This is a genomic window from Achromobacter sp. HNDS-1 (assembly GCF_040084795.1).
In the GTDB taxonomy this organism is placed as follows: domain Bacteria; phylum Pseudomonadota; class Gammaproteobacteria; order Burkholderiales; family Burkholderiaceae_B; genus Achromobacter; species Achromobacter ruhlandii.
In genome coordinates, this window is sequence record NZ_CP157584.1 from 2485033 (window position 1) to 2540680 (window position 55648).

Consider the following 55648-nt stretch of genomic DNA (forward strand, 5'->3'; position numbering starts at 1 on the left):
GCATTCTTGATCTGCACCTGGGCGCCGTGCGGCACGTCCTGCGCCAGCCACTTCATGTAGGCCAGCATCGCCAGCATTTCCGGCGACTCCTTGTCCAGCGGCTTGCCGTTCATCGAGCGTTGGAAACAGCCGTTGATGCGGTCCGCCAGCGTCACTTCGCGGCCCGCGCGCGGATTGAACTGCGGGAACGAATTGACCGAATTGATGTAGGGCGCGCCCAGCGGCTTCTTGCCCTGCTGAACATGGCAGCTGCTGCAATTGAGGCTGGCGCCGGTGTTATCCGGCAGCAGCCGGCGGGTCTCGTTGAGCAGGCGCTGGCCATACCGGATCTGCTCGGCGTTGGGCGCCTGGTCGATCAGGGTGTCGGACGGAATGGTGTAGTCGGCCAGCCGCTTGCCGTCCTTGTCGAGCACGGCGAAAGTCCTGGTCTCGCCGGCCGGCGCCGGCGGCGCCGCCAGCGCGGCCAGGCCGCCCCCGGCCACCAGCGCCACCGCGGCGGCGATCTTGTACAGCTTATTCATGCTTGCCTCCCGACACGATGTTCGGCTTCTTGCTGGCCAGGAAACCACGGATGTGCGCGACCTCGTCGCTGGCGATCGGCGGCGCCTGGTTGGTCCAGGCCGTGCGGATGAAATTGATGACGTCGGTGATGTCCTGGTCGCTCAGGTGGTTGAAGCGCGGCATCGCGAAGGCCATGGCGTCATGGTCGTTGGCGGGCATCTTGCCGCCTTCCAGCGTGATCTGGATGATGGACTGCGGGTTCTGCGCGAAGATCGCGGAGTTGCCCGCCAGCGCCGGGAAGATGCGCGGCATGCCCTGGCCATCGGCGCGGTGGCAGATGACGCAATGCTCCATGTAGATCACCGCGCCGCGCGAATCGTAGCGGCCGGCCAGCAGCGACGCCGTGGTGACATCCGCCTTGGCCGGGAAGGCCGGCGCCTTGCCGGGCACCGGCGGCAGCTGCTTCAGGTAAGCGGCGATGCTGGCCAGGTCGTCATCGGTGAAATAGCGCGTGCTGTGCTCGACCACGTCGGCCATGGCGCCGAACACCGCGACCCGGTCGGTGCGGCCGGTCTTCAAGAACAGGGCGATGTCGTCCGCGCTCCAGGACGCCAGGCCGCGGGCTTCGCCGCGCAGGCTCTTGGCGCGCCAGCCGTCGATCACGGCGCCCGACAGGAAGGCGTCGCCGTCCGCCATGGACAGCGCCTTTTCCTGGTAGGCCAGGCCGCGCGGCGTGTGGCAGGCGCCGCAATGGCCCGGACCTTCCACCAGGTACGCGCCGCGCCGGACCTGCTCGTCCGCGCCTGCCGGCGCGGCGAAGTCGCGCTTGCCGGCGAACACCAGCTGCCACCAGGCCATGGGCCAGCGCATGTTCAAGGGCCACGGAATGGTGGAGTCGGCGCTGGGCTTGTCCACGGGCTCGACCTGCGACATGAAATACGCGTAGAGCGCCTGGATGTCCGCGTCGGGCATGATGGCGTACGACGGATACGGCATGGCCGGGTAGAGCGTGGCGCCATCCTTGCGGATGCCGTATTGCACCGCGTTCTTGAAGTCGGCGTAGCTGTAGGCGCCGATGCCGGTGCGCTTGTCGGGCGTGATGTTGGAGGAGTAGATGGTGCCCACCGGCGTCTGCATCGCCAGGCCGCCCGAGAACGGCTTGTCGCCCGGCGCGCTATGACAGGCGATACAGTCGGCGGTGCGCGCGATGTAGGCGCCGGCTTCGGCCAGCCGGCGGTCCTGCGGATCGACGACCGCCGTGCTGTCCGTCTTGCGGACGGCGGTCAAGAGGTGGGCGCCGCCGATACCGCCGCCCAGGCCCGCCAGCGCCAATAGCGCCACCGCCTTGATCCCGAAGTGCTTCATTCCATCCCTCCGTTGCTGCCGGCCAGCGCGCACGTCGGGGTGTTCGTACTGCGTGGTCCAGCTTATGGAGGCAGCTTACGCTTTTTGGTAATAAGCATATGACCGAAAAGAATGAAAGTATCGGCGTTGTTTGATGCGGCGCAAACCGGCCCGATCCCTCAGACTAATTAACAGGGGAACGATCTCCTGAATGCGCGGATCGGGCCGCTCCGGCGGGCCGCGATGAGCCGCCGGACTGGCACCAATTGAGGGCCGTCAGGCCGGGATCGCCAGGCCCTTCACCACGGCCGGACGCGCCACGAAGGTTTCCAGCACGCGGGCCACGTTCCTGAACTGCGGAAAGTCGACCAGGTCGCCCGCGCCGTAGAAGCCGATAAGGTTGCGCACCCACGGCAGGATGGCGATATCGGCAATGGTGTATTGCTCGCCCATGACCCAGTCGCGCCCTTCCAGGCGCTTGTCCAGCACGCCCAACAGGCGCTTGGATTCGGCCACGTAGCGGTCGCGGGGACGCTTGTCCTCGTAGTCCTTGCCGGCGAACTTGTGGAAGAAGCCCAACTGGCCGAACATCGGGCCGATGCCGCCCATCTGGAACATCACCCATTGCAGGGTCTCGTAGCGGCCGGCGGTGTCGGCCGGGATGAACTGGCCGGTCTTGCTGGCCAGGTACACCAGGATGGCGCCGGACTCGAACAGCGCCAGCGGCTTGCCGTCCGGGCCGTTGGGGTCGAGGATGGCCGGGATCTTGTTGTTCGGGCTGAGCGACAGGAATTCCGGCGAGAACTGGTCCTGCGAGTCGAAACTGACCCGATGCGGCTCATAGGGCAGGCCCAGCTCTTCCAGCAGGATCGACACCTTGACGCCGTTGGGCGTGGGCAGCGAATACAACTGGATGCGGTCGGGATGCTGGGCCGGCCATTTCCGGGTGATGGCGAACGCGTCGAGGGAGGACATGCGGGGGAGCTCCTGGAGATCCGGGTGTCGATGAAGGGCCGATGAGACGCCGCGATCGCGGCGCCGTCTTGCGGCGCTTGCGGGGCGTCGGGCAAATGTAGCGCAAATCGCCCGCAAGCAAACGCCCGCCGGCCGCGCCGCGGCCCCCCTCGGCGCAACACAGTGTTCCAGCGGAAAGCGCACTGTCAGCGGCCCACGCGGCGAAGGCGGCAGCCTGCTCCCCCACGCCCCGGGCAGCACGCGGCCGCGCCCGGCGCGTCGGCCTCAGACGTGGCGCTTCTGCGGCAGCACGGTCAAGGCCACCAGCGCCACCACGCAGGCGCCCATCACGTACAGCGCCGGCGCGAAGGCCACGCCGGTGGTGTAGGTGATCCAGGTCAGGATGGCCGGCGCGAAGCCGCCCAGCACCGTCACGGCGGTGTTGTAGGCCAGGGACATGCCGGACGAGCGCACCGCCGTCGGGAACACCTCCGACAGCGCCGACGGCGCGGTGCCGACGTACAACGCCACCAGCAGGCAGAACGACGACTGCACCACGATCAGCGCGAACTGAGTGTGGTTGGCCTGCAACCACATCATCAGCGGATACACCGCGATCAGCAGCAACAGCGCCGAGGCCCGCAGCACGGCGCGGCGGCCGTAGCGGTCGGACAGGGTGCCCGAGAAGAAGCAGCCGCCGATCAGGAACAGGTTGCCGATCAGCGCGCCCAGGAAAGCCTGCGAACTGGTGAAGCCCATGCTCTTTTGCACGTAGATCGGCATGAAGATGATCAGCGCATATGGCCCGATGGCCCACAGCACCGACATGCACAGGCCGGTGAACAGCTCGCGCGGATAATCGCGCAGCACGCTCAACAGCGGCGCCTTGACGGGCTTGCCGCTGGCGGCCTGGCGCTGCTGTTCCTCGCGGAAATGCGGCGTCTCGTCCAGCGTGCGGCGCATCCACAGCCCCACCGGCGCGATCGACAGGCCGACGATGAACGGCATGCGCCAGCCCCATTCGCCCACCTGGTCTTCGGTCAGCAGCGTGGTCACCAGCGTGGCGACCAGCGCGCCCAGCAGGTTGGAGATGCCCATGCTGGCCTGCAGCCACGAGGCATATTGGCCACGCTTGCCGGCCGGCGCGTGCTCGACCAGGAAGGCGGTGGCGCCGCCCACTTCGCCGCCGGCCGAGAAGCCCTGCAGCATGCGGCCGCAGACGATCAGCAACGGCGCGCCCACGCCGATGGCGGCATACGGCGGCGCGATGGCGATCAGCAGCGTGCCCGCCGCCATCAACATGATGGTCATGGTCAGCGCCGCCTTGCGGCCGGCGCGGTCGCCATAGGCCCCCAGCACCAGCGCGCCCAGCGGCCGCACCACGAAGCCCAGCCCGAAGGCCAGGAACGAGGCCATCAGCTGCACCGTCGGATCGGCATTGTGGAAGAAGTTCTGCCCGATATACACCGCGAATAGCGCGTAGACCGAAAAGTCGTACCACTCCAGCGCGTTGCCGATGGAGGCGGCGATGACCGCCTTCTTGGCGCCCTTGTGCTCGTCGGCGCCGGCGTGGGCGGCATTGCCCCCCGCCATCCCCGCGCCCGGGTTGATTGCGATGTTTTTCATTGACGTTCCCGTTGATTCGCCCCGTGTCCGGGGCTGTTATGTATTGCCTTTCAAACCCGCGTCGCCATCGTGTCGATGCGGTCGATGTCCCTTCTGCCGACTCCACCCAGCGCGTAGCCGGTGAAGTCCATGCCCAGCGCCTTCTCGACGATGGGGTAGACCGACGCGTCGGTGACACTCGATGACAGCGGGATGTGCTGCTTGGACACGTGCAGGATGGACACCGGCAGGCCCTCGCGCAGCTTGCCGGCGCTGACCGGATTGCCGTCGGCGTCCAGCGTGGTGATCACGTCCGGATAGCAGGCGATGCGCTCGCCCTGCGGGTCGGTCACGGCCATGTGTTCGTTCATGACGTGGATGACGCGCTTGCCCGCGCCCTCGCCGATCTCGACCGTGCCGATGTCGAAGGCTTCCTCGGTGTACTTGAGCGTGTTGCGCGCCACCTTGCCCGAACCGATGATCTCGCCCTGCGTGGCCTTGCAGATGGCCTCGATGATGGCGCTGCCGCCCTTGGGCTGCGCCGCCAGGATCGCCTCGCCCAGCGCCAGCGCGCGGCTGATGCCGCCCAGCGCGGCGTGGCGCCGCACGTAGGACGCGCGGATCGGGTTGCGGCAACTGGCGATGAAGCCGCCGGCCATGTCGGCGGCGCGGCGCAGCACCGGCGAGACCTTGCCGGTGGCGCCGTGCACCGTCAATTCCATATAGGCGTTGTTGGCGCGGTTGCCGCCCACGGCGCACTGGATCATCGGCTCGGGGCTGCCGGCCAGGCCCAGCGAGCCCATGTCGCCGGTGGGATGGGCGCGGATATCGCCCACCGCGTCCACCACCTTGGTGCCCAGCATCGCCGACGGCAGCCAGCCGTTGAGCGTGCTGGACATGCCGTTCTGGCCGATGATGAGGCCATACAGGCGATCGCCCAGCGCGTCCTGCAGGCGCTCGGCCGCCTTGACGTAGTCGATGCCCAGCATCTGCCAGTCGGTCAGGCCGCCCGGCGCGCCGATGGCGGCGGCGGTGGCGATCCAGGCGTCATCGGGCACTTCGTCCATCGACACCAGTTCGGGCCGGCCGATGGTCACGGCCAACGATCCCAGTTCGCGGCCATGCTCGGCCCAGCCGCCCCCGCCACAGGCGAACACCGAACCGCCCCTGACCGCGGCCTCGACGTCCTGCATCGTCAAGATTCTTCCCATTGCTGCGCCCTTCCTTTCCCGATTGCGTTAGCCGCGCCAGCGGCGTGCGCGCTGGACAGACGAGCGCATCATAGGAACCAATCCCTTTAATGTCGTATTACCTTTTATGCCTTGTTCATAACATTGGGTTAATGGCGGGGCCCGCCCCGGGCGAGGGGCAATCCCGGGACGGAACAGACCTAGGGATATCCCCAGGCGGCGGCAGGGGGACGATCAGGCGCCGGCAGGCAGATCCAGCGTCACCAGCACGTCGATGAAGGCCTGCGCCAGCCGCGACAGCGGCTGCAATTGCAGGTGGAACACGTTGACCGGCGCGTTGACCGTGTCGGCGATCGGCACCGTCACCACATCCGACCAGATCGGCCCGGCCACGGTGATCTCGTCCGCCAGCGCCACGCCGGCGCCGGCCTGCACCAGGGCACAGGCCACGTGCGCCTGCTGCACCTCGATGCGCGGCTCGGGCTGCGCGTCCTCGGCGCCGAACAGCTTGTGCACCAGCATGCCGAAGGGAATGTCTGCGCTGTAGCCGATCAGCGGCTCGCGCGCCAGTTCGGCGGCGGTGACCTGGCGGCGTCCTGCCAGCGGATGGCCGGCGGGCAGCACCGCGACGATGCGGTTCTCGTACAGCGGCCGGGTCGCCAGGCTGGGATGGTTCACGGGCATGTAGGCCACGCCCAGCTCGACCTGCTGGGTCAGCAGCGACTGTTCCATCGCCGCCGGAATCTGCGTCTGCAGCACGATGCGGATTTCCGGATGCAGCTGGCGAAAACGGGCGATGGCGCGCGGCAGCAGCGACTGGCCCAGGCTCGGGCTACAGGCCAGGCGCAATTGGCCCTCGCGGTTCTCGGCCAGGTTGTCGGCCACCTCGTTGACGCGCTGCACGTTCTGGTAAAGCGCGGTCACTTCGACGAACAGCCGACGCGCCTCCGGCGTGGGGTAGAGCCGCCCCTTGATGCGCTCGAACAGCATCAGGCCCAGGCGCTGCTCGGTGTAGGCGATCAGCCGGCTGACGGCCGGCTGCGACACGAACAGCAGCTTGGAAGCGCCGCTGATCGAGCCGCTCAACATGATGGCGCGGAAGACCTCGATCTGGCGCAGATTCAATTTCATATGCTTAACCTGATGTTAATTCCCATGCACATATAAGCATAAGACGTTTTGAATCGCGCTTACTACACTGCCCTACAGTTCTTCATTGGATGGAAGGGGTCATGAGCGATTTCGATTGGGTGGTGCGCGGCAATATCGTCGATCCGCACGGCATCGTGGAAAACGGCTGGCTGGCCGTGCGGGACGGCAGGATCGCCGCGCGCGGCATCGGCGTGCCCCCCGCGGCGCGTGACAGCGTCGACGCCAGCGGGCAGTGGATCATCCCCGGCGTGGTCGACGGCCAGGTGCATTCCGGCAGCCAGGCCAACCAGGAAGGCCTGGGCTGGGCCTCGCGCGCGGCCGCCGCCGGCGGCGTCACGGTCATGGTCGACATGCCCTACGACGATCCCGAGCCGGTCGCCTCGCGCCCGCACCTGGACGCCAAGATCGCCGAGGTCGAGCGCGACTGCCACGTCGACGTGGGGCTGTTCGGCACCCTGAACAAGGAACACGGCCTGGCGGCCGCCGCCGGCCTGATCGAAGGCGGCGTCTGTGCCTTCAAGTTCTCCACCTTCGAAGCCACCCCGGGCCGCTTCCCGCGTATCGAGGAAGACGACCTGTACGAGGCCTTCCGCCTGATCGCGCCGTCCGGCCTGGTGTGCGGCGTGCACAACCAGATGCAGGAGATGACGCGCAAGAACATCGCCCGCCTGATCGAGGCCGACGACACCGGCTGGGACGCCTTCATGCGCGCCCACACGCCGCTGATCGAGAACCTGGCCACCGCGCTGATCTACGAGATCGGCGCCGAGACCGGCGCCCGCGCCCACGCGGTGCACGTCTCGACCTCACGCGGTTTCGAGATCTGCAACATGTACCGCCGCAACGGCCACCGCGCCAGCATCGAGACCTGCGTGCAGTACCTGATGCTGAACCACGAGGAGCACACGCGCCGCTTCGGCGCCAAGACCAAGCACTACCCGCCGATCCGTCCCAAGGCCGAGGTCGACCTGCTGTGGACCCACATCGCCAACGACGAATGCACCTTCGTGTCGTCGGATCACGTCAGCTGGGGCCTGGAGCGCAAGCAGAACCCCAACGTCTTCAAGAACTCGTCCGGCGGCCCGGGCCTGGAAACGCTGCTGCCGGCCTTCTGGACCGGTTGCGAGGAACACGGCATCTCGCCGTCGATGGTGGTGCGCCAGCTGTGCGACAACCCCGCGCGCCACTTCCTGCTGGACGACCGCAAGGGCACGCTGGAGGTCGGCAAGGACGCCGACATCGTCATCCTGACGCCGGAACGCCATGCCTACGATCCGTCCACCAGCCTGTCGGCGGTGCAATGGAGTTCGTTCGAGGGCCGCGAGTTCACCGTGCGCGTGGCCGGCACCTGGTGCCGCGGCCAGCAGGTCTATGATGGCCGCCGCATCGTCAACAACCCGGGCGACGGCCGCTTCCTGCGCCCGCGCAAGGCATGAACGGCATGGCCATGTCCTTGCCCCCATTGAACGCCGAGCGCCTGTGGTCGCGCGTCGAGACCCTGTCGCGCTACACCCTGCCCGACCAACCCTGGACCCGCCGCGCCTTTTCGCCGCTGTTCCTGCAAGCGCGCGAGTGGCTGCGCGGTGAATTCGAGGCCGCTGGCCTGGCCACCCGCCTGGACGCCGGCGGCAACCTGATCGGCACCCGCGCCGGCCGCAACGCGCACCGCAAGCCCATTGCCACCGGCTCGCACTGCGACACCGTGATGAGCGGCGGCCGCTTTGACGGCATCATCGGGGTCCTGGCCGGCATCGAGGTCGCCCACACGATGCGGGAACACGGCATCGAACTGGAGCACCCGTTCGAGGTCATCGACTTCCTGTCGGAAGAACCCAGCGACTACGGCATCTCCTGCGTCGGCAGCCGCGCCCTGAGCGGCCAGTTGAGCGCCGACATGCTGGCCGCGCGCAACGCCGACGGCGAGACGCTGGCGCAGGGCATCGCCCGCATCGGCGGCGATCCCAGCGCGCTGACCGCGCCCCTGCGCGGCCCGGACGGCACCGCCGCCTTCGTCGAACTGCACATCGAGCAAGGCCCCGTGCTGGAAAGCCGCCAGCTGCCCATCGGCGTGGTCACCAACATCGTCGGCATCCGCCGCGTGCTGATCACGGTGAAAGGCCAGCCCGATCACGCCGGCACCACGCCCATGGACATCCGCCGCGACGCGCTGGTCGGCGCGGCCCGCATCATCGATGCCGCCAGCCGCCAGGCCAGCGCCGCCAGCGGCAACCCGCACTACGTGGTCGCCACCGTCGGCAAGCTCGCCATGACGCCCAACGCCGCCAACGCCGTGCCCGGCCGCGTCGAGCTGACGCTGGAAATGCGCAGCGACAGCAACGCCGTGCTGGACGCCTTCCCCGAAACGCTGATGGCCGGTGTGGCCGCCGACCTGAAGGCGCTGCGCCTGACCGCCGGCTTCGTCCAGTTGAGCCGGGCCCAACCCACCGACTGCACGCCCCTGGTGATGGACGCGGTGCAGGCCGCCGCCGACCAGCTCGGCTACGCCAGCATGCGCCTGCCCAGCGGCGCCGGCCACGACGCCGTCTACATGGCGCCCACCGGCCCCATCGGCATGATCTTCATCCCCTGCCTGAACGGACGCAGCCACTGCCCCGAGGAGTGGATCGAGCCGGCGCAGTTGCTGGACGGCACCCGCGTGCTGTACCAGACCGTGCTGGAACTGGATCGCAGGTTGCGCGGCTAGCGCGGCGATCCAGCCGCCCCGCGCAGCACGCCGCGCACGGCCGCGGCGGCCAGCGCCAACGGCAGCGCGATATCCCACTGGCCCAGGAACAACTCGAAGGTCGCCTCCCAGCGCGCCCAGGTGGCGCCGAATACCTGTGGGTCCGGCGGCCCGAGATAGATGGCGAGCAATGCGGCCACCGCGACGAGCACGGCGCGTCCAAGCGCCGGGAGACGGCTGCGCGCCAATCGCTCCGCCAGCGCCAGGGCCGCCGTCGCGGCCAGCCCAGCGAATGCCGCGTGCAGGAAGAAATCGACGCGCTCGTACATATAGGGCGCCTCGGGAATTTCCAACCCATAGCTGCCCGTGCGCAATTTGGCGGTCAGGCAGGCGCCGAACAAAGACGCGGTGGCGAAGAACAACAGGAAATCGCACAGGCGCGACAGGAATCTGGACATGCGTGATGGTCGGGAGACAGCGGGCAGCCCACAGCATGCCACAGAGCCGCCCCGCGTCGCCCACGCATGCGCCGGCCGGGCTACATTACCCGGCATCCCGACCACCCGCGCCACCGCCATGTCCGCCCTCCGCCTGTTCTGCCTGCTTGCGCTGCTCTGCCTGCCGCCCGGTTTGGCGTCGGCCGTCACGCTCACGGACCAGCGTTACGGTCCGGACGCCGCGCAAATGGCCGACGTCTATCTGCCCGCCGCGCCCGCCGCGCCCGCCGCGCCCGGCGCGCCGCTTGCCCCGATCCTGGTGCTGGTGCATGGCGGCTCCTGGCTGCAGGGCGACAAGTCAGAACCCGATTTCATCCGGGACAAGCTGGCGCGCTGGCTGCCGCTGGGCTTCGTGGTCGTCTCCGTCAATACCCGCCTGCTGCCCGACGCGGGACCGCGGGAACAGGCCGGGGACCTGGGCCTGGCCCTCGCCTGGATCCAGCGCCAGGCCGCCGCCTGGCGGGCCGATCCGGCGCGCATCCTGCTCATGGGCCACTCCTCGGGCGGCCATCTGCTGGCACTGCTGGCAGCCGACGCCCCGCTGCGCGAACGCACCGGCGCCCGGCCCTGGCTGGCCAACATCATCCTGGACGGCACGCCCTTCGACCTACCGCGCATCATGGCCGCCGAGCACGCGCCGTTCTATGACAAGGCATTCGGCAGCGATCCGGCCTATTGGCGCGCCGCCTCGCCCGCCGCGCAACTGAGCGGCCCCAATCCGCCGACGCTGCTGGTCTGCTCGTCCTTGCGGCCGCAGTCGTGCCAGCGTTCGCGCGACTATGCGCAGCGGTTGATCGAGCACGGCGGCCAGGCGCAGGTGCTGCCGGTGGCGCGCAATCACGGGCAAATCAATACCGATGTCGGCGGCGACAACGAACAGACCCGGGCGATCATCGCATTCATCGATGCGCAATTGCGGCGCCAGCCCGCCCGCGCGGACACCCATGGACACTAGACGGGCAAACCCGCAACGCTGGCGCATCGGCGCCTGGCTGGCCTTGGGCGACGGCGTGCTGCTGGCCGGCGGCGCGGCGCTGTGCGCGCTGCCGCTGCTGGCCTGGGCGCTGCTGCCGGGCGCGGCCGCCCTGGCGGGCGTGGCGCTCACGCTGCCCGCGCTCGTGTCCGGCGTCATCATGCTCAGGACGCCGTTCAGCGCCGCCCCCGACACCCGCGAGGAAGGCCTGCCGCTGCGGCCTGACGACGCGCCCGGCCTGTTCGAAGCGCTCGACGGCATCCGCGACGCGATGGCCGCGCCGCCGCTGGATGCGATCTACCTCGACGGCGAATTCAACGCCGCCATCCGCCAGCACCGCAGGCTGGGCGGCAAGACCCGCAACGTCCTGTGGCTGGGGCTGCCGCTGCTCGACATGCTGTCGCCATCGGCCTGCCGCGCCATCCTGGCGCATGAATACGCCCACATCGCGCAACGTCATGGCCGCTACGCCAGCCGCGTGTATTTCGCGCGTCTGCAATGGCAGGAAGTCGCCCGCCGGCTGGACCGGCGCCGGCGCCTGTCCAGCGCGCCGCTGCGGCTGTTCGTGGCCTGGTACGTGCCGCGCTTCCTGGCGGTCAGCCTGGACTTCGCCCGGCAGTGCGAAGTCCAGGCCGATGCCGAAGCCGCGCGCGTCTGCGGCCAGCCCGCCATGGCCGAGGCGCTGTCGGCCATGGCGCTGCAATGGCGGGCGTTGCGCGACGCCTGGCCGGCGCTGCTCGCCGCCAGCGATCCGCCGCGGCCCTACGCGGCGTTGGCGGCGCGGGACGCGCTGGCCGCGCCTGCCGACGAAGCCGAAGCCCGCGTCTGGCTGCACGCCGCCCTCTGCGCCACGACCGGCGACGGCGATACACACCCGTCACTGGCGCATCGCCTGGCCGCGCTGGCGGCCGATCCGGCCCAGCCGTTGCCGTGGCGCCGCGCCGCCCCCACCGCCGCGCAGGCCTGGTTGTCCGGCCAGCGCGCGTCCCTGGCGGCCCGGCTCGACGCGTGCTGCGCGGCGCAATCGGCTGACGAGGCCGCGCAGGTCCGCCAGGAGCGGGAAGCGCTCACCACCCAGTACCACGACCTGCTGCGCAAACGCCGCATCCGCGCCTTGTCGGCCGACGAGACCGCGCGCTGCGCCTGGTTGCGGGGCACCCTGGACGACGACGTCACGGGCGCCGCCCTGCTGGCCGAAGACGGCCTGCGGCTGGCGCCCGGCCATCCCGCCCTGCTGGCCCAATTGGCGCGCTGCCGCCAGCGCGAGGGGCATCCACGGGAAGCCGCGGACCTCTGGCTTCGCGTCGCGGACCACGCCGGCCCGGAACAATTGCCCAGCCTGCGCCAGCTCAGCCTGGCGGCCCTGCGCGCGGGCGACCACGCACTGGCCGAGGACTACCGCCGCCGGGCCGACGCCCTGCAGCAATCCCCCCCGCGCGCGGACGCGGCGGACGGCTACCATCCGCACGACCTGTCGCCCGCCGAGCTCGGCAAGCTGGCCGACACGCTCGACCCGTTGCTGCGCATCGCCACCGGCGCCTGGCTGCTGCGCCCGGCCGCCGGCGGCCGCTATCGGCTGCTGGTGCTGGCGCGCGAGGCCGCCCTGCTGCGCCTCATCGGCCGCCTCACCGGCGAACCCAGCTACCTGCGGCGCGACTGCGAACAACTGCTGGGCCGGCTGCTGCCGCGCCTGCGCCTGGACGTGGAGGCCGACATCATGGCCGCCGGCGATCCCCGGCTGGCGTGGTGCGTCGAGCAGGCGCGCGTGCGCCGTCCCGCCTGACGTCCACCTGAAGCCCGACTGACACGCGGGGCGCTTTGCAACTTTCCGCCCGGCGCGCGGTCGATTCACCACACCACGCCCTCCGGCAGGCCGGCGGTCGCCACCTCCCCCCGGCAGGCGCGTGAACGGCAATCGGCCCGACCAGGCAAAGGCACCCGCGATGCGTTCTCTTTCCTCCCCCTTCCGTGGCGGCGCCCTGCCCGCCGCCGCGCGCTGGCGCTACGCCGCCTGCCTGCCGCTGATGCTGCTGTGCGTCCAGGCGCTAGCGGCACCGCGACAGTGCGACGCGCCGCCGCCCGGCCCCCGCGATCTGGAAGGCACCGGCTACTACACCGACGCCGCCCACTCGAAGATCGACCCCGCGCTGCAGGCCCGCAACCAGGCCCAGACCCGGCCCCTGAACGACTACGCCCGGCGCATCGCCGACCTGTCGGACGCCTACCTGGCCGACGGCGATACCGCCGCCGGCCGCTGCGCGCTGACCTGGCTGGCGGCGTGGGCCGGCGCCGGCGCCATGCTCGGCCGCATGATCCACGGCAACAACGACCAGGCCGACTACCTGCGCCAATGGACCCACGGCGCCGCCGCGCTGGCCTATCTGAAGACGCTGCCGCTGGCCACGCCAGCGCAACGCGGCATCATCGGGCCCTGGCTCGAACAGCTGTCGCGCGCCAACCTCGCTTACTGGGACGACCCCCGGCACAAACGTAACAACCACTACTACTGGACCGGCGTCGGCATCCTGGCCACCGCCATCGCCAACAACGACGCCGGCCTGCGCCACAGCGCGCAGGCGATCTACCGTAAAGGCGTCGATGACATCCAGGCCGACGGCAGCCTGCCCATGGAAATGGCGCGCGGCGCCCGCGCGCTGCACTATCACGACTACGCCGCCGCGCCGCTGGTGATGATGGCGCAGCTCGCCAATGAAAGCGGCCAGGACTGGTATGCGTACCGCGAAGGCGCGCTGGGCCGGCTGGCGCGGCGCGTGGCCGACGGCTACCGCGACAGCGCCTGGTTCGCCCAACAGGCCGGCGTGGCGCAGCAGGACCGCCAACCGCATGGCTTCAGCGGCTGGATCGAGTTCTACCGCCTGCACGCGCCCGACACGCCGGCCTTCGCCGCCCTGCATGCCGCCGGCCCCTTCGACGATCCCCGCCTGGGCGGCAACCTGACCCTGATGGCCGCCCAGGGCATCGTGCCGCGGCACTGATATCGACCCGCCCGGTGGAGGATGCCGCCGGGCCGCGTCAGGCGTAAACTCAATTCATACCCATATGCTGCATGCGGCAGCCGAGGGGCAGCCGCCGGAGATCACCATGCGTACCACCGCCACTCGCGCACTCGCCTTGCTGGCCGCCTTGCTGATACTGGGCGGCTGTTCCTCCCTGGGCCCCGGCGGCCCGCCGCACCCGGGCGCGGCCAACCCCTACAGCAGCGGCGGCTTCCGCGACGCCGGCCCGAACTATCCCGATACCGGTCCCTGAGCGCCCTGGCCGGCGGCCACGCCCAACGCGGCCGCCGGATCGTTCGCCAGCCTGAACCAGCGTTGCACGCGCTGCCAATGCGCGTCGCCGTAAAGCCGGCGAAAGCGCAGATTCTCTTCGGTCTTCGGGTCCGCCATCGCCGCCAGGCGCTGCGCGATGAACGTCGGGGTCAGCGCAATGCCGCAGTCGACCGTGATGCAGCGATGCCATTGCGCGTAGGTGTCAGGGATCACGCTCATTGCTCCGGGTCATCGGATGAAGGCGCGCGCCTATTTGTGCTTGGCCCCGCCCTGGCGCGCCTTGAAGCGCGGATTGGATTTGCAGATCACATAGATGCGTCCGCGGCGCTTGACCACCTGGCAGTCGCGGTGGCGGGTCTTGGCGTCTTTGAGGGAGGAAAGGACTTTCATGCGGACTCCGGCAATGGGCAAAGGGAAAACCGACCGCGCGCAGCGCGGCTCAACGCAAATGATATGTAATAACATTGCCTTTGTCACGCAAAGCCGGGCAGTGACGCTTGCGCCAGGATCAGACGGAAGGTAAATTGTTGACAATCAATCGCCAAAGCGCGATTTGAATCGGTCTTTCACCGGAAAAATCATCAGATTGTTGACACAATGAGCAAAGTGCTGACGCTTCCCGGCGCCGCCTCCGGCGATAGCGAGACCCTGGCGGAACACATCTTCCGCAAGATCCAGTCCGCCATCGTCAAGGGCGAGATCGCCCCCGGCAGCAAGATCTCCGAACCGGAACTGGCGCGCATCCACGGCGTCAGCCGCGGCCCGCTGCGCGAGGCCCTGCACCGGCTCGAAGGCCAACGGCTGCTGGTGCGCGTGCCGCACGCCGGCGCCCGCGTGGTCTCGCTCAGCCCGCAGGAACTGGCCGAACTCTACGAAATCCGCGAATCGCTCGAAGGCATGGCCTGCCGCCTGGCGGCCGAGCGCATGGCGCCGGCCGAAGTCGAGCAGGTGCGCCAGGTGCTGCACGCCCACGAAAAGGACGAGGCCTTCCAGGCCGGCACCGGCTATTACCAGCAGGAGGGCGACTACGATTTCCACTACCGCATCGTCAAGGGCAGCGGCAACCAGATGCTGTTCCGCATGCTGTGCGACGAGCTCTACCAGCTGGCGCGGATGTACCGTATCCAGTACTCGACCACTCCCAACCGCCCGCGGCAGTCGTATGCCGAGCATCACCGCATTCTCGACGCCATCGCCGACCGCGATGGCGAGCTGGCTGAACTCCTGATGCGCCGCCACATCCGCGCATCCCGTCTCAACATTGAAAAACAGATCGCTCAGGGCAACCTGAAGCGCACCGAGGCATGAACAAATCCTATCGCAAGCCCCTGCAAGGCACCCGCCTGGACTATTTCGACGCGCGCGCCGCCGTGGACGCCATCGCCCCCGGCGCCTACGACCGCCTGCCCTACACCTCGCGCGTGCACGCCGAGAACCTGGTGCGCCGCTGCGATCCGGCGCTGCTGACCGACGCGCTCAAGCAGTTGATCGAACGCCGCCGCGACCTGGACTTCCCGTGGTATCCGGCGCGCGTGGTCTGTCATGACATCCTCGGCCAGACCGCGCTGGTCGACCTGGCCGGCCTGCGCGACGCCATCGCCGACAAGGGCGGCGACCCCGCCAAGGTCAACCCGGTGGTGCCGGTGCAACTGATCGTCGACCACTCGCTGGCGGTGGAATACGGCGGCAACGATCCCGACGCCTTCGCCAAGAACCGCGCGGTGGAAGACCGCCGCAACGAAGACCGCTTCCACTTCATCGACTGGACCAAGCAGGCCTTCCGCAACATCGAAGTGGTGCCCCCGGGCAACGGCATCATGCACCAGATCAACCTGGAGCGGATGTCGCCGGTGATCTACACGCAGGACGGCGTGGCCTTCCCCGACACGCTGGTCGGCACCGACAGCCACACCCCCCACGTGGACGCGCTGGGCGTCATCGCCATCGGCGTGGGCGGCCTGGAAGCCGAGAACGTGATGCTGGGCCGCGCCTCGTGGATGCGCCTGCCCGACATCATCGGCGTCGAACTGACCGGCCGCGCCGGCCCCGGCATCACCGCCACCGACGTGGTGCTGACGCTGACCGAATTCCTGCGCAAGGAAAAAGTCGTGGGCGCCTACCTGGAGTTCCACGGCGAAGGCGCCGCCAGCCTGACGCTGGGCGACCGCGCCACCATCTCGAACATGGCGCCCGAATACGGCGCCACCGCCGCGATGTTCGCCATCGACCAGCAGACCATCGACTACCTGCGCCTGACCGGCCGCGAGGACGAGCAGATCGCGCTGGTGGAAACCTACGCCAAGACCGCCGGCCTGTGGGCCGACAGCCTCAAGACCGCCGAATACGAGCGCGTGCTGCGCTTTGACCTGTCGACCGTGGTGCGCACCCTGGCCGGCCCGTCCAACCCGCACCGCCGCCTGCCGGTTTCCGACCTGGCCGAGCGCGGCATCGCCGGCACCGTCGAAAACCAGCCGGGCCTGATGCCCGACGGCGCCGTCATCATCGCCGCCATCACCAGCTGCACCAACACCAGCAATCCGCGCAACGTCATCGCCGCCGGCCTGCTGGCGCGCAACGCCAACCGCGCCGGCCTGACGCGCAAGCCGTGGGTCAAGAGCTCGCTGGCGCCCGGCTCCAAGGCCGTGGCCCTGTACCTGGACGAAGCCGGCCTAACCGAAGACCTGGAGAAACTCGGCTTCGGCGTCGTGGCGTTTGCCTGTACCACCTGCAACGGCATGTCGGGCGCGCTCGATCCCGTGATCCAGCAGGAGATCATCGACCGCGATCTGTACGCCACCGCCGTGCTGTCCGGCAACCGCAATTTCGACGGCCGCATCCATCCCTACGCCAAGCAGGCCTTCCTGGCCTCGCCGCCGCTGGTGGTGGCCTACGCCATCGCCGGCACCATCCGCTTCGACATCGAGCGCGACGCGCTTGGCACCGACGCCAGCGGCCGCGAGATCCGCCTGAAGGACATCTGGCCGAGCGACGAAGAGATCGACGCCATGGTCAAGGCCGCCGTCAAGCCGGAACAGTTCCGCAAGGTCTACGCGCCCATGTTCGGCCTGCGCAACGAGCGCGACGCCGCGGTCGAGCCGCTGTACGCGTGGCGCCCGCAGAGCACCTACATCCGCCGTCCGCCGTACTGGGAAGGCGCGCTGGCCGGCGAGCGCACGCTGCGCGGCATGCGACCGCTGGCCGTGCTGGGCGACAACATCACCACCGACCACCTGTCGCCGTCCAACGCCATCCTGATGGACAGCGCCGCCGGCGAATACCTGCACAAGATGGGCCTGCCGGAAGAGGACTTCAACTCCTACGCCACCCACCGCGGCGACCACCTGACCGCGCAGCGCGCCACCTTCGCCAATCCCAAGCTGTTCAACGAGATGGTCAGGAACGCCGACGGCACGGTCAAGCAGGGCTCGCTGGCCCGCGTCGAACCGGAAGGCAAGGAAATGCGCATGTGGGAAGCCATCGAGACCTACATGGACCGCAAGCAGCCGCTGATCATCGTGGCCGGCGCCGACTACGGCCAGGGCTCGTCGCGCGACTGGGCCGCCAAGGGCGTGCGCCTGGCCGGCGTCGAAGCCATCGCCGCCGAAGGCTTCGAGCGCATCCACCGCACCAACCTCATCGGCATGGGCGTGCTGCCGCTGGAATTCAAGCCGGGCGTGAACCGCAAGACGCTGGGCCTGGACGGCACCGAGACCTACGACGTGGTGGGCGAGCGCAAGCCGCGCGCCGACCTGACGCTGGTGATCCACCGCCGCGACGGCGAGACCCTGGAAGTGCCGATGACCTGTCGCCTCGACACCGCCGAGGAAGTGTCCATCTACGAAGCCGGCGGCGTGCTGCAACGCTTCGCGCAGGACTTCCTGGAAGCCGAATCGGCCGCCGGTTCGGCCAAGAAGGCCGGCTGACACCCTACAGCATGGCGGGCGCCGCGGCGCCCGCCTTCCCCACCCAAGACATCAGGACTGCCCCATGGCCCATGCCCCCCAGATCAAGATTCCCGCCACCTACATGCGCGGCGGCACCAGCAAAGGCGTGTTCTTCAAGCTCGACGACCTGCCCGAATCCGCCCGCGTGCCGGGCCCGGCCCGCGACGCGCTGCTGATGCGCGTGATCGGCAGCCCCGACCCCTATGGCAAGCAGATCGACGGCATGGGCGCGGCCACTTCCAGCACGAGCAAGACCGTCATCATCGGCAAGAGCAGCCGCCCCGAACATGACGTCGACTACCTGTTCGGCCAGGTCTCGATCGACCAGGCCTTCGTCGACTGGAGCGGCAACTGCGGCAACCTGTCGGCCGCCGTCGGCCCCTTCGCCATCACCAATGGCCTGGTGGACCCGGCGCGCGTGCCGCGCAACGGCATCGCCGTGGTGCGCATCTGGCAGGCCAACATCCAGAAGACCATCATCGCCCACGTGCCGATCACCGACGGCGCGGTGCAGGAAACCGGCGACTTCGAACTGGACGGCGTGACCTTCCCGGCCGCCGAGCTGCAACTGGAATTCATGAACCCGGCCGAGGAAGGCGACGGCGGCTCGATGTTCCCCACCGGCAACCTGGTGGACGACCTGGAAGTGCCCGGCATCGGCACCTTCAAGGCCACCATGATCAACTCCGGCATCCCCACCATCTTCCTGGACGCCGAGGCGCTGGGCTACACCGGCACCGAGCTGCAGGACGACATCAACGGCGACGCCGCCGCGCTGGCGCGCTTCGAGACCATCCGCGCCCACGGCGCGCTGCGCATGGGCCTGATCCAGAAACTGGAAGAAGCCGCCGCACGCCAGCACACGCCCAAGGTGGCCTTCGTGGCCCGCCCCAAGGCCTACACATCCTCCAGCGGCAAGCAGATCGGCGCCGGCGACATCGACGTGCTGGTGCGCGCCCTGTCCATGGGCAAGCTGCACCACGCCATGATGGGCACCGCCTCGGTCGCCATCGCCACCGCCGCGGCCGTGCCGGGCACGCTGGTCAACCTGGCGGCCGGCGGCGGCCAGCGCGACCAGGTCAACTTCGGCCACCCCTCGGGCACGCTGCGCGTCGGCGCCCAGGCCCAACTGATCGACGGCGAATGGACCGTCACCAAGGCCATCATGAGCCGCAGCGCGCGCGTGCTGATGGAAGGCCGGGTGCACGTGCCGCCCACCGGCTTCTGAGGCGACCGCCGCCGACCGGGTCCCGGGGCGCCCGTCGCCGACGGGCATCCGAGGCGGCCGCCGCCGACGGGCGCGGGCTGCGGTATTCTCTGCCGCAGCCCCTTCCTTTCTCGACGGAACCGTCCATGGCACACCCCGGCGCCCCACGCCGATTCAAGCGCATCCTGGCCGTCTCGGCCCTGCTTCTGTCCGCCAGCGCCGCGGCCGCCCCGATCCTGATGCAACCGCTGCCCGGCGCCCCCTACACGCCGGGCCGCTACTACCTGATTTCCCAACCCTATGCGCAGGTCAAGGCCGACATCGAGCAAGGCCTTGCCGGCAAGGACCTGGGCGGCTTCGACGGCCGCGACGACAGCGGGCCGCTGTCGGCCATGGAGTTCTACTGGGCCGAGATCGGCGCCCGCCATCTGCCCGCGCTGAAACAGGCGCTGGAACAGCAGGCCAGCCAGGCCGCGGACCCGGTCCTGGCTAAGGCGCTGGCGGCCGGCGCCGTCAGCCCGCAGGAGCGCGACGCGTTCCGCGCGGCCATCGCGAGCCAGCCCGACTACGCCCAGGAACACATCAAGTCGCTGCCGTTCTTCTCGCAACCGGTGGCGCGCTGGTCTTTCCAGCGCGAACGCGGCAAAGCGCGCCGCACGCAGGCCGACTACGGCACCGTCATGGATCTCTCCGGCGTGACCGGCCGCGAGGCGCTGACGCTGGTCTGGCACGGCGGCGCCGACACCACCGTCACGCGCCATTTCCGCCTGACAAGCTGCATGGTCGGCGTGACCTGTTTTCCCGACCCGCATTTCGAGTACGACAGGCAGCGCATCGAGCACACCGACGCCGCGCTCGACCGTTACCTTGACGGTTTGGCGCGACGCCTGCAGGCCCTGCCCGAGGCCGATGCCGACCGCGTGATGCAGGCTTACTTCGATGCGTACGCGCGCGGCCGCGCCACCGCCACCGCGTCGGCAGCGCCCACCGTGGCGGCGGCCACGCTGCCGCAGACGAGCGTGTCCGGCATCCGCCTTCCCGCCGACGAATCCGACCTGCGACGCTACGACAACGACAGCTGGCGCCTGCTGGCGCTGCCCGACGGCAGCCTGCTCGCTTCCGGCGCGGCGACGCAGCGCTTCGTGCCGCGCACCACGCCCGCCGCCGCCGAGGGCGCGCCGCGGTCCGACCAGAACACGGTAACCGCCGTCGACCGCGAGGCCCCCGCGGGCTTTGGCCTGGCGGGCGCGCTCAAGATCACCGCCGACGGCCAGGTCTGGGCGCAGGGCCTGCGCGAGGACGGCGCCCGCACGCTGCTGGCATGGCGCCCCGGCCAGCGCGGCGTGGTCGTCCACCCGCTGGGCGCCCGCTTTCCGGACCGCTACATTGACGACTGGACCCTGCCCGCCGCGGGCGGCGTGGCGCTGCGCGTCGGCGACGAGCTGTACACCGTGACGCCGCAAGGGCGCTGGAGCCAACGGTCCTGGAACGGCGCGCTGCGCCGCGACGCCGTCGACACCCTGGAGCATGCCCTGCCCTGGGTGCCGAGCGACGCCATCCAGTTCGGCGACGGCCTGTTCTGGGCCGCCGACCGCGACGGCTACGGCATCGATCCCGGTGGCGCCCGCGTGGTCGCCAGCTTCCCGACCGCCACCCCCAAGCTGTTGTTCGGCAGCCGGCGCGGGGAATGGGCCCTGGCCGTGGCGGAAACACCCGATGGGCGGCGCCTGCGCGCCATCGACCTGCGCACGGGACTGGCCCGCTTCGACCTGGAAACCCCCGCCGTGTACTACACCTCGGCGGCGGCCCGCAGCGCCCACGGCCGCATGTTGGCGGTCAGCGGCGCCGACAGCACGGTGATTGTCCTGGACATGACGCAGGGCCGGCTGCTGGCCAACCTGCGCGTGCCCAAGGAATACAGCGTCAGCGCGCTGGCCTTCTCGTGGGCGGGAGACCGGCTGTGGATCTACGCCCGGCCGGTGGGCAACAACGACGTGGCGCAACTGATCGCCTGGGATGCGCCGGCCGGAGCGATCGACCCCGCGCGGGGCCGCGACCTGCCCGACCAGATCCGCTGCGACTACTCGATGGCGTGCCGCTGACCCCGGCCGGCGCGGCGCGCCGCCCGGCATCGCGCGGCCGGGCGGCCGGGCGGCCGCTTACTGGGCCTTGTCCTTCGGCGCGCTGGCCACCAGCGCGTCAAAATCCTTGTCCAGCGCGGCCAGCGAATCGGCGATGTGGGCGCGGCGTTCCTTGATCCACTTGTCCTGCGAGGCCAGTTGCTCGCGCGCCTCCTTGATCATGCGCTCCATTTCCGCCGGTTGCGGGCCGCCACTGGTGGCGCGGTTCTTGACGATGGCGACCGGGTCCAGCGTCGAACGGAACTCGGCCTCGCTCATCGGCAGTTCGTTCGGGTACTTGGAACCCTTCATCGCCTCGGCGTAGATGCGGCGCGCCTGGTCATACGGGAAGTCCAGCGGCTTGATGTTGTTGGTCTTGGCGTAGCTCACCACCTCCGACGCGAAGTGATGGCCGTCGCGGAACGGCAGCTTGTACTTGCGCATCAGCACGTCGGCCAGTTCCTGCGAAGCGGTCCAGTCGCTGTTCAGTTCCTCCAGCGCGCGGTCCGGGCTGATCACCATGGCCTTGAGCACGCGATCCCAGCGCTTGAGCGCGGAGATACCGGCGTCGACCATGGCCGAGTTCTGCTTGACGTCCTTGGGATCGCTCATGCCTGGCGTGATGTTGTGCGTCTGGATCACCGGCCCCATGGCCAGCGTCACCGCCGTCGACGCGTCGCTGCGGGTGTCGTTGAGCAGGCCCGGATTGCGCTTTTGCGGCATGGCGCTGGACACATAGGTGTTGCCGCCGCCCTCTTCCAGCAGGATCCAGGGCCGCGACTGCGCATACTGCGTCATCACGTCCTCGACGAAGTTGCCGGTGCGCAGCGCGATGCTGGTGACGATCGACGCCACTTCCACCGGCTGGTCCATCGACGAGATCTGCGAGGCGTCATAGGCGTTGTCCACCAGCGCGGTGAAGCCCAGGTACTGCGCCATGCGCTTGCGGTCCAGCGGCCAGCTGGTGCCGTTGAGCACGGTGGTGCCCATGGGCGAGCGGTCGATGCGCGCGTAGGCTTCGCGGATGCGTTGGGCGTCGCGCGCCAGGCCGGCGGCCTGTCCCAGCAGGTAATGGCCATAGCTGTTCGGCTGGGCCGCCACGCCGTTGGTGTAGTTGGGCACAATGGTGGCGCTGTGCTTGGCGGCCAGCTCCACCAGCGTGGTCGACGTGGCATTGAGCTGGTCCGCCAGTTCCAGCAGCTTGTCGCGCAGGATGGCGCTGCGGTAGGTGGCGTGCATGTCCTGGCTGGAACGGCCGGCATGCAGCAGCGTCACGTCCTCGCCCGCGGCCTTGATCAGCAGCGGCTCGAAGGTGATGACGCTGGCCGGCCGCTTGGCGCCCGGCTGGTTGCCGTCATTGATCACCTTGGCCACGCCCGCCGCCAGGCGCGGCGCCATGGCCTTGTCGAGCAGTCCCTGGTCGGTGTTGATCACGGCCGTGGCCTTGTTGATCTCGCCCAGCCAGAAGAAGGGATCGTGCGGCGGCTTGGCGGCGGCGGGCGCCTGCTGGGCCGAGGCGGCATGGGCGCCGAGGGACAAAACGAGGGCTGCGCCCAGGGCGGGCAGGAAATGTCTCATGGTGTTCTCGTTATGAGGGGAAATCAAACCCCTGTATCAAACACCATTTTTGCGCCCCGTGTGCCACAAAATGCAATCTGGCCCGCACCGGGCCGGGCGCGACCGCCCGCGCCTGCGGGTTGACCCGTATGCCTGGCGGCCAGCTGAATGCTATGCCGCCGTCGACGCGGGCACCGCCCAGCGCAACACGAAGCGCGCCCCGCCCATCGGACTGTCCGTGACACTGATGGCGCCACGGTGTCCGGCCGCGACGCGCTGCGCGATCGCCAGCCCCAGCCCGGCGCCGCCCGTGCCGCGATCGCGGCTTTCGTCCAGCCGGATGAAGGGTTCGAAAATCCGTTCGCGATCGGCCACCGGAATGCCCGGGCCGTCGTCGTCCACGATCAGCTCGAAGTGCCCCGCCGACGTATGCGTCAGCGCGACTTCGACGCGGCCGCGCGCATAGCGCACCGCGTTCTGCACCAGGTTCAGCAAGGCCCGGCTCATATAGCGCGGATGCAGGCACACGTGGGGCGGATGGCCCTCCGCCACGACGCAGCGCACGTTACGCGCCTGGGCCTGGTGCGCCACCTGGGCCAGGGCCTCGCCCAGCCAGTCGCGCGTGTCCACGGTTTCCAGCCGCACGGCCTCTTCGGTGGGCCGTTCCAGCCGCGCATACACCAGCAGCTCCGCCACCATGCTCTCCAGCTCCGCAATGTCCGCGCGCATGTCGCGCAAGACCGGCTGATGCGCGGGCGGCAGGCCGCCGCGCCCGAGCTGGTCCACCTCGAACGACAGCCGCGCCAGCGGCGTGCGCAACTCATGCGAGACGGCGTTGGTCAGGCTGCGCTGATTCTCGATCAAGGCGGCGATGCGCTCGGCCATATGGTTGAAACTCTCGCCGACGTGACGGATCCCGGCGATGCGTGACAGCCGCACGCGCATGCTAAGTTCCCCCTGCCCCATGCGCAGCGCGGCATTGCGCAGCGCGTCCATGTCGCGCCACATCGGCAACGCCCACAGCGCCAGCAGGCCAATCGCCATCATGATCCCCAGGCACAGCCACACGGACAGGGCGACCACGGTGTCGAACACGTTGGGCAGGCGCAACTCCAGCCACTGCGCGGGCTCGCCCGGCAACGGCAGCAGGTGGGTGTCGAAATCGTCGCGCATCACGACGCCCAGGGTCTGCGATTGCTCGCGCTCGTCCTCGGTCAGGCGGACCTGATGCGCTTGCAGCAAGCGCATCGCGATGCCGTAATGCGGCTGCACCTGGTCGCGCAGCACGCTTTCGCGCCGCGCCGGCGGCACCGCATCCAGCCGCTCATGCAACTCGTGGAACTGGCCGCGCAGCGATTGGAAGGCAACCTCTTCCACCATGGGCTTGAGCAGCGCCCCCAGCCCCTTGTCCACGAACAGATAGGCCAGCCCGAGGCTGATCAGCACCACGACAACAATACGAATGAGAAATCTGAGCATCAGTAGCCTTCGGGCCGGCGGCGCGCGGCGAGGGCGGGCGGAGAGGGACGACGGAAACGGGCGGACGGCCCGATGGCGGATCGTGCGGGCCGCAGCGGACGCGCGCCTCGGGATGATAGAAAACAAGCCCGCGGCCGTTCCGCCGCCTTTTGTGTGGGATTTGTGAAGAAGCGTGAAACGCCGGCGGGCAGTGGCGCCGCGTGCCGTCGCGGCGCTCGACCCGCGCGGCCATGTCGCGGATCAGGCGGCCAATACGGTCCGCTTCGATATCATGGCAGGTCGCGATCCTGGACGCCGGCGAACCCGCGGGAAGCCTGAAACACGCGGCCATGGCGGGCGCCGCGCCCGCCATGCCCTGTCACCCCAGGTATTCGACGTTGCCGCACACCGAGATGCTCTGGCCGCTGATCATCGCCCCCTCGTCCGAGCACAGGAACGCGACCTGATTGGCGATATCCTCGGGCTGCGTCATCCTGCGCAGCGACACCTTTTCCACCAGCTGCGCGCGCATGACGTCGTTGCCGACGCCGCCGGCCGCCGCCCGCGCGGCGATGATGCGCTCGACCCGCTCGCCCGCCACCACGCCCGGCAGCACGGAATTGACGCGGATGTTCGACGGCCCCAGCTCCATCGCCCAGGTCTGCGTCAGTCCGGCCAGCCCGAACTTGCTGGCGCTGTAGGGACTGCGCAGCGAAAAGCCCAGCCGCCCCGCGACCGACGAGATATTGATGATCGCCCCGCCGCCCGCCTCGCGCAGCAGCGGCACCGCGCTGCGCGCGCACAGGAACGTGCCGGTCAGGTTGACGTCGAGCGTGGCGCGCCACGCCGCCAGGTCCGTCTCCTCCAGCCGGCTGGTGGGGCCCGAGACGCCAGCGTTGTTCACCAGCGCATCGAGCCGGCCCCAGCGCGCGGCCAGGTCCGTGAACATGGCCAGCACCTGGGCCTCGTCGGATACATCCGTGACGCTGCCGCTCAGGCCCGGATGCGCCTGCACGGCGGCCTGCACCGCCTCTGCCGCCACATCACAGATATGCACCTGCGCCCCCGACGCCAGGAACTTGCGCGCGATCGCCAGCCCGATTCCCCCCGCACCCGCGGTAACCAGGACCCGCTTGCCTTGCAACGATTCGATCATCAGGCTTCGTCCTTTGAAAAATGCCGCATCGGTCTCACAACGCGAATGCCGGCCGCACGCCGCCCCGCAGCGGCAGGCCCATGATCTCGCGCGCCTCGGCGGGCGTCGCGGGCTCCATGTCCAGTTCGCGGATGATGCGCACGATGCGCTCGGTCAGTTGCACGTTGGTCGCCAGCTCGCCATGGCGGTAATACAGGTTGTCCTCCAGCCCCACCCGCGCATGCCCGCCCAGCAGCAGCGCGCTGATGTTGGCTTCGAGCTGTGACGGTCCGATGCCGCTGACGCAGAAGATGCTGTTCCTGGGCAGCAGGTCCACCATCATCTGCAAATGGCGCGGCGAGAACGGCATCGCGTTCTGGAAGTTGCGGTGCACATTCATCACCAGGTTGATGAAATGCGGCTCCTCGTCCAGCCCCTCGTTGATCAACGTGGTCGCGTCCTGCAGGATATGGGTCGGGCTGAACACCTCCCACTCCGGCTTGATGCCGCGCGCCTTCATGCCGGCCGCCAGTTCGCGGGCGCGGGACAAGGGCGTGTTCATCAGGTATTCGCGGTCGCCGAAGGCCAGGTTCAGCGTGGTGGCGTCCAGCGTGCACATCTCGGCGCCGGCGTCCATGCCCTTGAGCCGCTCTTCCCACAGGATCTCCCAGGTGCCCGGCGTGGTTTCCCTGACCATGTCGCCGTGCACGCCGCCGCCCGTGGAATTGTTCAGCACGATGTCGCAGCGCTCGCGGATGCGCTGGTTCATGTCGCGGTAGATGGCCGCGTCGCAGGTGGCCTGGTCGTCGGGGCGGCGCGCGTGCAGCGCGACCACGCTGGCCCCGGCGTTGTAGCAGCGGTAGACGTCCTCGGCGATCTCGGCCGGCTGGGTCGGCAGATGCGGGTTCTGGCTCTTGAACGCCATGCCCCCGGTGGGAGCAATGGTCACGATCACTTTGCGTTTTGCCATGGCGATTCTCTTATTTCCAAAGGGCGCAGCGGGTCTCGGCCTTGGTGGTGAAGGCCTCGTTGCCATCGATGGTCTGGACCACCTTGAAGTAGTCCCAGGGCGCCTTCGATTCCTCGGGCGTCTTGACCTGCAGCAGATACATGTCGTGCACCACGCGGCCATCCGGACGCACCACGCCGTTCTTGATGTACACGTCGTCGAGCTTGTTCTCGCGCAGATACGCCAGCACCTTGTCGGCGTCGTCCGTGCCGGTGGCCTTGACCGCGCGCAGGTACTGGATGGCGGCCGAATAGTCGGCCGCCTGCAGCGACGACGGCATGGCGTTGCGGCGCTCGTAGAACTTCCGCGCCCAGGCCCGCGTCTCGTCCGACGCGTTCCAGTACCAGCTGTCGGTCAGGTACATGCCCTTGGCCGTCTCCAGGCCCATGGCGTGGATGTCGTTGATGAACATGATCATGCCGGCCAGCCGCATCGTCTTGGTCAGGCCGAATTCGTTGGCCGCCTTGATCGCATTGGTGGCGTCCGCGCCGGCATTGGCCAGCGCCAGGATCTCGGCCTTGCTGGCCTGCGCCTGCAACAGGAACGACGAGAAATCGCTGGTCGACAGCGGATGCTTGACCGACCCGACCACCTTGCCGCCGCCGGCCTCGACCACCTTGGTAGTATCGGCCTGCAACGCATGGCCAAAGGCGTAGTCCGCCGTCAGGATGTACCAGCTCTTGCCGCCCGCCTTCACCACCGCCGCGCCCGTGCCGCGCGCCTGCGCCACGGTGTCGTAGGCATAGTTCAGCGTGTATGGGGTGCACTGCTCGTTGGTCAGGGCCGGCGCGCCCGCGCCCACCACGATGATGGGCTTCTTCTTGTCGGCGGCCACCTTCGACATGGCCAGCGCCGTGCTCGAATTGGTGCCGCCGATCAGCATGTCCAGGCCGCGCTGGTCGAACCATTCGCGCGCCTTGGCCGAGGCAATGTCGGCCTTGTTCTGGTGGTCCGCCGTCAGCAGTTCGATTTTCTTGCCATTGATCTCGCCGCCCATCTCCTCGATGGCCATCTTGATGGCTTCGGCCCCGCCCGGGCCGTCCGGCCCCGAATAGACGCCCGACATGTCGGTAATGAAGCCGATCCGGATCACGTCGTCGGAAATCTGCGCCCGGGCCGCGCCCGCGTGCAGCAGCGCGCCGGCGATGGCGCCGGCCAGGACAGCGCGCGAAAACCTGCGTGGCATTGACAACATACCTGTCTCCTCTTATGGTTTTTTGGCTCTGGGGCCCCGAATATTCTCGGACCGGCCTCGCCAGCGAACAGTCATCATGTTGACAAAGCGCCCTAGGGTTTACCTGGGCGCCCTCACCACGGCGGAACGGGGACAACCATGCGCGCACCGGCAGCCGGAACCGGCCATGAACCTGCCAGCCCGAAGCGGCGAGCCAAGCAAGACCCGGTGGACCGGATGCTGGCCGTCGTGCCCTGGTACAACGGCCTGCCGCGCCTGGAACGCGACGTGGTCCGGGCCGAGCTGCGGGTGGTGTCATTGCAGGCCGGCGAACGCCTGTTCCGCGAGGGTTCGAAATCGCTGGGCTGGTATGGCGTGGTGGACGGCCTGGTGAAATGGTCGTCGCGCGGCTCGGACGGCCGGTCGCTGTCGCTGGCCGGCTTCAGCACCGGCAGCTGGTTCGGCGAGGCCACCATGATCCGCCGCGAGCCGTTCGAATACGAGGTGGTGGCGCTGCGCCCGAGCCAGGTCGTGATCCTGCCGCGCGACACCTGCGAGCGCCTGTGGAACAACAATATCGCGTTCACCAAGGCGCTGATGACCCACCTGGCGCAGCGCGTCAATTGGCTCATGGCCTGCTATACCGGCAACGTGCTGCTGGACGTGGACACCACGGTGGCCCGCGCCGTCGCCGCGCAACTGAACGCCGAGCAGCATTCCGGCACCAACGGCCGCCTCAAGATCTCGCAGGAAGAGATTGCCGGCCTGTGCGGCGTGTCGCGCCAGCGCTGCAATGCCGCCCTGACGAAGCTGGCGCGGGCGGGGGTGCTGCGCACGCATTATGGCGGCATGACGATCCTGGATCGGGAGGGCCTGTACCGGCACGCGAAGCTCAACCGCGAGCCTGCTGATCACCCGGCCGACATGCCCGCATAGCCCGCCGGTCGACCCGGGCGGTCAACGCCACGCGTTTCCGCCGTTCACCTGTCCGCGGTATCTTCTCGCCTTCCATTGCTGCTCATCCCGCGCCCCATGATCCCCACCCCGACGGCCCCGGCCGGTCCCCTGCTCACGCCCCGCCTGTCGCTGCGACAAGCGACTCGCCAGCATGCCCCGGCCCTGCTGGCGTACCACCTTGCCAACCGGGCCCACCTGCGGCCCTGGGAGCCCGCCCGGTCCGACGCGTTCTACACCGCCGCGTCGACCGAAGAACGGCTGGCCGCGATGGAAGCCAGTGCCGCCGCCGGGCAGGCGGTGCACCTGCTGCTGTTCGACAGGACCGACAACAGCCTGGTCGGCGCCTGCAACTTCACCAACATCGTGCGGGGGGCCTTCCAGGCCTGCCATCTGGGCTTCTCTGTCGCGCAAGACCGCGAAGGCCAGGGCCTGATGCGGGAATGCCTCCTCGCGGCGACCCATTTCATGTTTGCCGAGCACGGGCTGCACCGCATCATGGCGAACCATCGCCCCGAGAACACCCGCAGCGCGCGCCTGCTGAGCAGCCTGGGGTTCGAGCGCGAAGGCACGGCCCGGGCCTATCTGAAAATCGACGGAAGCTGGGCGGACCACGTGCTGACGTCGCTGATCAATCCCGCCGACGCCTGACCGGCGACAACAACGCGCCGCCGCGTCCAGGGCAAGGCCGCGTCTACGCGGCTTGCCGCGTGGTGGCGCGGTTGCGGCGCAGTTCCACCACCTGCTCCGCCCCCGCCGCGCGGGCACGCAACTGGCCGCAGCCGCCGTCCACATCCTGCCCGGCGCTGTTCCTGATCTTGGTCAGCACGCCACGGCGATGCAGCGTGCGCACGATCTCGCGGATGCGTTCGGCCTCGGGCCGCTGGTAGTCGTCGCCTTCCATGCTGTTGAACGGGATCACGTTGAGCACGCCGAACTTGCCCTTGAGCAGGCGCGGGATGGCGTCGAGTTCGTCGTCGCCGTCATTGACGCCCTTGAGCAGCGTCCACTGATACTGGATCGGGTAGCCGGTATCGCGGGCGTAGCGCTCGCCCATTTCCACCAGGTCCCGCGGCGCGATCTTCGGCGCGCGCGGCAGCAGGTGCTCGCGCAGCTCGGCGCGGGTCGTATGCAGCGACAGCGCCAGGGCTGGCTTGACGGCCTGTCGCGGCAGCGCGTCGAACACGCGCGGATCGCCCACGGTGGAGAACACCAGGTTCTTGTGGCCGATATTGCCTTCGGTGCCCAGCAGATTGATGGCTTCCAGCACGTTGTCCAGGTTGTGCGCCGGTTCGCCCATGCCCATGAAGACCACTTTCTTCACCGCGCGCAGCCGCCGCGCCAGCACCACCTGCGCCAGGATCTCCATGCTGGCCACCTGGCGGATCAGGCCGCTCTTGCCGGTCATGCAGAACCGGCAGCCGACCGCACAGCCGACCTGGGTGGACACGCACAGCCCGTCTCGCGGCAGCAGCACGCTTTCCACCATCTGGCCGTCGGCCAGGTCGACCAGCAGCCGCGAGCCATCGTGGCCGGCGTGTTCGGAACGGACGCGGGCCAGGCCGTCCAGTTCCGCCGCCAGGCCGGGCAGCGCCTCGCGCAGCGCCAGCGGCAGATAGTTGTCGAAGCGCCGCCGCCACGTGTCGCTGTCGAACGACTGACCGGTCAGCCAGGCGCGCATGACCCGCCCGCGATGGGCAGGCTGGGCGCCTAGGGCGGCGAGACGTTGGTGGAAATCGGCGTAGCGCATGGGGAGCGGATTTTAGCGCGCCCGGCAGGGGCGCCCGGCAAGCTCGATATGCCGGGCAGGGCGAGCCGGACAGGCCCGGTCTACCCGGCGATGGCCTGGGCCAGCTTCTGGATGGACAGCGGCGCGCAGCCCTCGGCGTCATTGCTGACCGTCACGTAGGCCGGCTGCCCCGCGCCCGTAATGCCGCGGATCGTGCGCGCCAGCGCCGCGCGCGTGGGAAGATCCTCGCTGAGCAGGGCATTGAACGGATCATGCTTCTTCTGCGCTTCCGCATAACCGTATGCGCCGAACACGCGGTTCAGGTTCCAGCGGCAGACCAGCGGCCCCGGCCAGAGCGCGCGCAGCATCGGCAGTTGCGCGTCGATCGGCGGCATCTTGCCATGCAGCCCCAGGCAGAACGTGGCCCCATGCGCCTTGAGCGTGTCGACCAGCGCCTGACCCAGCAGTTCCGGGTCGCGCACTTCCACGGCGACGATCACGGCATCATGCGCGGACAATGCCTCCCGCACGGCGGCCAGCATGCGCCCCAGTTTCTCGAACAGCGATGCCGAACGGCTCAACATGCCCAGAGGCAACGGACTCAGTTGGAACACCAGCACGCCGAGCTTGGCCCCCAGGCCTTCGACCGCCGGGCGCACGAATTCCTGGACAGCCACCGACGGATCGAGGAAAAGCGGATTGGCCTGCCGCGTCCTGCCTGCTTCGCCACGCACCTGGGCGTCGGTAACGCTGGCGGGGCATTTGACGACGAAACGGAAATCCTCATCGACCTGCCCGGCATAAGCGGCGTACTGGCTCGCCGTCAACGGCTGCCAGAACGTGCGGTCCACGCAGACCGTGCGCAAAAGCGGATGCTGGTGGTAGGCGCCCAGGCCGTGCCTGGACAGCGTGCTCGAATCGTATTCGCCGTCCCAGACCAGCCCTTCCCAGCCGGGATACGACCAGGTGGAGACGCCAAAGCGCAATTGGGCGGGCAACTGCCGGGCGAGCGCGCGCCATTCCTGCCCCGCGGGCGCGGGAAGCACTTTGGCCATGCCCCGGAGGGCGGAAAGCTCGGGGATGTCAGGAGGCGTTGCCTGCCGCGGGGCCTCGGCCGGAGGGACGGGCAGCGCGTCGCCGAAAAGATCTTCTTGCATTACTTGTCGTTCTGGCGCGGGTGATGGGCTATAGGGTACTTGAATCACGCCTGGCACTTTGGATGTAATTATTTTGGCCATTATCATCAAAAAAGAATGAAATATTTTCATTCCCATATTGCTGGAAAAGCCGTCAGCAGCTCCCTGACTCCTTGAAAACACCTCATAAATGCTAATATTTTGGCATCCAATACCTTAAATAGCTAAAATATTAGCCATGGCGAAAAAGACCGCCCCTCTCCTGCCAGGAACCAGCAAGCTCCTCGTCGAATTTGGTGAGCGGCTCAAGCTTGCGCGCCTGCGCCGCAAGCTCTCCGCCAAACAAGTCGCCGAGCGAGCGGGGATGTCTCCCATGACCCTGCGTTCCCTGGAGGCCGGCGGGTCGGGAGTCACCATCGGGGCTTACTTGTCCGTCATGCAAGTCCTGGGGCTGGCAGACGATCTCGCCAAGCTTGCGGGCGCCGACGAACTCGGCCGACAACTTCAGGACGCTCGCTTGATCAGGAATGCTTCTGTGCATCGCCAACACAGGACCACCCCGGAGACGGTCGGCCACCCGTCACCGAACGCCCGAGCGCCGGGCAACGCCTCCTCGACCCAGACCAATAGCGCGAAGACGAAGGTCCGCAAGCCGGCGGCTGCAAGCGCGGGGAAGCCGGTGGAAGGCAAACCAGGGAAAAGCGTCGACATCGCTAGTACGGACAGCCTGGCCTCTTTGCTTCGGAAACCGAAACGTAAAGGGAATGCGCCGTCATGAGCATGATCGCCGTATATGCGGATTGGGATGGACTGCCCGGCCCCCAACGACTCGGCTTCTTGCACAGCCGCAAGACCCGGGCGACTGAGCGATTCGAATTCGAATATGACGAAGCCGCGCTCACCTCCCCGCTTTTCCACGGGCTGCAATTGGACCCGGGCATTCAAGCCTTCGGCGGACCACAGTACCCCGTCGCGCCAAGAGACCAATTCGGGGTCTTCAAAGATTCCAGCCCCGACCGTTGGGGACGCCTTTTGATGGATCGAAGATTCGAGCGTGACAAACGCCAAGGTCTGGTGCCGGCGGGGGCCCGTCTATACGAGTCGGATTACCTGCTTGGCGTGCATGATGTGTACCGCGTGGGCGCGCTGCGGTACCGACTCGAGGACACTGGAGATTTCCTCGACAATCGCATCAACCTTGCGGCCCCGCCATTTACAGAAATCCGCGCGCTGGAGCAGGCCAGCCGTGCGCTTGAGCGAGACCCCGACAACGTCGCGGTCCGGGGACAGGACTGGCTGCGCACGCTCATCGCGCCAGGTGGCTCACTCGGCGGCGCCAGGCCCAAGGCGAGCGTCGTGGACGACGCCGGTCGTCTTTACATTGCCAAGTTTCCGAGCACACGAGATACCCATGACGTCGGCGGATGGGAAATGGTGGTCAACGCCTTGGCCAGCGGTTGCGGCCTCAATGTCGCGGCGGCTCAAGCTCGGAAGTTTGCCAGCGATCATCACTGCTTCATTGTGCGCCGCTTCGATCGCACCGATGCAAGCCATCGCCTGCATTTCGCCTCTGCAATGACCCTGACTGGCCACAGCGATGGCGACGACGCCTCGACGGGGGCCAGTTACCTGGAACTGGCGGAGGCGCTCATGAACCAGGGCGCGCAACCCAATCAAGATCTGCGAGAACTATGGTCGCGTATCGTCTTCAACATCCTCGTATCCAACACTGACGATCACCTTCGCAACCATGGCTTCATCCTGGTGCCGGGCCTGGGCTGGAAACTCTCCCCGGCGTACGACATGAACCCCGTCCCTTACGCCGACGGTCTCAAGCTGAACATTACCGATGCGGATAATGCCCTGGACCTGGAATTGACTCGACAGATTGCCAGCTACTTCCGCCTGCCCCTTCATGAAGCAGACGAGATCATCAACGATTTCCGGGACATTGTCGGCCAATGGCGAACCCTGGCCCAAGGACTGGGCCTATCCGCATGGGAACAGGACCGAATGGCAGAGGCCTTCCGCCTTGCCGCATGAGGCGCGATTGACGCGGATATCACGCCGCGCACACCGGCTGGCGCGGCGGCCCATGCGAGCATGGCACACGGCCCGTTGCGAGTCAGACAAGGAACTGGCGAATTGGAGCGGGTGAAGGGAATCGAACCCTCGTATGAAGCTTGGGAAGCTGCCGTTCTACCATTGAACTACACCCGCTCGGGTGTCGTGCCCCGGCGCAAGACCGGAGCAGAGGCAGGAATTATAGCCTGGGTTTTTCCGCCCCAGGCGACCGCCTTCAGTTCGCCGTGATCCCCGCCGCCTTCACCACCTTGCCCCAGCGGTCCAGCTCGGCCTGGGTGTAGTCGCCCAGCGCCTTCGGCCCCATGAATTCGGCCTCGGCGCCCTGCTCGGCCGCCTTCTGGCGGAAAGCGTCGGTCTGCATGATCTTCTGGATTTCACCGGCGATCTTGTCCACCACCGGCGCGGGCGTGTCCTTGGGCGCGTACATGGCGAACCAGGACGAGACGATCAGGTCGGGATAGCCGGCCTCGGCAGCGGTGGGCACGTCCGGCAGCGACGCCAGGCGCGTGTTGCCGGTGACGGCCAGCGCGCGCAGCTTGCCGGCGGCGATCTGGCCCAGCAGCGGCGGCGGCGTGGTGATGGTCATGTCGACGGCGCCGCCCAGCAAGTCGTTCAGCGCCGGGCCGGTGCCCTTGTAGGGAATGTGGGTGATCTGCGTGCCCGCCATCTGGTTGAGCAGTTCGGTGGCGACCTGCTGCAATGAACCATTGCCGGACGAGGCGTAGTTGAGCTTGCCCGGGTTGGCCTTGGCGTACGCGACCAGGTCTTTCAGCGACTTGATCGGCAGGTCCGGCCGCACCACCACGACCTGGGGCGCGGACAGCACATTGGCCACCGGCGCGAAATCCTTGATCGGATCCCAGCCGGAGGTCGGCGTGACGTGCGGGGTGATGACCTGGAAGCCCGAATACTGCAGCAACAGCGTGTAGCCGTCGGGCTTGGCGCGGGCCACCGCCTGCGCGGCGATGCCGCCGGAGGCGCCGGGCTTGTTCTCGACAACCACGCTCTGGCCGAGGGCGGCGCCCAGGGGCTGGGCGATGAGCCGGGCGGCGATGTCGGTGGTGCCGCCGGGCGCGGCCGACACGATCAGCGTGACGGGACGGTTGGGAAAATCCGCCTGGGCGTGGGCGGCGCCAGCGGCGGCCAGGCCCAGCGCGATGGCGCAGGCGCGTAGAACGGGAACGAAACGGAAAGCGGTCATGCGGTTGTCTCCTTGCTGTTTTTGTATGAAGCGCCCGAGAGCCGGGCGCGTGGTGTGAAGCAAAACCTAGGCGGCGTCGCCGGCCGGCCCGAACCGCTCCGCCAGCCACGCGGGCGGCGGATGCGCGGCCAGGCGCGGTCCGGCGCGCAACAACGCCATGGGCAGCTCGCGGCCGACCAGCCCCGGCAGTCCGCGCAGGATGGCAAGCAGCGATTCGAGCGACACGCCCGTCCGAACGCCCATGCACTCGAACATGTGGACCAGTTCTTCGGTGTTGACGTTGCCGCTGGCGCCGGGCGCGTACGGGCAGCCGCCCAGGCCGCCGGCGGCGGCGTCGAAGCGGGTGATGCCGGCCTGCCAGGCGGTGACGGCGTTGGCCAGCGCCATGCCGCGCGTATTGTGCAGGTGAACGGTAAGCGCCACGCCCGGCAGGCGCCGCGCCGCGTCGGCGCACAGTTCGCCCACCTGATTGGGATAGGCCATGCCGGTGGTGTCGCACAGCGTGATGCCATTGGCGCCGGCATCGACCAGGCGGGCGGCCAGGTCCAAGACCTGTTCCGCCTGCACGTCGCCGTCGAACGGACAGCCGAAGGCGGTCGACAGCGACACATTGCAGGGCGCGCCGGCGCGCGCGGCGGCGGCCAGCACCTGGCTGAGTTCGTCGAACGATTGCTGGCGGGTCATGCGCAGGTTGGCGCGGTTATGCGTCTCGCTGCAAGACATGACCAGGTTCATCTCGTCGACCCCGGCCTCCAGCGCCCGCTCCAGGCCACGGATGTTCGGCACCAGCGCCGTATAGATCACGCCGGGCCGGCGGCGGATGCCCTGCATCACGGCGCCCGCGTCCGCCAGGGCCGGAATGGCCTTGGGCGAGGTGAAGCTGGTGACCTCGATGCGGGCAAAGCCGCAATCGGACAATGCATCGACGAAGGCGATCTTGTCTTCGGTCGGCACCATGCGCGCCTCGATCTGCAAGCCGTCGCGCGGGCCGACCTCGTTGATTTCCAGGACGGGGGAACCGGTGTTCATGAGCGCATCCTCGCTGCCGGATTAAGGGAAATGGCGCGGTTCATGCGATCACGCCGCGCGCCCGCAGCGCTTCGCGCTGTTCCGGGCTCAGGCCCGCTGCCGCCAGCACCGCGTCGGTGTGCTCGCCCAGCGTCGGCGCGCGCTCGCGCACCGCGCCCGGGTTGGCCGACAGGCACGGAAACACCGCCGGCATGTCCACCGCGATGCCGCTGGCGGCCTCCAGGCGGGTGATGGCGCCGCGCGCCTGATAGTGCGGGTCGTGGGCAATATCAGCCACCGAATAGATGCGGCCCGACGGCACGTCGGCTTCGCGCATGGCCTGCAACACCTCGTCGATGCTGCGTTCGGCGGTCCAGGCGCCGATGGCCTGGTCGATCTCGGCCACGCGGCGCGCGCGGCCGTCGTTGTGCGCCAGCTCGGGATCGCGGCCCAGGTCGTCGCGGCCGATGCGCGCCATCAGCCGGGTGTAGATGGCGTCGCCATTGCCCGCGATCAGCACATAGCCGTCGCGGCACGGATAGGCGTTGGACGGCGCGATGCCGGGCAGCGATGCGCCGGCCGGTTCGCGCACCGCGCCAAACACCGAATACTCCGGCAGCAGGCTCTCGCTGAGGTTGAACAGGCTCTCGTACAGCGCCGCGTCGATGACCTGCCCCTGGCCGCCACGGGCATCGCGCTGGTACAGCGCCAGCAGCACGCCCAGCGCGCCATGCAGGCCGGCGATGGTGTCGCCCAGCGACAGGCCGGCGCGCACCGGCGCGCGGCCGGGCTCGCCATTCAGGTAGCGCAGGCCGGCCATGGCTTCGCCAATCGCGGCAAAGCCCGGCTCGCGCGCCTTCGGCCCGGTCTGGCCATAGCCGGAAATGCGCAGCATGATCAGGCGCGGGTTCAACGCGTGCAGCGTCTCCCACGACAGGCCCCACTTCTCCAGCGTGCCGGGACGGAAATTCTCGATCAGCACGTCGGCCTCGGCCGCCAGCTGGCGCACGATGTCCTGGCCTTCGGGCTGGCGCAGGTCCACGCACACGGACTGCTTGTTGCGCGACTGCGCCTCCCACCACACCGAGGTGCCCTCGTGCAGCAGGCGCCACTTGCGCAGCGGATCGCCCTGCCCGGGCGGTTCGATCTTGACGACCTGCGCGCCAAAGTCCGCCAGCGTCTTGGCGGCGAACGGCCCCGCGATGAGTTGTCCGAGTTCCAGCACGCGTATGCCGGCGAGTATCTGCCCTGCCATGTCGCCTCCCGGGCGCATCCAACCGATGATGGCCCGCAGTGTGCGTCATCGCCCGGGGCGGCGGAATGGACGATTCGGGAAGGGGGCATTCCCGGATCGAGAAAGCCCGGCGCGGCGGCCGCGACCAAGCCGGACAGGCCGACCGATTGCCGGCCGCCACCAAGCGCTTTTTTTGTGTGCGAGCCGGCCTCTAGGCCGTGCCCGGGTCCTGCGCGCCGCGCAGATGCGCCAGCAACAGCCGCGCCGCCACCGGCAGCGCATCGGCATCGCGCACGCCCAGCAGCAGCCAGCGGCGCGCCCAGTCGTCGGACAGGGCAATCAGGCGGATCGGCATGGAGCGCGCATGCGGCTCGGCCGCCAGCCGCGGCAGGATGCCGACCCCGCGCGTGGCGGCCACCATGCGGCAGATGGCGTCGAAGCTGCGCACCTGGATGCGCAGCCGCATGTCGCGGCCCAGCCGGCCGCTCTCGTCGGCCAGGCGGGTGGCCAGCGAGGTCGCGGGCGGCAGGCCGACGTAGTCGTAGGCCAGGGTATCGGCGAACGCCACGCTGGCCTGGCGCGCCAGCGGATGACGCTGCGGCACGATCAGCACCAGCTCGTCGAGCCGGTACGGCACGGTGGCCAGGCCCGCCGCCGGGGTGCGGTCGGCGAACACGCCGATGTCGGCGCGGTTCTCCAGCACGGCGGTGACGATGTCGCTGCTGTTCTGCTCTTCCAGGTCGATGCGCACGGCCGGATGCGCTTCCATGAAGGACGCCAGGTCTTCCGGCAGGAACTGGGTCAGCGACGAGGTATTGGCCGCGATGCGCACCTGCCCGCGCACGCCCCGGGCATAGTCGGACAGGGTGCCCGCCATCTGCTCGACTTCCTGCAGCACCCGCAGGGCGTGGACCAGGCAGGCCTGGCCCGCCTCGGTCAGCTCGACGCCGGCCGCGTTGCGGTAAAGCAGTTGGGTGTCCAGCGCGGCCTCCAGGTCCGAGATCCGCTTGCTGGCCGCCCCCACCGCCAGGTGCGACGCGCGCGCGCCGGCCGAGATGCTGCCCTGGCGGGCCACCGAGACGAAAAGCGAGAGCGTGACGAGGTCGATGCGGGCGATATTCATGATGGACGCGCGGCGCCAGGCGGACGCCGCGGCTGCACTATAGCGCGCAGGCCCGGGGCACCCGCCCCCGCTGACCGTCCGCGATAAGTCCCCATTTAAACCAAAAGGCGGACTGCAGCCCGGCGGGGCTGCCACTACAATCCCGCCTATGACAACGAACAGCTCTGCGACTCCCCCCGTGAACACCCCCGCAACACCCGGCAACCCCGACGCGCCCGCGCCGGTTTCCCCCCAGACCGAAGCCGCGCTGGCCAGCGCCGCGCACGCCCCCAACAGCCCGGGCGCCACCCACATCCGCAGCTTCGTGCACCGCCGCGGCCACATCACCCAGGGCCAGTTGGCCGCGCTTGAGCAACTGCTGGGCAAATGGTCGATTCCCTACGCCGCCAGGCGCCTGGACCCCGCGGCCGCCTTCGGCCGCGAAGCGCCGACGGTGCTGGAAATCGGCTTCGGCATGGGCGAGACCACCGAGAAGATCGCGCTGGCCCGTCCCGGCGACAACTTCCTGGGCGTGGAAGTGTTCAACGCCGGCGTCGGCTCGCTGCTGCGCCGCATCGAGGATTCCAGCATCTCCAACCTGCGCATCATCCAGCACGACGCGGTCGAGGTGGTGCGCGACATGATCGCGCCGGACTCGCTGGCCGGCGTGCACATCTACTTCCCCGACCCGTGGCCCAAGAAGCGCCACCACAAGCGCCGCCTGATCCAGCCGCCGTTCATCGCGCTGCTGGCCAGCCGCATCGCGCCGGGCGGCTATATCCATTGCGCCACCGACTGGGAAGACTACGCGGTGCAGATGCTCGACGTGCTGGGCAACGAGCCGCAACTGAAGAACACCACGGACGGCTACGCGCCGCGCCCTGATTACCGCCCCCTGACCAAATTCGAGACGCGCGGCCTGCGATTGGGCCATGGCGTCTGGGACCTGATCTTCAAGCGAGTCGCCTGATGCTCTACCCCGCGATCGAACCCTACCGCCACGGCATCCTGGATACCGGCGACGGCCATCAGGTCTACTGGGAACTCTGCGGCAACCCGCAGGGCAAGCCCGCCGTGTTCCTGCACGGCGGCCCCGGCAGCGGCTGCTCGCCGGTGCATCGGCAACTCTTCGATCCCAAGCGCTACAACGTGCTGCTGTTCGACCAGCGCGGCTGCGGCCGCTCGACGCCGCACGCCGGCCTGGACAACAACACCACCTGGCACCTGGTGGCCGACATCGAACGCCTGCGCACCGAAATCATGGGCGCCGACCAATGGCTGGTGTTCGGCGGCTCGTGGGGTTCGACGCTGGCGCTGGCCTACGCCGAAACGCATCCGCGGCACGTTAGCGAACTGGTGGTGCGCGGCATCTTCACGCTGCGCCGCGCCGAAGTGCAATGGTTCTACCAGGAAGGCGCGTCGTGGCTGTTCCCCGATCGCTGGGAAGAGTACCTGGCCCCCATCCCCGAAGCCGAGCGCGGCGACCTGGTGGCGGCGTACCACAAGCGCCTGACGGGCGATGACCCCGCCGAGCAGTTGCGCGCCGCCAAGGCCTGGAGCAAATGGGAAGACAGCACCATCACGCTGCTGCCCAGCCCGCGCCACCAGCAGAGCCACGCCGCCGACCGCGCCGCGCTGGCCTTCGCCCGCATCGAGAACCACTACTTCGTCAACGCCGGCTTCATGGAAGAAGGCCAGTTGATCCGCGACGCCCACAAGCTGCGCGGCATCCCCGGCACCATCGTGCAGGGCCGCTACGACGCCTGCACCCCCGCGCGCACCGCCTGGGACCTGCACCGCGCCTGGCCCGAGGCCGAATTCCACATCGTGCCCGACGCGGGCCACGCCTTCGACGAACCCGGCACGCTGGCGCGCCTGATCGCCGCCACCGACGCCTACGCCAAACGCTGAGGAGACCGACCCATGCACATCACCCTGAACGGCGACGCCCGTGAATTTCCGCTCGACACCACGGTGAACGAACTGCTCGAAACGCTGGGCTATGCCGGCAAGCGCGTGGCGGTGGAACGCAATGGCGAGATCGTGCCCAAGAGCCAGCACGCGCAGACCGCGCTGACCGACGGCGACCAGGTCGAGATCGTGGTGGCGGTGGGCGGCGGCTGAGCGCCGGCCGGCAAGCGCCGGTCGCCACCCGCAGAAGGGCTGCAGCAATGCAGCCCTTTTTTTCATTATCCTGACGGGTGGCTAGCAACCTGTTACACGATTACCCCTCTCTCGCGGCGACCTGGCGAGTCATAATCGTTGGTGCCGGCGCGTCCGGGCCCGGCCCGGCAAGCGGATTTGCATGCCGACGCCCCGCCAATCCGGGAGCGACGGCAACGCCGGCACCATGCGCAGAAGTCCGGGGACCGCGCGCCCTGACACGCATCGCTCTTTCTCTCACCGCAACATAGATAAAGGAAACACGATGGGTCTGCTCAATTTCATCAAGGACGTTGGAGAAAAACTCTTCGGCGCCAGCGAAGCCAAGGCGGCCACGCCGGATGAGCTGAAGAAGGAACTCGACAAGCACGGCCTGAATGCCGATGGCCTGCAGATCTCGGTCGATGGCGACAAGGTCACCGTCACGGGCGAGGCCGCCAACACCGAAGCCGCCGAGAAGATCGCGCTGGCGCTGGGCAACACCGTTGGCGTGGCCGCGGTGGACAACCAGTTGAAGGTCAAGCAGGCCGCGCCCGAGGCCAAGATGTACACGGTGCAGAAGGGCGACAATCTGTGGAAGATCGCCGAGGCGCAATACGGCAAGGGCCAGGGCGCCAAGAACACCCTGATCTTCGAGGCCAACAAGCCCATGCTGACCAGCCCCGACAAGATCTACCCGGGCCAGGTGCTGCGCATCCCGCCCCTGTCGTAAGCCACGAAACAGAATGGGCCCTCGCGGGCCCGTGTCGCGGCGCAGAACCCCCTGCCTGCCGCGATGATTTGGCCAGGCGCAACGCCTGGCCATTTTTTTGGTGGAAATCCCCGCTGGCAAGCGCCGGCGGTCAGCGGCAGCCCCGAGGGACCGGCCCCGTCGCCGGGCGGCGGCGTGCCGGTCAGCCCTTCATGAAGCGGCCCATGCCCTTCATGCCGCCCATGGCGCGCATCATCTTGGCCATGCCGCCCTTCTTCATCTGCTTCATCATGCCCTGCATCTGCTCGAACTGGGCCAGCAGGCGGTTGACTTCCTGCACCGGCACGCCGGAACCCGCCGCGATGCGGCGCTTGCGCGAGGCCTTGATGAGTTCCGGCTTGGCACGCTCGGCGGCCGTCATGGAATTGAGGATGCCCTCGGTGCGGCGCAGCTGCTTTTCGGCCTGGCCGCCCTGCAGCTGGCCGGCGGCCTGCTGGAACTGGGCCGGCAGTTTTTCCAGCAACGAGCCCATGTCGCCCAGCTTCTTGACCTGGCCGAGCTGGTCGCGGAAGTCGTTCAGGTCGAACTTGTTGCCCGACTTGATCTTGGCCGCCAGCTTCTGGGCCTCGGCGATGTCGATGTTCTTCTGGGCCTGCTCGACCAGCGAGACGATGTCGCCCATGCCCAGCACACGCTGCGCCATGCGCTCGGGGTAGAACGGCTCCAGGCCGTCCAGCTTTTCCGAGACGCCGACGAACTTGAGCGGCTTGCCGGTGACGTGGCGCACCGACAGCGCCGCGCCGCCGCGGGCGTCGCCGTCCAGCTTGGTCAGCACCACGCCGGTCAGCGGCAGCGCCTCGGCGAAGGCGCGGGCGGTGTTGACCGCGTCCTGGCCCTGCATGGCGTCGACCACGAACAGCGTTTCGACCGGCTTGACCAGGTCATGCAACGCGCGGATCTCGCGCATCATGGCCTCGTCGATGCCCAGGCGGCCGGCCGTGTCCAGGATCAGCACGTCGTAGTGGTGACGGCGGGCGTGGTCGACCGCGTTGCGGGCGATGTCCTCGGGCTTCTGGCTGGGATCGGACGGCAGGAAATCGACGCCGACCTGCGCCGCCACGCTCTTCAACTGGTCGATGGCGGCCGGGCGGTAGACGTCGGCGGACACCACCAGCACCTTCTTCTTGCCGGTCTTGCGGCCGTGCTGGGTGTGCTGGCCTTCGCTCAGCCAGCGGGCCAGCTTGCCGGTGGTGGTGGTCTTGCCCGCGCCCTGCAGGCCGGCCATCAGGATGACCGCGGGCGGCTGCACGGCCAGCGACAGTTCGCCGGAATCGGCGCCCAGGTCGCCGCCCATGAGGGCGGTCAGTTCCTTGTGGACCACGCCCACCAGGGCCTGGCCGGGGCTGAGGCTGCTGGCGACTTCTTCGCCCAGCGCCTTTTCCTTGACCCGGGCGACGAAATCGCGCACCACGGGCAGCGCCACGTCGGCTTCCAGCAGGGCCATGCGCACTTCGCGCAGCATTTCCTGGGTGTTGGCCTCGGTCAGGCGGGCTTCGCCGCGCAGTGTCTTGACGACGCGCGACAGGCGTTGAGTTAGGTTATCGAGCATGAGAGGCGTTTCCGCTTAAACTAGTTGATTGAACGGTGGCCGCAGGCGCGGATTCTGCGCTGTCGGGCGGCATGCGCCCCCAGGCCCCATCCAGACAACGGTTTCTATGTCACTAGGCATTGTATTTCACACAGCGGCCGCCTTGGCGTACGCCGTGCTGGGAGGGTCCCTCTGGATCCGCCTGGCGGGCGCCGGGGAAGTCGAGCAAACGGGCAAAGTCGCCCGTCTGTGCCTGCTGGGAGCCCTGGTTCTCCATGGAATCGGGCTGCAACAGTCCATGCTGGGGGCCCCGCACCTGTTCATCGGGTGGGCGCTGGCCCTGTCGGCCGCCATCTGGCTGGGCATGGTCGTATTCTGGCTCGAAAGCCTGCTGGTGCGCATCGACGGCCTGCAATTGCTGCTGCTGCCGGCCGCCACCCTGGCCAGCGGCCTGGCCGCCCTGTTTCCCCAGGGACAATTCGTGCCCCACGCCGACAACGCCTGGCTGCGCGTGCATTTGCTGATCGCGCTGGGCGCCTACGGGCTGATCACCATCGCCGCCCTGCACGCCATGCTGATGGCGCTGCTCGACCGCCACCTGCACCGCCCCCTGGACGCCCCCGCCGAACGCAGCATCATCGGCCGCGTGCTGGACTCGCAGCCGCCGCTGCTGGTGCAGGAACAACTGCTGTTCCGCATCATCTGGATCGGCTTCGTGGTGCTGACCCTGGCCGTCGGCTCGGGCTCCATCGCCTCCATGAAGCTCACCGGTCAGATCCTGCCGTTCGACCACAAGACCGTCTTCACCCTGCTGTCCTGGTTCACCTTCGGCGTGCTGCTTGCCGGGCGCCACATCTGGGGCTGGCGCGGCCGCGTCGCCCTGCGCTGGACCCTTACCGGCTTCGGATTCCTGATCCTGGCCTACACCGGCAGCCGGTTCGTGCTGGAAGTCATTCTGCATCGAGGCTGACGTGGGCAAACTGCTGTTCTGGATCGTCATCATCATCGGCGTGCTCTTTGTGGCCCGCATCGCCGGCCGCATGGCCGCCGCCCGCCAGGATTCCACCGCCAGCGCCAAGCCGCGCGCCACGCCCAACCCGCCCGCCACCGGCGCGCCGGAGGCCATGGTCCGTTGCGCCCACTGCGGCATCCACCTGCCGCGTTCCGAGGCCCTGCTGCAGGGCGGCCAGACCTGGTGCAGCCAGGAACACGCCCGGCTGGGACCGGCGGCGAAATAAAAGGCGGGTCTGAACGACTGGCCGGCCCGGATCTGCGGACCCGCCAGCCCGCCATTCCGCCATTCCGCCATTCCGCCCTTCCGCCAGCCCGCCCTGCCCGCCCTGCCCGCTAGCCAGCCCGGAGAGGCTCGCCCATCACAGGACGCAACGACAGCACCGCCCCCGGGGTGGGCCCGGCCCTCATTCGCCCCCTTTTCACACGCACGGCATAATGCACGTTGGATACCAACCTGCTTTCCTCCCATGCCCCTGCTCCTGGATCGACATGGCTGGCTGGCGCCGGCCCCGGGCGTTTCCCGGCTGCCCTCCCCCAACTGCGACGCGCGTCCCCAGGACGCCCAGGTGTCGCTGCTGGTGCTGCACAACATCAGCCTGCCGCCCGGCCAATTCGGCGGCCCCGAGGTGGCCGGCCTGTTCCTGAACACGCTGGACTACGGCTCGCACCCCTGGCTGGAACGCCTGCGCGGCCTGCGGGTATCGGCGCATTTCTTCATCCGCCGCGACGGCCGCATCGTGCAGTTCGTCTCCACCGATGCGCGCGCCTGGCATGCCGGCGTCTCGCGCTTCGCCGGCCGCGAGCGCTGCAACGATTTCTCCATTGGCATCGAGCTGGAAGGCACCGACACGCTGCCCTACACTGACGAACAGTACCTGGCCCTGCGCCGGCTGACGCCGGTGCTGCGCGCACGCTACCCCCTGGCGGCCGCCTGGGGCCACGAACACATCGCGCCGGGCCGCAAGACCGACCCGGGGCCCGCTTTCAACTGGACGCGCTTCGGGCGCGACAGCGGCTTTGCACGGCGGCAGTTGCCGCCCGTCTGACCCTTACAAGGACCGGTTATGTTGAAGATCTGGGGACGGCTGACGTCCGTCAATGTGCAGAAAGTGATGCTGGCCGTGCGCGAACTGGCGCTGCCGCACACCTTCATCGAGGCCGGCGGCCCGTTCGGCGTGGTAGACACGCCCGAGTACGCCAAAATCAACCCCAACCGCACCGTGCCCGCCATCGACGACGGCGGTTTCGTGCTGTGGGAATCGAACGCCATCGTGCGCTACCTGGCCGCGCGCTACGGCGCCGGCACCCTGTGGCCCGAGGACGTCTGCCTGCGCGCCGACGCCGACCGCTGGATGGACTGGCAGACCACCGAATGGCAGGGCGCCATGGGCCCGGCCTTCCTGGGCCTGATCCGCACGCCGGAAGCCAAGCGCGACCACGCCGCCATCGAGCTATCGGTCAAGCGCAGCAATGCCCGCGCGCAGATTCTGGACCAGGCGCTGCAAGGCCGCGAGTTCATCGCCGGCCGCCACCTCACCATGGGCGACATCGCCCTGGTGTGCTCGGCGCACCGCTGGCTGGCGCTGCCGATCGAGCGGCCGGACACCCCGGCGCTGTCGGCGTGGTACCGGCGCGTGATGATGCGGCCGGCGCCGCAGGGGGTGTTGACGTTGCCGTTGGAGTAAGGGGAAAGCGTCCCGACATCTACGGACGAACAGAATCGCGGCGCGGAACCAGCCTGCCTCACTTCCCGCGGTCTTTGAGCCAGGCCCTGACGCGGCGCACCGACATCGTGACCTTGACGGACAACATGGCGGCGCTGAACAACCATCCCAAAGCCCCGCCAGCCAATGCTGCCCACGACAATATCGGCTTGATATCTGGGTCATCCAGACTGCTCCAACCTATCCACGCAAGCGCTGGAAAAGCGAAGATCACGCACAAGACCGGCACGAAATAGGACATGTCCACGCTTATCAAAACAAACCGCCGTCTGAACCCCGGCGTGCAGTGGAGCGTGGAGACCGGCAGATCTTTGACAAGCTTTTTGTGTTGAACGTGAGTCACGGCGACCAGAAGGATCCCCAGCACCAGCGACAGCCATAAGAAACCGGCGCGAAACAGAGCCGGAATGGTCAGAATCGCCGTGCCTGTCGACGCCGCAGTCAGCCTCTGGATCGCCCTCATGGTTGCTTCGTCAACGATGTAGCCGGGCTTGTTCCAACCCATCCTGCCGTAGTAGATGATGGTGCCGTCGTCCAGGGTTTCGAACAGCCCTCTCGGTGCCAAGTTCATGTCCCATCTCGATGGACAATTCGTCCGCACGGTCGTGGCACGACTATCTCCCGCGCCAGCCGACCCGCGCCTTGATCTTGGCAAACAGGAAGGCGAAATTTACTGCCCACGCCGCAAACGCGACGATGACGACCGACCATATCAGGGCCGGGCTCAATCGGGATGCGCCATCAAGCTTTGAAAATGCCAGGGCGGCGACAGCGGGCAGCAGAAAGATGTTGGGCACGATCAGGGCATAAGACATGCTTCTGCCGATCAACATCACCCGTTTCCTGAACGGGGGCCGGGGATATAGCGAAACCGGCAGTGTCTTGATGAGCCTGTCGTGCCGAACATAAAAGGAAACGGCCGCCGCTGCTGCAAGCAGCATCGCCGTCCAGCGATACCCCGCGGTGAACGCAGGAGAGATGCCAAAGGCCGAAGCCGCAAATAACTCCACGTACAACCGCCGGATGGAACGCATGGCGGCCTCGTCCACGTGGTATCCGAGCGCATGACCATCCCGTCTACCGTAATAGTAGATAGTCGTGCCGTCTTCCTTGGTCTCGAACAAGCCGGTGTATGTAAAACCCGAACGCATCACTATCTCCAGAACCCGTGCATCCCATATTTCTCCGTTTAACCGAAGAACAGATTGTCACCATCGAGATAGGGGTAATTCGCGCCGACCACCCCAGCTATCATCCATCCATACGGCGTGGAAGGATCGGTGTAGTTTGTATACTCAATGAATAAGTCCGCGGTTCCGTCTCCGGTCCTGTCTCCCTCCAATCGCACGGTGGATGCCCACCACCAACCGCTATCGTCATGGTGAGTAACGGGCCATTCAATTCCGTGATGGTCCTCGGTCACATATCGAAGTTCTCCAGCATGCCCGGTGAACTTGCCAGTTCCGATGAACCGCATGGTCTGATGCCCTTCTGTACTCAGGTCGCCATCCAGATTTGAAAAATCCAACAAATCCGGCTCGATCCGCAGCCCCCCAAATCCCCCCATATAAGCGGGTTGGTAGTGTTTGAGGTTGAAATCGCGCGCTTCGCGAGCCGTGGTCAGCCCGTGGATGAACTTCGTCGTAATTTCCCCGGTGCCGGGGTCTGCGAAATCGCCATCGTTGAAGACGATGCGATTGCCGCCGCCGTGCACGACGAAGGTGTCGTTGCCGCCACGGCCAGTGAACGTCATTCCTCCAAGTACGTCGCCGACAAAAATGTCGTCATGGTCGCTGCCGATGACATAGTCGATATTGCGATATTCCTCCTCGCTCCATGAGCTCATAGAACCGGATTTCAACGCCACAGGTGCGTACCCACGGAGTTTCCCAAGGGCGTTCTCATGGGTGAGGAAATGGTGATTGATTTCATAGTTCTTCAGCCCAAGCGCGTTGGCCCGATCCGCTATCCACTTGTCCATGCGATCGTTGCCGTTCACAGTGATATCGACACCCCATTCACTTAAGGAGAAGTCCAGCACGTTGTAGCCATCCGGATTGCCGACAACCTTGTTGGACCATTCATCGTCGTTTCCCGGCATGAACCAGTTGATTGCATCGCCGCCCACCATTTCGCTCGGGGTGCCGTCGCCGATGAACAGATAAGACTTCCCATCGTCCGCCACGAATGACTTCACGCCATTCTCCGGCTCGATGTCGGCATAGTGCACAATCTCTGGCGGCGTCCGCAGGACTGAACCATTACCGTTGGCCTCAATACCTGGGTCATTGCCACTCACAATCCTGTCTGCGACGTCCGCAAGAATTGCGGGCAGGATCACCGCAGCATCTGGATAGTCATCCGGATGCGCGCCTATCTCCTTCATAGCCAAATAAAGCTGGTAATCGGAGAAAACCTTAACGTCATCATTGAAGGGCGGTACCCCGCTCTGCGTCGGCAATTCTGCTTCAACGCTTGCAGGAGGAGCTTGATGATCGGCTTCATCAGGTAATGGCGTTGTTGCCGTGGGTGTCTCCCCTGCGGCCGATATATGCTTTTCGGCGCCAGCAAGGGCATCGTTGATGAGCTTGGCGGCCTCCCCTTTCAGTCCAAGCGTATCCAATAGGGTCGAAACGCCGATGTTGATGGCAATGGTCGCAACGGCGGCGGGCCCCTCGATAGCAATGAGAGCACCGGCCAATCCGGCCAGCGCGCCGGCGATCATCGCGCTGACCGCTACGGATGCCACCTCCGAGCCCACTGCAACTTTGGGATCCGTGCCAGAGGCGATATCTTTTTGGATTGCGCTCCAACTGAAGACGCTCTGCATAAAGTAAGCATGGGTACGCGCCATCGCCTTGAGAATCTTGAAGGAGGACTCATCCAGACTGCTTTCCAGCAAGTCTTGCATGTACCCCAACAATTTTCCCGTCTCTGGAATAAGCGCATTGACCAAAGGCTCCACCATCCCACGCGTCGTCTTCGGATCGTGGTAATACCTCGATTCCTCGCTGTAATGCGAAAAGAAATACGCTTCCTTTTGGTTGAGAATCTGCGCGATGTACCACGCGGGAACGATCCGGGGCGTCGAGAAGTAAGACCAGCCGATGCCGTCCCACAGCCCAGACCCTAATCCACCGCCCCAACTCGGGGGCTCCGGCGGCCAACTGCCATAAACGACAACGGGGGCAAGCGTAGGTGTAGCCATGATGCGGTTCCTGATCGCAGATCAATCAATAGCCACCCACCACCACGCAGGCGACCGTCTATAGACATAAACGGTTGAGCCACGATTTACAGTAAAAAAAGCCGCAATTCAGACCAGTTCTCAGACACTAGCCCCCATCCCGCGATCCGGAGCATCTCGCCGCAATCGCGGGACCACCATCTGACGCCCTACTTCACCCAGGGCGTATTCGCCCAGATCTGCCGCAGCCGCCCATCATCCTGCTTCAGGCGCTCGTGCCACTGCGGCCCATCCAGGTAATCCATCTCGGTGAACTGCTGCTTCATCTGCGTCCGGAATTCCGGATTGGCGGCGACCTTGCCCAGGGTCTGCGTTCACCCCCCGGTTCCTTGAGGGTCGACACATCCGGTTCTGGCGGCGAGCGCGTCTCGCTGGCCTGGGCCGGCACACGTATGTTCTTGCCGGCGTAGGCATGGCTTCGGTCAGATCATGAGCGACATCGCCCTGGTGTGTGCCGCGCACCGCTGGCTGGCGCTACCGATCGAGCGGCCGGACACGCCGGTGCTATCGGCGTGGTACCGGCGCGTGATGACGTGGTCGACGAGGCAACGGACGTTGACGTTGCCATTGGGTCAAAGGGGAGACTCATTCTGCGGAATAGCAATCGCGCGAGACGATTACGTCCTGTGTCTGCCGACCCCTGCCTTGATCCCGGCAAACAGCATGGCCAACATTCATTGACAGGCTGAGACGACAACCGAAGGGCGGGAAGGAGATCTGCCTCAATTCCGGTCGTCTTTGAGCCATGCCCTCACTTTACCGAGCGACCGCTTGATCTTGATGAAAAAAAGCGCGGCGAACGTCACCCAGCACACGACGACCACACCGAGGAACGTCCACACCGCTACCGGCTCTCTCTCCTGGTCATCCAGTGTTCGCCAGAACGCCACGATAAAAAACGGGAAAACGATCAGCAGGCTAGGGACCAACATCCAATATGACGCATTCCGACTGAGCAGCACCCAGCGCCTTTTGAAACCTGGGTTGAAATAGCAAGCGGAGACAGGCAGATCCTTGACGATTTCCTTATGGCGAAGATGCGCACCAACGATCAAGATTAGTCCGACCACCAGCGACAGCCACCAGAGGCCGGCGCGAACCATGGCGGGAATCGTCACAAGTGATGTGCCGGATGCCCAGGCGTACAACCTCCGGATGGCCTTCATGGCAGCCTCGTCAACGATGTAGCCGGGCGCGTTTCGACCCATCTTGCCGTAGTAGATGATCGTGCCGTCTTCCTTGGTTTCAAACAGACCCTGCATATTCGACCCGATAGCCAATTTTTCCGCCCAACTACTCAACCGAAGAAGAGATTCGCGTCGTCAAGGAAGGGATAGATATTGCCGGTCGCATATTCCGACCACAAGCTGTTGTCGTTGGACGGGTTCAAATAATTGGTGTACTCCACGAAGAAGTCGGCCTCACCGGAGCCGGTTCTGTCCCCTTCCAGGCGCACCGTCGTCCAGAAGTAGCCTCCTTCATCGCCGACCGTCTGATCCGGGATGTTGGATCCATGAGAAATGTGGGTCACATATCTGACTTCACCGGCATGACCGGTGAAAGCATGTTCCCCGATGAACCTCATTGCCTGATATCCGTCGACGTTGACGTCACCGTCGAGATTGGAAAAGTCGAGGACAACGGGGTCAAGGGTAGGTGTAGCCATGGCGCGGTTCCTGATCGCAGATCAATCAATAGCCGCCCATGAGCACGCAGGCGACCGTCCATAGACATAAACGGTTGAGCCGCGATTTACAGTAAAAAAGCGCCGCAATTCAGACCAGTTCTCAGACACTGGCCCGCGTCCCGCGATCTGGAGCATGTCGCCGCAATCGCGGGAACTCCATCTGACGCCCTACTCCACCCAAGGCGTATTCGCCCAGATCTGCCGCAGCCTCCCATCATCCTGCTTCAAGCGTTCCTGCCATTGCGGCCCGTCCAGATAATCCATCTCGGTGAACTGCTGCTTCATCTGCGCCTGGAATTCCGGATTGGCGGCGACCTTGCCCAAGGCCTGGCGCAGCTTCTCGGCGACATCCGCCGGCAAGCCCTTGGGCGCGACAATGCCGCGCTCGGACGCGAACACCAGGTTCACGCCCAGTTCCTTGAAGGTCGGCACGTCCGGCCCCAGCGGCGAGCGCGTCGCGCTGGCCTGGGCCAGCACGCGCATGTTCTTGCCGTGATAGGGCATGACTTCGCCAAGGTTCAGGCCGCCGATCACGGTGTGCCCGCCCAGCACCGAGCTGCGCAACGGCCCCGCGCCGTTGTACGGCACATGGTTGAGCTTGGTGCCGGTCAGGTTCTGGAACAGCACCAGCGCCAGGTGATCATCGGTGCCCACGCCGGTCGAGCCATAACTGATCGAACCCGGCTTCTCGCGCGCCGCCTTGATCAGGGCATCCAGCGTCTGGTACGGACTGTCGGCGGCGACGCTGAAGGCGCTTGGGTCGCGCACCAGGTTGGCGAGATAGGTGAAGTCGGCGGTGGTGAAGCCGGCCTTGCGTTCGATCGGCAGCGACACCAGCCCGGGCATGTTGGTCATGGCCAGCGTGTAGCCATCGGGCTTGGCGCGCGACACGTACGACAGCGCGATGGCGCTGGACGCGCCCGGCTTGTTCTGCACCACGATGGTGGTGCCCAGCTCCTTCTCCAGGAACACCGCCAGCGAACGCGCCGTCAGGTCGGTGCCGCCGCCGGGCGCGAAGCCCACCACCAGTTCGATGGGATGGTCGGGCCAGGCCCAGGCCGGCCACGCGGCGCACAGCGCGGCCACGGACAGCGCGGCGCGAGCGGCCGCCTTGCGTGTAAAGAACATGGTTGTCTCCTGTGTGGGTACTGCTGTTGTTATGCGTTGTGATGAGCCGGACAGGCCGGCCAGTCACGCGGGACGGCTGCGACGGCCGCCCCGGGTCAAATTGTTCGCTCGCCGACAGGCAGGGACTGCAGGCAGACGCCTTCCCTCCTCGACGCGCGCGCCCGGCATTCTGCGCAGCTATCGGCAAGCCCCCTAGGCCGTAACACGCGCCAGGCATCGTGGTTACCCCCCCTTCTTGCCCCCTTCCTGCGCCTCGCGCCACGCCAGCAGGCGCGTCACGCCTTCGGCCATGCCCACTTGCGGCTGCCAGCCGATCTGTTGTCCCGCCAGATCGTGCGGGATATGGAAGGCGCCGCCCGAGGTCAGGCGCACGGTGCCCGGAGGGTCCGGCCGGATCTCCGGTTCCAGGCCGCTCTTGCAGTAGTCGAGCACCAGCCGCACCAGTTCGCCGGTGGTGATGGGCGCCGGGCCGGACACGTTCACCGCGACATCGGTCGCGTCGCTTTGGAACGCGGCGACGTTGGCGCGCGCCACGTCCGAGACGTGCACGAAGTGCTTGGTATCGGTGCCGTCGCCGGGCAGCACGGGGCGCTCGCCCTGGCGCACGCGGTCGTAGGTCTCCATGATGTACAGCGAATTGGCGGCGCGGTAGTGCTGGCGCTCGCCATACACGGTGGAATAGCGCAACACCACATAGTCCAGCCCGCACTTCTGGTGGTACTGGCGGCACAGCTGTTCGCCCATGATCTTGGAGGCGCCGTACAGGATCGCCGCGGGCGGCGCGCCGACGGAATGGAACGGGCCGTTCTCGGCCAGCGCGCCGGCGATGCCGCTGCCGTAGCCATACACCGCGTTGGACGAGGCGAACACGAACTTCTTCACCTTGTTGGCGCGGCAGGCTTCCAGCATGTTCTGCGCGCCGCGGATGTTCACGTCCACCGCTTGCCACGGCGTCTGCGCGAAGCCCAGCGTCATATACGCCGCCAGGTGCAGCACGCCGTCCACGCCTTCGGTCGCGGCCAGCAGGTCGGGCAGGCGCATCAGGTCGCCGCGCACCACTTTCACGCGCGGATTTCCCTGTAGGTGGGCGATGGCCTCGGGCGTGCCAAACGCGAAGTTGTCCAGCAGGATCACTTCGCGCACGCCGGCGGCCAGCAGCGCGTCGGCAGTGTGCGAGCCCACCAGGCTGGCGGCGCCGGCGATCAGGATGCGGGCATCGGCCAGCGGCAGCGCCGCGCTTTTCTTGTCGGTCGTCATGTGATTCACAGTCCCATCGGTTGATTGTGCATGCCCCAGTACAGGCTCTTGACCTGGCTGTAGAGGCGCAGGCCATGCAGGCCCTTCTCGCGGCCGATGCCGCTGGCCTTGAAGCCGCCGAACGGCGTGGCGATATGCGATTGCTTGTAGGTGTTGATCCAGACCGAGCCCGCCTCGATCTCGCGCGCCACGCGCCAGGCGCGGGCATAGTCGCCCGTCCACATGCCGGCGGCCAGGCCGAAGGGCGTGTCATTGGCCTGTTCGATCACATCTTGCTCATCCTCGAACGGCAGCGCCACCAGCACCGGCCCGAAGATCTCTTCCTGGCAGACGCGCGCGCCGTTGCCCAGCCCGTCGATCACGGTGGGCAGGTAGAACCAGCCGTTGGCCAGCTCGGCGCGATCCGGCGCGGCGCCGCCGACCAGCACACGGCCGCCTTCGGCGCGGCCGATGTCGACATAGCCGGCCACCTTGTCGCGATGCGCGCGCGACACCAGCGGCCCCATCTGCGTGGCGGGATCATCGGGCAGGCCCACGCGCACCTCGCGCGTGCGTTGCACCAGCGCCTCCATGAAGCGGCCATAGATGGACTTCTGCACGAACAGGCGCGAACCGGCCACGCAGCTTTGCCCGGCCGAGCCGAAGATGCCCGACACCACGCCGGCCACGGCGCGGTCCAGGTCGGCGTCGTCGAACACGATGTGCGGCGACTTGCCGCCCAGTTCCAGGCCCACGGGAATCAGGCGTTGGCCGGCGATGCCGCCGATGGCGCGGCCCGTTTCGGTGCCGCCGGTGAACGACACCATGCGCACGCCGGGATGCCTGACCAGCGCGGCGCCGACGTCCTCGCCGTGGCCCGGCAGCACCGTCAGCAGCCCTTCCGGCAGGCCGGCCTCGGCACAGATGCGCGCCAGTTCCAGCGCCAGCTGCGGCGTCTCCTCGGACGGCTTGAGCAGCACCGCGTTGCCGGCCGCCAGCGCCGGCGCGGCCTTCTGCGCCTCGTTCATGATGGGCGAGTTCCAAGGCGTGATGGCCGCGATCACGCCGAACGGCTCGGCCAGCGCCATCGAAAAATACTCGCCGCGCGGCGAGGTCATCTCGTTCTGCCAGGTCTCGCACACCGCGGCGTAGTAGCGGAAATGCCCGGCCGCGCTGTCGACCATGTTCAGGCATTCCTTCCACGGCTTGCCGCTGTCGATCATCTGCAGCCGCGCCAGCGGCTCGCGTTCGGCGGCCAGGCGCCGGCCGATCTCGTACAGCGTGGCGGCGCGCTGGTCGGGGCGCAGCTTGCGCCATGGCTGGCGCTGGAACGCGTCCCAGGCGATGGCGACGGCGGCATCCACGTCGCGCGGCAAGGCGCGCGTGACGATGCCGGCAACGCTGCCGTCGGCGGGATTGATGGAGGTGATGACGGCGTCGCCGTCCTGGCCGTGGCGCCATTCGGCGCCCAACCGGAAGGGCTTTGGGCTCGATGCTTGCATAAGGTCGGGGCAGTCCAGAGGTCTCGGTAGACGCATCATCGGCCGGCCGACTATTAGGCACAATTCGATATTTTTCTTATATTCTTAGTCCATGGCTATGAATATCAAGTACCGATCGCTCAAGGCCTTCCTGCTGGCGGTCGACACCGGCTCGTTCACCCACGCCGCCAGTCAGCTCGGCGTGACGCAGCCCTCGTTCACCGCGCTGATCCAGGACCTGGAGGACGTGCTGGGCCTGCGCCTGTTCGAACGCACCACCCGCAGCATCAGCCTGACCTCGGCGGGGCAGGACTTCCACGCCCGCGCGCAGCGGCCCATCGCCGACCTGGAGGAAGCCTATCGCAGCCTGGCCGACCTGGCGGCAGTGCGGCGCGGCAACGTCACCCTGGGCGCCCTGCCCTCGACCGCGCTGGCGCTGCTGCCCGTGGCGGTCGGCGCGTTGCGCCAACTGCACCCGGCGCTGAAGGTGCGCGTGGTCGAGGCCCACAACGACGAACTGGTGGCCATGCTGCGCACCAACCAGATCGAGTTCGCCGTCGGCGCGCTGGCCGAGCCGGCGCCGGACCTGTCCTTCGCGCCGCTGGCCGAGGATTGCTTCTGCGCCATCTACCCGGCCGGCCATGCCCTGGAGAAAAAACGCGGCCCGCTGCACTGGCGCGACGTGCTGCGCTATGACCTGATCCTGCTGTCGCAAGGCTCGAACGCGCGCCAGCAGTTCGACCGCGCGGTGCGCGAGGAAACCGGCGCGCCCGCCACCGCGCTGCGCTATGACGTGACCAACATGGGCACCGCCGCCGGCATGGTGCGCCAGGGCCTGGGCGTGAGCGTGCTGCCGCGCCTGGCGCTGCCGGAATTGAACCTGTCGGGACTGCGCGCGGCGGCGCTGTGCGATGCCTCGGCGCGCCGCGCCATCGGCCTGCTGCACCGGCGCGATCGCTCGCTGTCGCCGGCCGCTCAGGCGCTGGCGGCGCAGCTGGAAACGGCCATGGACCAGATCGCGAGGCGGCTGTTGCCGTTGCCGCCCTTGAAGTGAGCCGGCCGCTCGCGCCTGTCAGCCAGCGCAAGCGGCCAGGAAGGCGGGCACGGCGAATGACGAACCGCGCCACGCCAAGCCGCCGCGGCCTGCCACGCGCTCGTTGCGCGGTCGCGGGGGCCTTCTCGGCCGCGGCTTCCGTTCAAACGCGGAATCAGCCCGCCGCGAACAGCGCGCCGATGCGCGCCACGTCTTCATCGTCCAGCACCCCCGCCTGCCAGCGCAGCGTCAGCCACGCCAACAGGTTGTCGTAACGCGCGCGGTCCAGTTCGCGCAGCGCCTCGAAACGCTGGCGCTCCGCGTCCAGCACGTCCAGGTTGGTGCGCTCGCCGCCCAGCACGCTGCGCCGCGTGGCCTGCACGCGCAATGCGGCGGCCTCGGCGGCCTGCCGGT

The 55648-nt window shown here is 67.6% G+C and carries 53 protein-coding genes, 1 tRNA gene and 1 pseudogene (2 of these 55 running past the window's edge); 24 read left to right on the forward strand and 31 right to left on the reverse strand.

The window, feature by feature from the left end; genetic code table 11:
• The 6 genes from ABFG95_RS11440 to ABFG95_RS11465 form a co-directional block, all read right to left on the reverse strand.
• Positions 1-521, reverse strand: partial view of a c-type cytochrome gene (locus ABFG95_RS11440; RefSeq protein WP_336728530.1) — the 5' portion only. 379 nt of this gene lie to the left of the window's left edge; the window shows 521 of its 900 coding nt (coding positions 1-521); its start codon is at positions 519-521; its stop codon lies off the left edge, out of view.
• On the reverse strand, positions 514-1866 hold the full coding sequence (locus tag ABFG95_RS11445; protein ID WP_336728532.1) for a cytochrome c: 1353 nt from the start codon (positions 1864-1866) through the stop codon (positions 514-516). The genes ABFG95_RS11440 and ABFG95_RS11445 overlap by 8 nt, the downstream gene beginning before the upstream one ends.
• Before the next feature lie 255 nt (positions 1867-2121).
• Complete coding sequence (locus ABFG95_RS11450; RefSeq protein WP_278990058.1) at positions 2122-2820, reverse strand: glutathione S-transferase N-terminal domain-containing protein; 699 nt, start codon at positions 2818-2820, stop codon at positions 2122-2124.
• A 264-nt stretch (positions 2821-3084) separates the two neighbouring features.
• Positions 3085-4392 carry an MFS transporter gene (locus ABFG95_RS11455; RefSeq protein ID WP_336728790.1) on the reverse strand — a complete coding sequence of 436 codons (1308 nt, stop codon included), beginning with the start codon at positions 4390-4392 and terminating at the stop codon, positions 3085-3087.
• Between the two features lie 83 nt (positions 4393-4475).
• Positions 4476-5615, reverse strand: a complete 1140-nt coding sequence (locus tag ABFG95_RS11460) for a DUF917 domain-containing protein (RefSeq protein WP_336728535.1) — start codon at positions 5613-5615, stop codon at positions 4476-4478.
• A gap of 213 nt (positions 5616-5828) precedes the next feature.
• A complete protein-coding gene (locus ABFG95_RS11465; protein WP_049076313.1) occupies positions 5829-6725 on the reverse strand; it encodes a LysR family transcriptional regulator in 897 nt (298 codons plus the stop codon).
• A 101-nt stretch (positions 6726-6826) separates the two neighbouring features.
• Between ABFG95_RS11465 and ABFG95_RS11470 the strand changes: the two genes are divergently transcribed.
• The gene (locus ABFG95_RS11470) at positions 6827-8182 is read left to right on the forward strand and encodes an amidohydrolase family protein (protein ID WP_348995868.1); all 1356 of its coding nucleotides are present in this window, start codon (positions 6827-6829) and stop codon (positions 8180-8182) included.
• Positions 8183-8187: 5 nt separating this feature from the next.
• Positions 8188-9450, forward strand: a complete 1263-nt coding sequence (locus tag ABFG95_RS11475; protein WP_348995869.1) for a Zn-dependent hydrolase — start codon at positions 8188-8190, stop codon at positions 9448-9450.
• On the opposite strand, the gene ABFG95_RS11480 is transcribed toward ABFG95_RS11475, so the two are convergent.
• A complete protein-coding gene (locus tag ABFG95_RS11480) occupies positions 9447-9887 on the reverse strand; it encodes a hypothetical protein (protein ID WP_175144825.1) in 441 nt (146 codons plus the stop codon). The two genes, ABFG95_RS11475 and ABFG95_RS11480, sit on opposite strands and share 4 nt — an antisense overlap.
• Positions 9888-10005: 118 nt before the next feature.
• On the opposite strand from ABFG95_RS11480, the gene ABFG95_RS11485 reads away from it, so the two are divergent.
• The 4 genes from ABFG95_RS11485 to ABFG95_RS11500 all read left to right on the forward strand — a co-directional run bounded on the left by ABFG95_RS11485 (position 10006) and on the right by ABFG95_RS11500 (position 14169).
• Positions 10006-10881, forward strand: a complete 876-nt coding sequence (locus ABFG95_RS11485; protein WP_348995870.1) for an alpha/beta hydrolase — start codon at positions 10006-10008, stop codon at positions 10879-10881.
• Complete coding sequence (locus ABFG95_RS11490) at positions 10871-12682, forward strand: M48 family metallopeptidase (RefSeq protein ID WP_348995871.1); 1812 nt, start codon at positions 10871-10873, stop codon at positions 12680-12682. The genes ABFG95_RS11485 and ABFG95_RS11490 overlap by 11 nt, the downstream gene beginning before the upstream one ends.
• A 160-nt stretch (positions 12683-12842) precedes the next feature.
• Complete coding sequence (locus ABFG95_RS11495) at positions 12843-13895, forward strand: alginate lyase family protein (RefSeq protein WP_348995872.1); 1053 nt, start codon at positions 12843-12845, stop codon at positions 13893-13895.
• Positions 13896-14001: 106 nt separating this feature from the next.
• On the forward strand, positions 14002-14169 hold the full coding sequence (locus ABFG95_RS11500) for a hypothetical protein (RefSeq protein WP_175144829.1): 168 nt from the start codon (positions 14002-14004) through the stop codon (positions 14167-14169).
• On the opposite strand, the gene ABFG95_RS11505 is transcribed toward ABFG95_RS11500, so the two are convergent.
• On the reverse strand, positions 14148-14408 hold the full coding sequence (locus tag ABFG95_RS11505) for a hypothetical protein (protein ID WP_231891502.1): 261 nt from the start codon (positions 14406-14408) through the stop codon (positions 14148-14150). The two genes, ABFG95_RS11500 and ABFG95_RS11505, sit on opposite strands and share 22 nt — an antisense overlap.
• Positions 14409-14438: 30 nt before the next feature.
• Positions 14439-14579 carry a type B 50S ribosomal protein L36 gene (ykgO, locus tag ABFG95_RS11510; RefSeq protein WP_006385796.1) on the reverse strand — a complete coding sequence of 47 codons (141 nt, stop codon included), beginning with the start codon at positions 14577-14579 and terminating at the stop codon, positions 14439-14441.
• Positions 14580-14786: 207 nt separating this feature from the next.
• Between ykgO and ABFG95_RS11515 the strand changes: the two genes are divergently transcribed.
• The 4 genes from ABFG95_RS11515 to ABFG95_RS11530 all read left to right on the forward strand — a co-directional run bounded on the left by ABFG95_RS11515 (position 14787) and on the right by ABFG95_RS11530 (position 21442).
• Entirely contained in the window at positions 14787-15497 is a 711-nt protein-coding gene (locus ABFG95_RS11515) for a GntR family transcriptional regulator (RefSeq protein WP_049076328.1), read from the forward strand.
• Positions 15494-18112 (forward strand): Fe/S-dependent 2-methylisocitrate dehydratase AcnD, encoded by a 2619-nt coding sequence (gene acnD, locus ABFG95_RS11520; RefSeq protein WP_348995873.1) that lies wholly within the window; start codon positions 15494-15496, stop codon positions 18110-18112. Before ABFG95_RS11515 ends, acnD begins: the two co-directional genes overlap by 4 nt.
• Before the next feature lie 64 nt (positions 18113-18176).
• Entirely contained in the window at positions 18177-19361 is a 1185-nt protein-coding gene (prpF, locus tag ABFG95_RS11525) for a 2-methylaconitate cis-trans isomerase PrpF (protein WP_049076332.1), read from the forward strand.
• A gap of 125 nt (positions 19362-19486) precedes the next feature.
• Positions 19487-21442: a hypothetical protein gene (locus ABFG95_RS11530; RefSeq protein WP_348995874.1), complete on the forward strand. Its 1956-nt coding sequence runs from the start codon at positions 19487-19489 to the stop codon at positions 21440-21442.
• Positions 21443-21499: 57 nt separating this feature from the next.
• Here ABFG95_RS11530 and ABFG95_RS11535 read toward each other — a convergent pair whose 3' ends face one another.
• The 5 genes from ABFG95_RS11535 to ABFG95_RS11555 all read right to left on the reverse strand — a co-directional run bounded on the left by ABFG95_RS11535 (position 21500) and on the right by ABFG95_RS11555 (position 27814).
• The gene (locus ABFG95_RS11535) at positions 21500-23038 is read right to left on the reverse strand and encodes an argininosuccinate lyase (protein WP_054414903.1); all 1539 of its coding nucleotides are present in this window, start codon (positions 23036-23038) and stop codon (positions 21500-21502) included.
• Positions 23039-23188: 150 nt separating this feature from the next.
• Positions 23189-24496, reverse strand: a complete 1308-nt coding sequence (locus ABFG95_RS11540; protein ID WP_348995875.1) for an ATP-binding protein — start codon at positions 24494-24496, stop codon at positions 23189-23191.
• A 358-nt stretch (positions 24497-24854) separates the two neighbouring features.
• A complete protein-coding gene (locus ABFG95_RS11545; protein ID WP_054414899.1) occupies positions 24855-25631 on the reverse strand; it encodes an SDR family oxidoreductase in 777 nt (258 codons plus the stop codon).
• A 34-nt stretch (positions 25632-25665) separates the two neighbouring features.
• On the reverse strand, positions 25666-26580 hold the full coding sequence (locus ABFG95_RS11550; RefSeq protein WP_049076344.1) for a 3-keto-5-aminohexanoate cleavage protein: 915 nt from the start codon (positions 26578-26580) through the stop codon (positions 25666-25668).
• A 10-nt stretch (positions 26581-26590) separates the two neighbouring features.
• Positions 26591-27814, reverse strand: a complete 1224-nt coding sequence (locus ABFG95_RS11555) for an ABC transporter substrate-binding protein (RefSeq protein WP_100507583.1) — start codon at positions 27812-27814, stop codon at positions 26591-26593.
• A 138-nt stretch (positions 27815-27952) separates the two neighbouring features.
• On the opposite strand from ABFG95_RS11555, the gene ABFG95_RS11560 reads away from it, so the two are divergent.
• Together ABFG95_RS11560 and ABFG95_RS11565 are read left to right on the forward strand one after the other, a co-directional pair.
• Entirely contained in the window at positions 27953-28729 is a 777-nt protein-coding gene (locus tag ABFG95_RS11560) for a Crp/Fnr family transcriptional regulator (protein WP_231891503.1), read from the forward strand.
• A gap of 96 nt (positions 28730-28825) precedes the next feature.
• Positions 28826-29398, forward strand: a complete 573-nt coding sequence (locus ABFG95_RS11565; protein ID WP_348995876.1) for a GNAT family N-acetyltransferase — start codon at positions 28826-28828, stop codon at positions 29396-29398.
• 43 nt (positions 29399-29441) lie between these two features.
• Here the strand turns inward: ABFG95_RS11565 and ABFG95_RS11570 are convergent, their stop codons facing one another.
• Together ABFG95_RS11570 and ABFG95_RS11575 are read right to left on the reverse strand one after the other, a co-directional pair.
• On the reverse strand, positions 29442-30497 hold the full coding sequence (locus ABFG95_RS11570) for an RNA methyltransferase (RefSeq protein WP_175144843.1): 1056 nt from the start codon (positions 30495-30497) through the stop codon (positions 29442-29444).
• A gap of 80 nt (positions 30498-30577) precedes the next feature.
• A complete protein-coding gene (locus ABFG95_RS11575; RefSeq protein ID WP_348995877.1) occupies positions 30578-31633 on the reverse strand; it encodes a DUF72 domain-containing protein in 1056 nt (351 codons plus the stop codon).
• A 217-nt stretch (positions 31634-31850) separates the two neighbouring features.
• Between ABFG95_RS11575 and ABFG95_RS11580 the strand changes: the two genes are divergently transcribed.
• Positions 31851-32390: a helix-turn-helix transcriptional regulator gene (locus ABFG95_RS11580; RefSeq protein WP_348995878.1), complete on the forward strand. Its 540-nt coding sequence runs from the start codon at positions 31851-31853 to the stop codon at positions 32388-32390.
• Complete coding sequence (locus ABFG95_RS11585) at positions 32387-33655, forward strand: HipA domain-containing protein (protein WP_348995879.1); 1269 nt, start codon at positions 32387-32389, stop codon at positions 33653-33655. The genes ABFG95_RS11580 and ABFG95_RS11585 overlap by 4 nt, the downstream gene beginning before the upstream one ends.
• Positions 33656-33758: 103 nt before the next feature.
• Here the strand turns inward: ABFG95_RS11585 and ABFG95_RS11590 are convergent.
• The 5 genes from ABFG95_RS11590 to ABFG95_RS11610 form a co-directional block, all read right to left on the reverse strand.
• A tRNA-Gly gene (locus ABFG95_RS11590) sits at positions 33759-33832 on the reverse strand.
• Positions 33833-33911: 79 nt separating this feature from the next.
• A complete protein-coding gene (locus ABFG95_RS11595) occupies positions 33912-34898 on the reverse strand; it encodes a tripartite tricarboxylate transporter substrate binding protein (RefSeq protein ID WP_278991372.1) in 987 nt (328 codons plus the stop codon).
• A gap of 66 nt (positions 34899-34964) precedes the next feature.
• On the reverse strand, positions 34965-35927 hold the full coding sequence (locus ABFG95_RS11600) for a hydroxymethylglutaryl-CoA lyase (protein WP_100507730.1): 963 nt from the start codon (positions 35925-35927) through the stop codon (positions 34965-34967).
• A 40-nt stretch (positions 35928-35967) separates the two neighbouring features.
• A complete protein-coding gene (locus ABFG95_RS11605) occupies positions 35968-37161 on the reverse strand; it encodes a CaiB/BaiF CoA-transferase family protein (RefSeq protein WP_049076361.1) in 1194 nt (397 codons plus the stop codon).
• Between the two features lie 190 nt (positions 37162-37351).
• Positions 37352-38263 carry a LysR substrate-binding domain-containing protein gene (locus tag ABFG95_RS11610; protein ID WP_059272644.1) on the reverse strand — a complete coding sequence of 304 codons (912 nt, stop codon included), beginning with the start codon at positions 38261-38263 and terminating at the stop codon, positions 37352-37354.
• Positions 38264-38441: 178 nt separating this feature from the next.
• On the opposite strand from ABFG95_RS11610, the gene trmB reads away from it, so the two are divergent.
• The 4 genes from trmB (at position 38442) to lysM (ending at position 41117) form a co-directional block, all read left to right on the forward strand.
• Positions 38442-39212, forward strand: a complete 771-nt coding sequence (gene trmB / locus ABFG95_RS11615; protein WP_348995880.1) for a tRNA (guanosine(46)-N7)-methyltransferase TrmB — start codon at positions 38442-38444, stop codon at positions 39210-39212.
• Entirely contained in the window at positions 39212-40153 is a 942-nt protein-coding gene (pip, locus tag ABFG95_RS11620) for a prolyl aminopeptidase (RefSeq protein WP_175144854.1), read from the forward strand. The genes trmB and pip overlap by 1 nt, the downstream gene beginning before the upstream one ends.
• Positions 40154-40165: 12 nt before the next feature.
• Positions 40166-40366 carry a sulfur carrier protein ThiS gene (thiS, locus tag ABFG95_RS11625; RefSeq protein WP_006391536.1) on the forward strand — a complete coding sequence of 67 codons (201 nt, stop codon included), beginning with the start codon at positions 40166-40168 and terminating at the stop codon, positions 40364-40366.
• A gap of 304 nt (positions 40367-40670) precedes the next feature.
• Positions 40671-41117, forward strand: coding sequence for a peptidoglycan-binding protein LysM (gene lysM / locus ABFG95_RS11630; RefSeq protein WP_006385755.1), 447 nt, complete (start codon positions 40671-40673; stop codon positions 41115-41117).
• A gap of 181 nt (positions 41118-41298) precedes the next feature.
• Here the strand turns inward: lysM and ffh are convergent, their stop codons facing one another.
• On the reverse strand, positions 41299-42705 hold the full coding sequence (ffh, locus tag ABFG95_RS11635; RefSeq protein ID WP_049076369.1) for a signal recognition particle protein: 1407 nt from the start codon (positions 42703-42705) through the stop codon (positions 41299-41301).
• Positions 42706-42811: 106 nt separating this feature from the next.
• On the opposite strand from ffh, the gene ccsA reads away from it, so the two are divergent.
• The 4 genes from ccsA to ABFG95_RS11655 all read left to right on the forward strand — a co-directional run bounded on the left by ccsA (position 42812) and on the right by ABFG95_RS11655 (position 45383).
• Positions 42812-43654, forward strand: coding sequence for a cytochrome c biogenesis protein CcsA (ccsA, locus tag ABFG95_RS11640; protein WP_049076371.1), 843 nt, complete (start codon positions 42812-42814; stop codon positions 43652-43654).
• 1 nt (position 43655) lies between these two features.
• Complete coding sequence (locus ABFG95_RS11645; protein ID WP_175144855.1) at positions 43656-43922, forward strand: PP0621 family protein; 267 nt, start codon at positions 43656-43658, stop codon at positions 43920-43922.
• A 243-nt stretch (positions 43923-44165) separates the two neighbouring features.
• On the forward strand, positions 44166-44744 hold the full coding sequence (gene ampD, locus ABFG95_RS11650) for a 1,6-anhydro-N-acetylmuramyl-L-alanine amidase AmpD (protein WP_054500574.1): 579 nt from the start codon (positions 44166-44168) through the stop codon (positions 44742-44744).
• A gap of 18 nt (positions 44745-44762) precedes the next feature.
• Positions 44763-45383 carry a glutathione S-transferase gene (locus ABFG95_RS11655; RefSeq protein WP_263898792.1) on the forward strand — a complete coding sequence of 207 codons (621 nt, stop codon included), beginning with the start codon at positions 44763-44765 and terminating at the stop codon, positions 45381-45383.
• 58 nt (positions 45384-45441) lie between these two features.
• On the opposite strand, the gene ABFG95_RS11660 is transcribed toward ABFG95_RS11655, so the two are convergent.
• The 3 genes from ABFG95_RS11660 to ABFG95_RS11670 are packed head-to-tail and all read right to left on the reverse strand — an operon-like array spanning position 45442 to position 48630.
• On the reverse strand, positions 45442-45993 hold the full coding sequence (locus ABFG95_RS11660) for a hypothetical protein (RefSeq protein ID WP_238909408.1): 552 nt from the start codon (positions 45991-45993) through the stop codon (positions 45442-45444).
• Between the two features lie 43 nt (positions 45994-46036).
• Positions 46037-46573 (reverse strand): hypothetical protein, encoded by a 537-nt coding sequence (locus tag ABFG95_RS11665; protein ID WP_238909409.1) that lies wholly within the window; start codon positions 46571-46573, stop codon positions 46037-46039.
• A 38-nt stretch (positions 46574-46611) separates the two neighbouring features.
• Positions 46612-48630 (reverse strand): hypothetical protein, encoded by a 2019-nt coding sequence (locus ABFG95_RS11670; protein ID WP_348995881.1) that lies wholly within the window; start codon positions 48628-48630, stop codon positions 46612-46614.
• Positions 48631-49098: 468 nt separating this feature from the next.
• Here ABFG95_RS11670 and ABFG95_RS11675 point away from each other — a divergent pair.
• Positions 49099-49200 (forward strand): annotated as a pseudogene (locus ABFG95_RS11675) (glutathione S-transferase); the annotation flags it as partial.
• Between the two features lie 191 nt (positions 49201-49391).
• Here the strand turns inward: ABFG95_RS11675 and ABFG95_RS11680 are convergent.
• From ABFG95_RS11680 to ABFG95_RS11700, 5 genes are all read right to left on the reverse strand, one after another.
• Positions 49392-49931, reverse strand: a complete 540-nt coding sequence (locus ABFG95_RS11680) for a hypothetical protein (protein ID WP_348995882.1) — start codon at positions 49929-49931, stop codon at positions 49392-49394.
• A 35-nt stretch (positions 49932-49966) separates the two neighbouring features.
• The gene (locus ABFG95_RS11685; RefSeq protein WP_238909412.1) at positions 49967-50335 is read right to left on the reverse strand and encodes a hypothetical protein; all 369 of its coding nucleotides are present in this window, start codon (positions 50333-50335) and stop codon (positions 49967-49969) included.
• Between the two features lie 189 nt (positions 50336-50524).
• Positions 50525-51484 carry a tripartite tricarboxylate transporter substrate binding protein gene (locus ABFG95_RS11690; protein WP_348995883.1) on the reverse strand — a complete coding sequence of 320 codons (960 nt, stop codon included), beginning with the start codon at positions 51482-51484 and terminating at the stop codon, positions 50525-50527.
• Positions 51485-51706: 222 nt separating this feature from the next.
• The gene (locus ABFG95_RS11695) at positions 51707-52741 is read right to left on the reverse strand and encodes an NAD-dependent epimerase/dehydratase family protein (protein WP_059272650.1); all 1035 of its coding nucleotides are present in this window, start codon (positions 52739-52741) and stop codon (positions 51707-51709) included.
• 5 nt (positions 52742-52746) lie between these two features.
• Positions 52747-54222 carry an aldehyde dehydrogenase gene (locus tag ABFG95_RS11700; RefSeq protein WP_348995884.1) on the reverse strand — a complete coding sequence of 492 codons (1476 nt, stop codon included), beginning with the start codon at positions 54220-54222 and terminating at the stop codon, positions 52747-52749.
• A 91-nt stretch (positions 54223-54313) separates the two neighbouring features.
• Here ABFG95_RS11700 and ABFG95_RS11705 point away from each other — a divergent pair, with 91 nt between their 5' ends.
• Positions 54314-55255: a LysR family transcriptional regulator gene (locus ABFG95_RS11705; RefSeq protein WP_254601016.1), complete on the forward strand. Its 942-nt coding sequence runs from the start codon at positions 54314-54316 to the stop codon at positions 55253-55255.
• Between the two features lie 154 nt (positions 55256-55409).
• Here ABFG95_RS11705 and ABFG95_RS11710 read toward each other — a convergent pair whose 3' ends face one another.
• Positions 55410-55648: the end of a TolC family outer membrane protein gene (locus ABFG95_RS11710; protein WP_348995885.1), read on the reverse strand. Its footprint extends 1120 nt past the window's final position; the window shows 239 of its 1359 coding nt (coding positions 1121-1359); its start codon lies off the right edge, out of view; it ends in the stop codon at positions 55410-55412.

Bases quoted from the DNA above. Each gene is read 5' to 3' on its own strand.
- ABFG95_RS11460 (WP_336728535.1), bottom strand. From the start codon at position 5,615: ATGGGAAGAATCTTGACGATGCAGGACGTCGAGGCCGCGGTCAGGGGC.
- ccsA (WP_049076371.1), top strand. From the start codon at position 42,812: ATGTCACTAGGCATTGTATTTCACACAGCGGCCGCCTTGGCGTACGCC.
- ABFG95_RS11450 (WP_278990058.1), bottom strand. From the start codon at position 2,820: ATGTCCTCCCTCGACGCGTTCGCCATCACCCGGAAATGGCCGGCCCAG.
- ABFG95_RS11535 (WP_054414903.1), bottom strand. From the start codon at position 23,038: ATGAGACATTTCCTGCCCGCCCTGGGCGCAGCCCTCGTTTTGTCCCTC.
- ABFG95_RS11665 (WP_238909409.1), bottom strand. From the start codon at position 46,573: ATGCGTTCGGGTTTTACATACACCGGCTTGTTCGAGACCAAGGAAGAC.
- ABFG95_RS11445 (WP_336728532.1), bottom strand. From the start codon at position 1,866: ATGAAGCACTTCGGGATCAAGGCGGTGGCGCTATTGGCGCTGGCGGGC.
- ABFG95_RS11515 (WP_049076328.1), top strand. From the start codon at position 14,787: ATGAGCAAAGTGCTGACGCTTCCCGGCGCCGCCTCCGGCGATAGCGAG.
- ABFG95_RS11565 (WP_348995876.1), top strand. From the start codon at position 28,826: ATGATCCCCACCCCGACGGCCCCGGCCGGTCCCCTGCTCACGCCCCGC.
- ABFG95_RS11600 (WP_100507730.1), bottom strand. From the start codon at position 35,927: ATGAACACCGGTTCCCCCGTCCTGGAAATCAACGAGGTCGGCCCGCGC.
- ABFG95_RS11455 (WP_336728790.1), bottom strand. From the start codon at position 4,392: ATGGCGGGGGGCAATGCCGCCCACGCCGGCGCCGACGAGCACAAGGGC.
- ABFG95_RS11610 (WP_059272644.1), bottom strand. From the start codon at position 38,263: ATGAATATCGCCCGCATCGACCTCGTCACGCTCTCGCTTTTCGTCTCG.
- ffh (WP_049076369.1), bottom strand. From the start codon at position 42,705: ATGCTCGATAACCTAACTCAACGCCTGTCGCGCGTCGTCAAGACACTG.
- ampD (WP_054500574.1), top strand. From the start codon at position 44,166: ATGCCCCTGCTCCTGGATCGACATGGCTGGCTGGCGCCGGCCCCGGGC.
- ABFG95_RS11485 (WP_348995870.1), top strand. From the start codon at position 10,006: ATGTCCGCCCTCCGCCTGTTCTGCCTGCTTGCGCTGCTCTGCCTGCCG.
- ABFG95_RS11530 (WP_348995874.1), top strand. From the start codon at position 19,487: ATGGCACACCCCGGCGCCCCACGCCGATTCAAGCGCATCCTGGCCGTC.
- ABFG95_RS11595 (WP_278991372.1), bottom strand. From the start codon at position 34,898: ATGACCGCTTTCCGTTTCGTTCCCGTTCTACGCGCCTGCGCCATCGCG.
- ABFG95_RS11690 (WP_348995883.1), bottom strand. From the start codon at position 51,484: ATGTTCTTTACACGCAAGGCGGCCGCTCGCGCCGCGCTGTCCGTGGCC.
- ykgO (WP_006385796.1), bottom strand. From the start codon at position 14,579: ATGAAAGTCCTTTCCTCCCTCAAAGACGCCAAGACCCGCCACCGCGAC.
- ABFG95_RS11495 (WP_348995872.1), top strand. From the start codon at position 12,843: ATGCGTTCTCTTTCCTCCCCCTTCCGTGGCGGCGCCCTGCCCGCCGCC.
- ABFG95_RS11580 (WP_348995878.1), top strand. From the start codon at position 31,851: ATGGCGAAAAAGACCGCCCCTCTCCTGCCAGGAACCAGCAAGCTCCTC.
- ABFG95_RS11505 (WP_231891502.1), bottom strand. From the start codon at position 14,408: ATGAGCGTGATCCCTGACACCTACGCGCAATGGCATCGCTGCATCACG.
- pip (WP_175144854.1), top strand. From the start codon at position 39,212: ATGCTCTACCCCGCGATCGAACCCTACCGCCACGGCATCCTGGATACC.
- ABFG95_RS11585 (WP_348995879.1), top strand. From the start codon at position 32,387: ATGAGCATGATCGCCGTATATGCGGATTGGGATGGACTGCCCGGCCCC.
- ABFG95_RS11480 (WP_175144825.1), bottom strand. From the start codon at position 9,887: ATGTCCAGATTCCTGTCGCGCCTGTGCGATTTCCTGTTGTTCTTCGCC.
- ABFG95_RS11695 (WP_059272650.1), bottom strand. From the start codon at position 52,741: ATGACGACCGACAAGAAAAGCGCGGCGCTGCCGCTGGCCGATGCCCGC.
- ABFG95_RS11555 (WP_100507583.1), bottom strand. From the start codon at position 27,814: ATGTTGTCAATGCCACGCAGGTTTTCGCGCGCTGTCCTGGCCGGCGCC.
- ABFG95_RS11575 (WP_348995877.1), bottom strand. From the start codon at position 31,633: ATGCAAGAAGATCTTTTCGGCGACGCGCTGCCCGTCCCTCCGGCCGAG.
- prpF (WP_049076332.1), top strand. From the start codon at position 18,177: ATGGCCCATGCCCCCCAGATCAAGATTCCCGCCACCTACATGCGCGGC.
- ABFG95_RS11545 (WP_054414899.1), bottom strand. From the start codon at position 25,631: ATGATCGAATCGTTGCAAGGCAAGCGGGTCCTGGTTACCGCGGGTGCG.
- ABFG95_RS11705 (WP_254601016.1), top strand. From the start codon at position 54,314: ATGGCTATGAATATCAAGTACCGATCGCTCAAGGCCTTCCTGCTGGCG.
- ABFG95_RS11680 (WP_348995882.1), bottom strand. From the start codon at position 49,931: ATGCAGGGTCTGTTTGAAACCAAGGAAGACGGCACGATCATCTACTAC.
- ABFG95_RS11550 (WP_049076344.1), bottom strand. From the start codon at position 26,580: ATGGCAAAACGCAAAGTGATCGTGACCATTGCTCCCACCGGGGGCATG.
- ABFG95_RS11475 (WP_348995869.1), top strand. From the start codon at position 8,188: ATGGCCATGTCCTTGCCCCCATTGAACGCCGAGCGCCTGTGGTCGCGC.
- ABFG95_RS11465 (WP_049076313.1), bottom strand. From the start codon at position 6,725: ATGAAATTGAATCTGCGCCAGATCGAGGTCTTCCGCGCCATCATGTTG.
- ABFG95_RS11605 (WP_049076361.1), bottom strand. From the start codon at position 37,161: ATGGCAGGGCAGATACTCGCCGGCATACGCGTGCTGGAACTCGGACAA.
- ABFG95_RS11540 (WP_348995875.1), bottom strand. From the start codon at position 24,496: ATGCTCAGATTTCTCATTCGTATTGTTGTCGTGGTGCTGATCAGCCTC.
- ABFG95_RS11655 (WP_263898792.1), top strand. From the start codon at position 44,763: ATGTTGAAGATCTGGGGACGGCTGACGTCCGTCAATGTGCAGAAAGTG.
- ABFG95_RS11490 (WP_348995871.1), top strand. From the start codon at position 10,871: ATGGACACTAGACGGGCAAACCCGCAACGCTGGCGCATCGGCGCCTGG.
- ABFG95_RS11500 (WP_175144829.1), top strand. From the start codon at position 14,002: ATGCGTACCACCGCCACTCGCGCACTCGCCTTGCTGGCCGCCTTGCTG.
- acnD (WP_348995873.1), top strand. From the start codon at position 15,494: ATGAACAAATCCTATCGCAAGCCCCTGCAAGGCACCCGCCTGGACTAT.
- ABFG95_RS11560 (WP_231891503.1), top strand. From the start codon at position 27,953: ATGCGCGCACCGGCAGCCGGAACCGGCCATGAACCTGCCAGCCCGAAG.
- ABFG95_RS11670 (WP_348995881.1), bottom strand. From the start codon at position 48,630: ATGGCTACACCTACGCTTGCCCCCGTTGTCGTTTATGGCAGTTGGCCG.
- ABFG95_RS11700 (WP_348995884.1), bottom strand. From the start codon at position 54,222: ATGCAAGCATCGAGCCCAAAGCCCTTCCGGTTGGGCGCCGAATGGCGC.
- ABFG95_RS11660 (WP_238909408.1), bottom strand. From the start codon at position 45,993: ATGAACTTGGCACCGAGAGGGCTGTTCGAAACCCTGGACGACGGCACC.
- ABFG95_RS11685 (WP_238909412.1), bottom strand. From the start codon at position 50,335: ATGGCTACACCTACCCTTGACCCCGTTGTCCTCGACTTTTCCAATCTC.
- ABFG95_RS11570 (WP_175144843.1), bottom strand. From the start codon at position 30,497: ATGCGCTACGCCGATTTCCACCAACGTCTCGCCGCCCTAGGCGCCCAG.
- lysM (WP_006385755.1), top strand. From the start codon at position 40,671: ATGGGTCTGCTCAATTTCATCAAGGACGTTGGAGAAAAACTCTTCGGC.
- thiS (WP_006391536.1), top strand. From the start codon at position 40,166: ATGCACATCACCCTGAACGGCGACGCCCGTGAATTTCCGCTCGACACC.
- ABFG95_RS11470 (WP_348995868.1), top strand. From the start codon at position 6,827: ATGAGCGATTTCGATTGGGTGGTGCGCGGCAATATCGTCGATCCGCAC.